This window comes from Algiphilus sp. (genome assembly GCF_965216485.1).
In the GTDB taxonomy this organism is placed as follows: Bacteria; Pseudomonadota; Gammaproteobacteria; order Nevskiales; family Nevskiaceae; genus Algiphilus.
Genome location: NZ_OZ244162.1, coordinates 1492387 through 1548425, shown reverse-complemented (window position 1 = coordinate 1548425; position 56039 = coordinate 1492387). Strand labels below are relative to the sequence as shown.

At 65.0% G+C, this 56039-nt stretch carries 57 protein-coding genes and 1 tRNA gene (2 of these 58 only partly in view); 7 read left to right on the top strand and 51 right to left on the bottom strand.

What is annotated here, in order from left to right; all coding sequences use genetic code 11:
• Both tsaE and ACOOFO_RS07170 read right to left on the bottom strand, forming a co-directional pair.
• Positions 1–295, bottom strand: the 5' portion of a protein-coding gene (gene tsaE, locus ACOOFO_RS07175; RefSeq protein ID WP_420429383.1) for a tRNA (adenosine(37)-N6)-threonylcarbamoyltransferase complex ATPase subunit type 1 TsaE. The gene continues 203 nt to the left of window position 1, outside the view; 295 of the gene's 498 nt are visible here — the first part of the coding sequence; the start codon lies at positions 293–295; its stop codon lies off the left edge, out of view.
• Positions 292–1833: an NAD(P)H-hydrate dehydratase gene (locus ACOOFO_RS07170; protein WP_420429381.1), complete on the bottom strand. Its 1542-nt coding sequence runs from the start codon at positions 1831–1833 to the stop codon at positions 292–294. The genes tsaE and ACOOFO_RS07170 overlap by 4 nt, the downstream gene beginning before the upstream one ends.
• A 14-nt stretch (positions 1834–1847) precedes the next feature.
• Between ACOOFO_RS07170 and queG the strand changes: the two genes are divergently transcribed.
• Complete coding sequence (gene queG / locus ACOOFO_RS07165) at positions 1848–2915, top strand: tRNA epoxyqueuosine(34) reductase QueG (protein WP_420429379.1); 1068 nt, start codon at positions 1848–1850, stop codon at positions 2913–2915.
• Between the two features lie 47 nt (positions 2916–2962).
• On the opposite strand, the gene ACOOFO_RS07160 is transcribed toward queG, so the two are convergent.
• From ACOOFO_RS07160 to pcnB, 10 genes are all read right to left on the bottom strand, one after another.
• Positions 2963–4105 carry a pyridoxal-phosphate-dependent aminotransferase family protein gene (locus tag ACOOFO_RS07160; protein ID WP_420429377.1) on the bottom strand — a complete coding sequence of 381 codons (1143 nt, stop codon included), beginning with the start codon at positions 4103–4105 and terminating at the stop codon, positions 2963–2965.
• A gap of 92 nt (positions 4106–4197) precedes the next feature.
• The gene (locus tag ACOOFO_RS07155; protein WP_420429375.1) at positions 4198–5016 is read right to left on the bottom strand and encodes a PA2778 family cysteine peptidase; all 819 of its coding nucleotides are present in this window, start codon (positions 5014–5016) and stop codon (positions 4198–4200) included.
• A 5-nt stretch (positions 5017–5021) separates the two neighbouring features.
• A complete protein-coding gene (locus tag ACOOFO_RS07150; protein WP_420429374.1) occupies positions 5022–5399 on the bottom strand; it encodes a PA2779 family protein in 378 nt (125 codons plus the stop codon).
• A gap of 31 nt (positions 5400–5430) precedes the next feature.
• A complete protein-coding gene (gene pgi / locus ACOOFO_RS07145; RefSeq protein ID WP_420429372.1) occupies positions 5431–7068 on the bottom strand; it encodes a glucose-6-phosphate isomerase in 1638 nt (545 codons plus the stop codon).
• A gap of 63 nt (positions 7069–7131) precedes the next feature.
• On the bottom strand, positions 7132–7782 hold the full coding sequence (locus ACOOFO_RS07140; protein ID WP_420429370.1) for a TIGR02466 family protein: 651 nt from the start codon (positions 7780–7782) through the stop codon (positions 7132–7134).
• Positions 7779–8159: an aspartate 1-decarboxylase gene (gene panD / locus ACOOFO_RS07135; RefSeq protein WP_420429368.1), complete on the bottom strand. Its 381-nt coding sequence runs from the start codon at positions 8157–8159 to the stop codon at positions 7779–7781. Before panD ends, ACOOFO_RS07140 begins: the two co-directional genes overlap by 4 nt.
• A gap of 181 nt (positions 8160–8340) precedes the next feature.
• Positions 8341–9180, bottom strand: coding sequence for a pantoate--beta-alanine ligase (panC, locus tag ACOOFO_RS07130; RefSeq protein WP_420429674.1), 840 nt, complete (start codon positions 9178–9180; stop codon positions 8341–8343).
• 9 nt (positions 9181–9189) lie between these two features.
• Positions 9190–10035, bottom strand: coding sequence for a 3-methyl-2-oxobutanoate hydroxymethyltransferase (gene panB / locus ACOOFO_RS07125; RefSeq protein WP_420429366.1), 846 nt, complete (start codon positions 10033–10035; stop codon positions 9190–9192).
• Positions 10032–10529, bottom strand: a complete 498-nt coding sequence (gene folK, locus ACOOFO_RS07120; RefSeq protein WP_420429364.1) for a 2-amino-4-hydroxy-6-hydroxymethyldihydropteridine diphosphokinase — start codon at positions 10527–10529, stop codon at positions 10032–10034. The genes panB and folK overlap by 4 nt, the downstream gene beginning before the upstream one ends.
• Positions 10526–11806 carry a polynucleotide adenylyltransferase PcnB gene (gene pcnB / locus ACOOFO_RS07115; protein ID WP_420429362.1) on the bottom strand — a complete coding sequence of 427 codons (1281 nt, stop codon included), beginning with the start codon at positions 11804–11806 and terminating at the stop codon, positions 10526–10528. Before pcnB ends, folK begins: the two co-directional genes overlap by 4 nt.
• 113 nt (positions 11807–11919) lie before the next feature.
• On the opposite strand from pcnB, the gene ACOOFO_RS07110 reads away from it, so the two are divergent.
• Positions 11920–11995, top strand: a tRNA-Glu gene (locus ACOOFO_RS07110).
• 167 nt (positions 11996–12162) lie between these two features.
• On the opposite strand, the gene msrA is transcribed toward ACOOFO_RS07110, so the two are convergent.
• Positions 12163–12804 carry a peptide-methionine (S)-S-oxide reductase MsrA gene (gene msrA / locus ACOOFO_RS07105; RefSeq protein WP_420429360.1) on the bottom strand — a complete coding sequence of 214 codons (642 nt, stop codon included), beginning with the start codon at positions 12802–12804 and terminating at the stop codon, positions 12163–12165.
• A gap of 151 nt (positions 12805–12955) precedes the next feature.
• Between msrA and ACOOFO_RS07100 the strand changes: the two genes are divergently transcribed.
• Positions 12956–13465, top strand: coding sequence for an RDD family protein (locus ACOOFO_RS07100; RefSeq protein ID WP_420429358.1), 510 nt, complete (start codon positions 12956–12958; stop codon positions 13463–13465).
• Here ACOOFO_RS07100 and acpS read toward each other — a convergent pair.
• The 14 genes from acpS to rpoE form a co-directional block, all read right to left on the bottom strand.
• On the bottom strand, positions 13462–13836 hold the full coding sequence (gene acpS / locus ACOOFO_RS07095; RefSeq protein ID WP_420429356.1) for a holo-ACP synthase: 375 nt from the start codon (positions 13834–13836) through the stop codon (positions 13462–13464). The two genes, ACOOFO_RS07100 and acpS, sit on opposite strands and share 4 nt — an antisense overlap.
• Positions 13837–13865: 29 nt before the next feature.
• Positions 13866–14618 carry a pyridoxine 5'-phosphate synthase gene (locus ACOOFO_RS07090; RefSeq protein ID WP_420429354.1) on the bottom strand — a complete coding sequence of 251 codons (753 nt, stop codon included), beginning with the start codon at positions 14616–14618 and terminating at the stop codon, positions 13866–13868.
• Positions 14615–15352, bottom strand: coding sequence for a DNA repair protein RecO (recO, locus tag ACOOFO_RS07085; protein WP_420429352.1), 738 nt, complete (start codon positions 15350–15352; stop codon positions 14615–14617). Before recO ends, ACOOFO_RS07090 begins: the two co-directional genes overlap by 4 nt.
• A 6-nt stretch (positions 15353–15358) precedes the next feature.
• Complete coding sequence (era, locus tag ACOOFO_RS07080) at positions 15359–16240, bottom strand: GTPase Era (RefSeq protein ID WP_420429350.1); 882 nt, start codon at positions 16238–16240, stop codon at positions 15359–15361.
• On the bottom strand, positions 16233–16901 hold the full coding sequence (gene rnc, locus ACOOFO_RS07075; protein ID WP_420429348.1) for a ribonuclease III: 669 nt from the start codon (positions 16899–16901) through the stop codon (positions 16233–16235). The genes era and rnc overlap by 8 nt, the downstream gene beginning before the upstream one ends.
• Positions 16898–17272: a DUF4845 domain-containing protein gene (locus ACOOFO_RS07070; RefSeq protein WP_420429346.1), complete on the bottom strand. Its 375-nt coding sequence runs from the start codon at positions 17270–17272 to the stop codon at positions 16898–16900. The genes rnc and ACOOFO_RS07070 overlap by 4 nt, the downstream gene beginning before the upstream one ends.
• A 10-nt stretch (positions 17273–17282) precedes the next feature.
• Positions 17283–18074 carry a signal peptidase I gene (lepB, locus tag ACOOFO_RS07065; RefSeq protein ID WP_420429344.1) on the bottom strand — a complete coding sequence of 264 codons (792 nt, stop codon included), beginning with the start codon at positions 18072–18074 and terminating at the stop codon, positions 17283–17285.
• Between the two features lie 6 nt (positions 18075–18080).
• Complete coding sequence (gene lepA / locus ACOOFO_RS07060) at positions 18081–19880, bottom strand: translation elongation factor 4 (protein ID WP_420429342.1); 1800 nt, start codon at positions 19878–19880, stop codon at positions 18081–18083.
• A 77-nt stretch (positions 19881–19957) separates the two neighbouring features.
• Positions 19958–20203 carry a glutaredoxin family protein gene (locus ACOOFO_RS07055; RefSeq protein ID WP_420429340.1) on the bottom strand — a complete coding sequence of 82 codons (246 nt, stop codon included), beginning with the start codon at positions 20201–20203 and terminating at the stop codon, positions 19958–19960.
• Positions 20200–21633: a DegQ family serine endoprotease gene (locus tag ACOOFO_RS07050; protein ID WP_420429338.1), complete on the bottom strand. Its 1434-nt coding sequence runs from the start codon at positions 21631–21633 to the stop codon at positions 20200–20202. Before ACOOFO_RS07050 ends, ACOOFO_RS07055 begins: the two co-directional genes overlap by 4 nt.
• On the bottom strand, positions 21630–22103 hold the full coding sequence (locus tag ACOOFO_RS07045) for a SoxR reducing system RseC family protein (RefSeq protein WP_420429336.1): 474 nt from the start codon (positions 22101–22103) through the stop codon (positions 21630–21632). Before ACOOFO_RS07045 ends, ACOOFO_RS07050 begins: the two co-directional genes overlap by 4 nt.
• Complete coding sequence (locus ACOOFO_RS07040; RefSeq protein ID WP_420429334.1) at positions 22096–23181, bottom strand: MucB/RseB C-terminal domain-containing protein; 1086 nt, start codon at positions 23179–23181, stop codon at positions 22096–22098. Before ACOOFO_RS07040 ends, ACOOFO_RS07045 begins: the two co-directional genes overlap by 8 nt.
• Positions 23178–23822, bottom strand: a complete 645-nt coding sequence (locus ACOOFO_RS07035; protein WP_420429332.1) for a sigma-E factor negative regulatory protein — start codon at positions 23820–23822, stop codon at positions 23178–23180. The genes ACOOFO_RS07040 and ACOOFO_RS07035 overlap by 4 nt, the downstream gene beginning before the upstream one ends.
• Before the next feature lie 117 nt (positions 23823–23939).
• Positions 23940–24533: an RNA polymerase sigma factor RpoE gene (gene rpoE / locus ACOOFO_RS07030; protein WP_420429330.1), complete on the bottom strand. Its 594-nt coding sequence runs from the start codon at positions 24531–24533 to the stop codon at positions 23940–23942.
• A 155-nt stretch (positions 24534–24688) separates the two neighbouring features.
• Here rpoE and nadB point away from each other — a divergent pair, with 155 nt between their 5' ends.
• Positions 24689–26317, top strand: coding sequence for an L-aspartate oxidase (gene nadB / locus ACOOFO_RS07025; RefSeq protein WP_420429328.1), 1629 nt, complete (start codon positions 24689–24691; stop codon positions 26315–26317).
• Here nadB and ACOOFO_RS07020 read toward each other — a convergent pair whose 3' ends face one another.
• The 11 genes from ACOOFO_RS07020 to ACOOFO_RS06970 form a co-directional block, all read right to left on the bottom strand.
• Positions 26318–26905 (bottom strand): lipocalin family protein, encoded by a 588-nt coding sequence (locus ACOOFO_RS07020; RefSeq protein WP_420429326.1) that lies wholly within the window; start codon positions 26903–26905, stop codon positions 26318–26320.
• On the bottom strand, positions 26905–27354 hold the full coding sequence (locus tag ACOOFO_RS07015) for a hypothetical protein (RefSeq protein ID WP_420429324.1): 450 nt from the start codon (positions 27352–27354) through the stop codon (positions 26905–26907). Before ACOOFO_RS07015 ends, ACOOFO_RS07020 begins: the two co-directional genes overlap by 1 nt.
• Positions 27332–27577, bottom strand: coding sequence for a succinate dehydrogenase assembly factor 2 (locus ACOOFO_RS07010; protein ID WP_420429322.1), 246 nt, complete (start codon positions 27575–27577; stop codon positions 27332–27334). The genes ACOOFO_RS07015 and ACOOFO_RS07010 overlap by 23 nt, the downstream gene beginning before the upstream one ends.
• 235 nt (positions 27578–27812) lie before the next feature.
• Positions 27813–28940 carry a zinc-dependent alcohol dehydrogenase family protein gene (locus ACOOFO_RS07005; protein ID WP_420429672.1) on the bottom strand — a complete coding sequence of 376 codons (1128 nt, stop codon included), beginning with the start codon at positions 28938–28940 and terminating at the stop codon, positions 27813–27815.
• Complete coding sequence (locus ACOOFO_RS07000) at positions 28940–29383, bottom strand: acyl-CoA thioesterase (protein ID WP_420429320.1); 444 nt, start codon at positions 29381–29383, stop codon at positions 28940–28942. The genes ACOOFO_RS07005 and ACOOFO_RS07000 overlap by 1 nt, the downstream gene beginning before the upstream one ends.
• Before the next feature lie 78 nt (positions 29384–29461).
• Positions 29462–30814: an MATE family efflux transporter gene (locus ACOOFO_RS06995; RefSeq protein ID WP_420429318.1), complete on the bottom strand. Its 1353-nt coding sequence runs from the start codon at positions 30812–30814 to the stop codon at positions 29462–29464.
• Between the two features lie 85 nt (positions 30815–30899).
• Positions 30900–31673 carry a succinate dehydrogenase iron-sulfur subunit gene (locus tag ACOOFO_RS06990; RefSeq protein WP_420429316.1) on the bottom strand — a complete coding sequence of 258 codons (774 nt, stop codon included), beginning with the start codon at positions 31671–31673 and terminating at the stop codon, positions 30900–30902.
• Positions 31674–31692: 19 nt separating this feature from the next.
• Positions 31693–33480, bottom strand: coding sequence for a succinate dehydrogenase flavoprotein subunit (gene sdhA, locus ACOOFO_RS06985; protein ID WP_420429314.1), 1788 nt, complete (start codon positions 33478–33480; stop codon positions 31693–31695).
• A 27-nt stretch (positions 33481–33507) separates the two neighbouring features.
• The gene (gene sdhD / locus ACOOFO_RS06980) at positions 33508–33888 is read right to left on the bottom strand and encodes a succinate dehydrogenase, hydrophobic membrane anchor protein (protein ID WP_420429312.1); all 381 of its coding nucleotides are present in this window, start codon (positions 33886–33888) and stop codon (positions 33508–33510) included.
• A gap of 27 nt (positions 33889–33915) precedes the next feature.
• Entirely contained in the window at positions 33916–34311 is a 396-nt protein-coding gene (gene sdhC, locus ACOOFO_RS06975; RefSeq protein ID WP_420429310.1) for a succinate dehydrogenase, cytochrome b556 subunit, read from the bottom strand.
• A gap of 42 nt (positions 34312–34353) precedes the next feature.
• Complete coding sequence (locus ACOOFO_RS06970) at positions 34354–34566, bottom strand: DUF1674 domain-containing protein (RefSeq protein ID WP_420429308.1); 213 nt, start codon at positions 34564–34566, stop codon at positions 34354–34356.
• A 155-nt stretch (positions 34567–34721) separates the two neighbouring features.
• Between ACOOFO_RS06970 and ACOOFO_RS06965 the strand changes: the two genes are divergently transcribed.
• Complete coding sequence (locus tag ACOOFO_RS06965) at positions 34722–35489, top strand: YgfZ/GcvT domain-containing protein (protein WP_420429306.1); 768 nt, start codon at positions 34722–34724, stop codon at positions 35487–35489.
• 26 nt (positions 35490–35515) lie between these two features.
• Here ACOOFO_RS06965 and ACOOFO_RS06960 read toward each other — a convergent pair whose 3' ends face one another.
• The 3 genes from ACOOFO_RS06960 to prfB all read right to left on the bottom strand — a co-directional run bounded on the left by ACOOFO_RS06960 (position 35516) and on the right by prfB (position 44480).
• Positions 35516–41662 (bottom strand): EAL domain-containing protein, encoded by a 6147-nt coding sequence (locus ACOOFO_RS06960; protein ID WP_420429304.1) that lies wholly within the window; start codon positions 41660–41662, stop codon positions 35516–35518.
• A gap of 211 nt (positions 41663–41873) precedes the next feature.
• Complete coding sequence (lysS, locus tag ACOOFO_RS06955) at positions 41874–43388, bottom strand: lysine--tRNA ligase (RefSeq protein WP_420429302.1); 1515 nt, start codon at positions 43386–43388, stop codon at positions 41874–41876.
• Positions 43385–44480, bottom strand: a protein-coding gene (prfB, locus tag ACOOFO_RS06950; protein ID WP_420429300.1) for a peptide chain release factor 2 whose coding sequence is annotated in 2 segments (ribosomal slippage) — positions 43385–44407 and positions 44409–44480 — 1095 coding nt in all. Because the reading frame shifts where the segments join, the coding sequence is not laid out codon by codon here. The genes lysS and prfB overlap by 4 nt, the downstream gene beginning before the upstream one ends.
• A gap of 170 nt (positions 44481–44650) precedes the next feature.
• Between prfB and ACOOFO_RS06945 the strand changes: the two genes are divergently transcribed.
• Positions 44651–45883, top strand: a complete 1233-nt coding sequence (locus tag ACOOFO_RS06945; RefSeq protein WP_420429298.1) for an OmpA family protein — start codon at positions 44651–44653, stop codon at positions 45881–45883.
• Between the two features lie 136 nt (positions 45884–46019).
• Entirely contained in the window at positions 46020–46502 is a 483-nt protein-coding gene (locus ACOOFO_RS06940) for a DUF6231 family protein (protein WP_420429296.1), read from the top strand.
• 7 nt (positions 46503–46509) lie between these two features.
• Here ACOOFO_RS06940 and ACOOFO_RS06935 read toward each other — a convergent pair whose 3' ends face one another.
• The 10 genes from ACOOFO_RS06935 to ACOOFO_RS06890 form a co-directional block, all read right to left on the bottom strand.
• The gene (locus ACOOFO_RS06935) at positions 46510–48006 is read right to left on the bottom strand and encodes an aldehyde dehydrogenase family protein (RefSeq protein ID WP_420429294.1); all 1497 of its coding nucleotides are present in this window, start codon (positions 48004–48006) and stop codon (positions 46510–46512) included.
• A gap of 5 nt (positions 48007–48011) precedes the next feature.
• On the bottom strand, positions 48012–48878 hold the full coding sequence (locus tag ACOOFO_RS06930; protein WP_420429292.1) for an SDR family NAD(P)-dependent oxidoreductase: 867 nt from the start codon (positions 48876–48878) through the stop codon (positions 48012–48014).
• Positions 48879–48948: 70 nt separating this feature from the next.
• Entirely contained in the window at positions 48949–50331 is a 1383-nt protein-coding gene (locus tag ACOOFO_RS06925; RefSeq protein ID WP_420429290.1) for a DUF1329 domain-containing protein, read from the bottom strand.
• 129 nt (positions 50332–50460) lie between these two features.
• Positions 50461–50937: a DUF2505 domain-containing protein gene (locus ACOOFO_RS06920; protein ID WP_420429288.1), complete on the bottom strand. Its 477-nt coding sequence runs from the start codon at positions 50935–50937 to the stop codon at positions 50461–50463.
• A gap of 27 nt (positions 50938–50964) precedes the next feature.
• Positions 50965–51129: a rubredoxin gene (locus ACOOFO_RS06915; RefSeq protein WP_420429286.1), complete on the bottom strand. Its 165-nt coding sequence runs from the start codon at positions 51127–51129 to the stop codon at positions 50965–50967.
• A gap of 1 nt (position 51130) precedes the next feature.
• Positions 51131–52411: a cytochrome P450 gene (locus ACOOFO_RS06910; RefSeq protein ID WP_420429284.1), complete on the bottom strand. Its 1281-nt coding sequence runs from the start codon at positions 52409–52411 to the stop codon at positions 51131–51133.
• Positions 52401–53195, bottom strand: a complete 795-nt coding sequence (locus tag ACOOFO_RS06905; RefSeq protein ID WP_420429282.1) for a TetR/AcrR family transcriptional regulator — start codon at positions 53193–53195, stop codon at positions 52401–52403. The genes ACOOFO_RS06910 and ACOOFO_RS06905 overlap by 11 nt, the downstream gene beginning before the upstream one ends.
• Before the next feature lie 102 nt (positions 53196–53297).
• Complete coding sequence (locus ACOOFO_RS06900) at positions 53298–53621, bottom strand: 2Fe-2S iron-sulfur cluster-binding protein (RefSeq protein WP_420429280.1); 324 nt, start codon at positions 53619–53621, stop codon at positions 53298–53300.
• A 70-nt stretch (positions 53622–53691) separates the two neighbouring features.
• A complete protein-coding gene (locus ACOOFO_RS06895) occupies positions 53692–54705 on the bottom strand; it encodes a Rieske 2Fe-2S domain-containing protein (RefSeq protein ID WP_420429278.1) in 1014 nt (337 codons plus the stop codon).
• A gap of 105 nt (positions 54706–54810) precedes the next feature.
• Positions 54811–56039, bottom strand: partial view of an amidohydrolase family protein gene (locus tag ACOOFO_RS06890; RefSeq protein WP_420429276.1) — the 3' portion only. Its footprint extends 190 nt past the window's final position; 1229 of the gene's 1419 nt are visible here — the last part of the coding sequence; its start codon lies beyond the right edge, outside the window — the gene reads right to left on this strand; the stop codon is at positions 54811–54813.

Here is a 56039-nt window from a genome sequence, read left to right as displayed (position 1 = left end):
CGGGGTCACTCAGCCGGTAACAATCCATATGCAGCACGTGACCGTGCTCGGTCTCGTAGGGCTCAACCAGCGTGTAGGTGGGACTGCGCACCGCCCCTTGCACGCCCAGTCCGCGCAAAAAGGCACGGGCCAGCGTGGTCTTGCCACTGCCCAACGCACCCTGCAGCCAGATCACCCCGCTCAGTGGTCGCGGCCAGGCCTTCGCCACAGCGCGGCCCAGTGCTTCGGTGGCGGCCTCGTCGTGCAGCGCACACTGCTGTGAATGGGAGGTCGGCACGGCCGCCTCACGATTCACGCGGACCCCTGCCGAGGGTTCACCGCCGCGCGCAGATGATCGACCAGATCGCTGGGCAGCATGCCGCGCTCGCCGTGGTGTGCTGCCAGATCGCCGGCATAGGCATGCGCCAGCACGGCGGCGCGCGCCGCCCGTGCGGGCGGCATACCCTGCGCAATGCAGGCTGCCACGACCCCGGTCAGTACATCCCCGCTACCGCCGACAGCCATGCCCGGATTGCCCGCCGTGCACAGCCACGGCGGATCATCCGGCGACTCGGCACTGACCAGCGTACCCAGGCCCTTGAGCAGCGCAGTACAGTCGTAGCGCGCTTCCAGCGCCTGAAGCGCGTGCAGACGGTCGGCCTCGACGGTGGCACCGCCCTCGCGGCCGAGAAGGCGCGCGGCTTCGCCCGGATGCGGCGTAAGCACAGCCTCGCCCAGTTGCATGGGCTGCTGCGCCAACAGGTTCAACGCGTCGGCATCCAGCACCAGCGGCCGCTCGACGCCCAATGCCGCCTGGAAAAGACACCGGGACCAGTCGCCCTGCCCCAGTCCGGGTCCTATGGCAACCACGGTGGCGCGTTCCAACAAGGGCGCAAGCGCCACCGCCTCATCCACCCCATGGACCATCAATTCGGCCTGAGCCATGGAGAACATGGCGGCATGCGTCGGATGCGTCGCCACGCTGACCAGCCCGGCGCCGCTGCGCAAGGCCGCCCGCCCGGCAAGGAGCGCGGCCCCCGCCATGCCCGGAGCCCCGCCGATGATGAGCACGTGACCGTGGCGGTTCTTGTGGGCATCGCGTGCGCGCGGAGGAAAAAAGGAACGCAGGTGGCGCGGGTCGAGGCGGCGGGCACGCGGGCGCACGCCATCGAAGATTTCCGCCGGCACCTGCAGCCCGGCGCAATGCACGCTCCCAGCGGCAGCTGCGCCTGCGGAGGTATGCAGTCCGACCTTGTCCGCGATGAAGGTCACCGTCATATCCGCCTGCACCGCCGGGCCCAGCGCCTGCCCGGTATCCGCAATGTGACCAGAAGGCACATCCAACGCCAGCACACGCGCTCCTGCGCCGTGCGCGGCCTGTATGCAGGCAATGGCGGCAGCCGCCTCCCCCTCGACCGCCCGCGTCAGACCGGTGCCGAAGAGCGCGTCGACGACCCAGACCGACTCCGCATAGCCCACATCACCCGGCGGTGCCGGCGCGGGCGGAGGGATCGGTCGATCCGTGGCGTCGCTGATGGCGCCGCGCTGCAGCCAGGCGGCCCGGGCGGTGGCGGCGTCACCGCGTCGTTCTCCGCCCAACTCCCGCACTTCCACTGCCACCCCGTCGGCATGAGCGAGACAGGCGATCTCGTAGCCGTCGCCGCCGTTGTTGCCGCTGCCACAGAAGACCACCAGCCGATCCGGCAGGCCCCAGGCACGCCGCGCGGTCTGCCAGGCAGCGGCTGCGGCGCGTTGCATCAGCGTGTAGCCCGGGATGCCGTGGTCCTCGATCGCGCGCCGGTCGAGCTCGCGCACGTCGGCGGCGGCGTAGAATTGCTGCCATGCTTCGATCATGCCGTCGAGTATAAGTGTCCGCTGCCCCCGCGCTCGACCCGTTGCAGCTCGCGCGTTCCCTGCCTGAATGGGCGCGCGCCGAAGGCTTTGCGGATGCTGCCGTGGCGCACGCCGAACTCGCCGAGGACATCGCGCGTCTTGACGACTGGCTGGCCGCCGACCGGCACGGCGACATGCGCTGGATGGCCGATACGCGTGATCTGCGTGCCAACCCATCGGCACTGCGCCCGGAGACCCGCAGCGTCATCAGTGTGCGGATGGATTATGGGCTGGTGCCGGCATCATCCTGGACCGCGCTACAGGACGGGAACCGCGCCTACGTGTCGCGCTATGCCCTTGGCCGCGACTATCACAAGCTCATGCGCAAGCGCCTTGCCCGGCTGGCCCAGCGCCTGGCCGATGCGGTGGCCCCGCATGGCTACCGAGTCTTCGCCGACAGTGCCCCGGTGCTCGAGAAGGCACTGGCGCGCAACGCAGGGCTGGGCTGGATTGGCAAGCACACCCTATTGCTCAATCGCGAGGCCGGCTCGGGCTTTTTCCTCGGTGAGATCTACACCGACCTGGAACTGCCCGTGACCGCGGAACCGCGCGGCAATCACTGCGGCAGTTGCCAGGCCTGCATGGACATCTGCCCTACCGATGCCATCGTTGCGCCCTATCAGCTCGATGCCACGCGCTGCATTTCCTATCTGACAATCGAGCACCGCGGCAGCATTCCGTTGCACCTGCGCTCCGCCATCGGCAATCGCATCTTCGGCTGTGACGACTGTCAACTGGTGTGCCCGTGGAACCGCTATGCCCAGCAGGCTGCCGTACCGGACTTCGCGCCGCGCCACGGGCTGGACCAGGCGACGCTGGTGGCGCTATTCGGATGGAGCGCGTCGGAGTGGGAAACCCGCACGCAGGGGATGGCGCTGCGCCGCGCGGGCTACATCGGCTGGCTGCGCAATATTGCCGTGGCCCTGGGCAATGCCCCGACCAGCGAGGCCGTCGTCGTCGCGCTGCGCAGCCGGGCGAAGAGTACGGATCCGTTGGTCCGCGAACACGTGCAGTGGGCCCTTGCCCAGCATGGCCGCGCCTGAGGCGCGGCCCCGCCCGGTGCGACCGGCGCCGGGCGGGGCCTTGGCGATCAGGCGCTGACCGCCACCTTCGCGCGCTGATCGCTGAGCACTGAGCCCAGGGCCTCGAGACAGAAGTCGACGTGATGCGCGTCGGCACCCTGGCCCATCAGGCCGATGCGCCAGACCTTGCCGGCAAGATCGCCCAGACCCGCCCCGATTTCGAGGCCATGCTGCTCGAGCAGGGCGCTTCGCACCTGGGCGTCGTCGACACCCTCCGGGATGCAGACGCTGTTGAGTTGCGGCAGGCGCTCGGCCTCCGGCACAAGCAGCTCCAGGCCAAGGGCATCCAGGCCGCGCTTGAGACGCTCATGGGCCTCGCGATGGCGTGTCCAGCTATTCTCCAGACCTTGCTCGTGCAGCATGACCAGCGCTTCGTGCAGGCCATAGAGCGCATTGATCGGGGCCGTGTGGTGGTAGGCGCGCTTCGCCCCGCCCTGCCAGTAGCCCATGACCAGGCGCAGATCCATGAACCAGCTCTGTACGTCGTGGCTGCGCGCCTTGACGCGCTCGACCGCGCGCTCGGAGAAAGTCACCGGCGAAAGACCCGGGGGACAGGAAAGGCACTTCTGCGTGCCCGAATAGACCGCATCGAGGCCCCAGGCGTCGACTTCCAGCGGAATGCCGCCCAGGGAGGTAACGGTATCGACGATGGTCAGCATGCCGTGCTGCTGGGCGAGCGCGGCCAGCTTTTCGGCGTCGCTGCGCGCTCCCGTGGAGGTCTCGGCGTGCACAAAGCCCAGCACGGTGGCCTCGGGATGCGCCTTGACAGCCTCTTCGACCGCAGCAACATCCACGGCGCGACCCCAGGGGCTGGTCACCATCACCACGGTCGCTCCACAGCGCTCGGCCATCTGTTTCATGCGGCCACCAAAGACACCGTTCTGACAGACGATGATGGTGTCGCCGGGTTCGAGCAGATTGACAAAGCAGGCTTCCATGCCAACCGAACCCGGGCCGGAGACCGGAAAGGTCAATGCATTCTCGGTACGGAAGGTCTGGCGCAGCAGGCCACAGATCTCATCCATCAGTCCGACGAAGGCCGGATCGAGGTGACCGATGGTGGGACGCGCCATGGCTTCCAGCACGCGGGGATGGACATCGGAGGGACCCGGTCCCATCAGGGTGCGGCGAGGTGGCTCGAAGGATTTCATGCGGGGCGTGCGCAACCTTTTCAGTGCGCAACGATGGTGCAAATCGGGCGCGCGAGTATAGACAAGGCCCTGACGAATCGCACCTCCGTCCGTCAGTCGGGAGCGGTCGCTGCCAGGTTGTCGCGCGCGGTCTTGAGTTCTGGATTCAGCTGCAAGGCATCCTGCCAGTGGCGACGGGCCGCGGGTGTATCACCCACTGCGTACCACGCATTGCCCAGTGCCGCATGCGCCAGTGCGGAATCCGGCCAACGTGCGACGGCCGCCTTGTAGGCCGTGAGTGCCAGAGCCGGCTGACCGGCGCTTTCGGCCGGCGCTGCCGCTCGTAACCAGTCCAGCGGTTGCGCGAATGCGGGCACGGTATCGGGTGGGCTGACCACCATGCCCCAATGCCCGGAACGGGCCCAGGTGCGGAGGAAGGTTGCAATGGAGGTCCTGCGCCGCGGCTCCCGCCCGGAGCGCAGCACAACGGTGTCGGCCTCCTGGTCCACGCCGACGACCACGGCGTAGTGCCAACGCGGGATCCAGCGGATGCCCAGATTCTGCAGCACCAGTACCGGATAGCCGGCGTCCAGCGCCGCCACGAGCCCCTCCAGGGTCCCCGGAATGGTCAACGGAATGCGCTGCTGCGCCCGACTGACAGCGAGCAGCTCGGTACGTAGCGTGCCTGCGCGCTCGGGAAGAAACAGCGCGGGCGACAGTGCATCCGGGGTCACGTCGTTGCGCCCGCTTTCGACCAGCACGGTCGCCAGGGCGGCGGGGCCGCAGTGATCGACACGCTGCGCGAAAAACGGGGTGGCGACCAGTTCCACGGGCGCCTGTGTTTCGGCCGTGGGTGATGGTGCGTGCAGCGCGCAGCCGCTGGCCACCGCTGCCGCTGCCATCACCGCGAGGCGCACGGCGCCTGAAGTCACGCGTTCTAGATCGCCTTGAAGACATCCGTGACGCCGACCGCTTCCAGAATCAGCAGCACGACGAAGACCACACCGACCACCGCGAGCGCGTCGCCGCCGGCGGCCGCATCATCGATATTGGCGGCAAGATGGGCGGCCTCAGCGTCGGACAGGCTGGCTACGCGCTGTTCGGCCAGCGCCGGATCCACCCCGAGAGATTGCATCTGCGCCCGCACGCTGTCGCGCGCCAGGGCTGCCTGAATCTTCTGTCGGTCAGCATTCTCCTGCGCCGCTTCCGCGTGCAGCATCGCCTCGGTGCCAACCACACCGGCAAAGGCCGTGGACTGCAACGCGAAGGTGGCCACCAGGAACGGGATCACAAACTGTGTCAGTACGCGCTTCATACCAGGCTCCATCATTTGTGTGGCTTGCATACTAGCCTGCGGAGTTGAGCACGCGCTGAATCAACAGATCGGTTTCCGCATCCAGCCCGGCTGCCTGTTCACCGCGCAGCGCGCGGTCCACGTTGCCCGCCAGGCGCTTGCCCAGTTCCACACCCCACTGATCAAAGGCGTTAATGCCCCACAGCACACTCTGCACGAAGGTGCGGTGCTCGTAGCAGGCCAGCAAGGCGCCGAGGTGCCAGGCATCAAGGCGCTCAAGAAGAATCGTGGAGGACGGCCGATTGCCCGGCAGATGACGGTGCACGGCTGCCCGATCCGCCGTCTCCGGCGTCATGCCCTGCGCCTCGAGGGCACTGCGCACCTGTGCCACAGATCGGCCATGCATCAGCGCGGCGGACTGTGCCAGGCAGTTTGCAATCAGCAGCCGCTGCTGCTCGTGGTCATCGTGATCGGCACGAATCGGCAGGATGAAATCCACCGGATGTGTATCCGGACCCTGATGCAGCATCTGGAAGAAGGCATGTTGCGCATTGGTGCCGACATCACCCCACAGCGCTGCGGTGGTGGCTTCCGGCACGGGCGCTCCGTCCAGCCGCACCCCTTTGCCGTTGGACTCCATTTCCAGCTGTTGCAGCCACCCGATGAAGCGCTGAAGGCGCTGCGCATAGGGAGCAACGACCAGACTCTGCGCCCCGAGCAGATTGCGGTTCCACACTGCAAGCAGCCCCATCATGACCGGGACATTGTGCTCGGCCGGGGCGCAGCGGAAGTGGTCGTCCATGGCATGGGCACCCGCAAGCAGCTGCTCAAATGCCGCGCGCCCCAGAGCAAGGGCAATGGGCAAACCTACCGCCGACCATAGCGAATAACGACCGCCGACCCAATCCCAGAAACCAAAGACGCGGTCATCGGCAATGCCGAATTCGGCGGCAGCCTCAATGGCGGTCGACACTGCCGCGAAATGCTGGCTCACCGCCGTTTCGCCCAGCGCCTCCGCCAGCCAGCGCCGCACCGAGTGCGCATTGGCCATGGTCTCCTGCGTGCGGAAGGTCTTCGACGTGACGATCACCAGCGTGCGCGCCGGATCAAGTCCGGCCAGAACCTGCTCGCGCTCCGCGGCGTCCACATTGGCGATGAACTGGACGCGCGGACCATCGGTCATCGGCGCCAGCGCCGCGCAGACCATGCGTGGCCCGAAGTCCGAGCCGCCAATGCCGATGTTGACCACCTCCGTGAAAGCACCGCCGTCAGCCGCCCGGATGCGACCTGCGCGCACCTCCTCGGCAAACTGCAGGAAACGATCTCGCGTTGTCAGGATGGCTTCGTCGACGCGCTCGCCCTGGGCCAGCCAGACCTCTCCGGGGGTGGCGCGCAGCGCCATATGTAGTGCAGCCCGGCCTTCAGTGCTATTGACGGTCTCGCCATGAAACAGGCCGCGAATTCGGTCGTGGAGGCCGCAGCGCGCCGCGAAGGCCACCAACGCCGCGATGGCATCGTCGTCCACTCGTTGCTTGGCGTAATGCAGGTCGATGCCGGCACCGGCGCACTGATAGCGCTGCGCCCGCGTGGCGTCATCATCGAACAGGGCAGTCAGTGGCCGCGCGGTCAGTGCATCGCGGGCGGCACAGAGGGCGGGATCATCCGAGAGTCGGGGCACGGCGCCAGCCATCGCGGCTCCAGTGGAAAGGTCTTGTGCAGTGTAGCGAGGCTGCACGACCGGGTCTGCGCAGGGCTACTCCCAGACGAAGTTGAAGCTGAAGCTGATGCGGTCTTCGCTCACGGGACTGGGGGGGACTTCGTGGCGCAGCCAGCTCTCGAACAGGTAGAGCCGACCCGTACGCGCCGGCAGCAGGACGTGATGGCGTACGGCTTCGGGGGCGTCGGGCCTGCGTGGTGGTGCGGCCATGAAACTCGCCAGCCGGGGATCCTCGAAACGCAGTCCCGCTGCGCCCTTGGGGACGGCAGCGTAATAGGTGCCGCTGACCACCGCGAGGGGGTGCAGGTGCCCGGAATGGCCACAGCCCTCGCCCATGATGCTGACCCAGCAGTCGCTCATCACAAGCGCACCCTCGCCCATGTCCCAGTGCAGCCGCTCCGCGAAGCGCTGGGCGTGGCGCGTCAGGTGCCGCGCAAGGGTCATGACCGAAGGCGACATCCGATGCAACTGATCAAGGGAGCTGTAGCTGGTATAGCCCCCTGGATAGCGCTGCGCAGACCAGTCCTGCCCTGCCTCGTCCACCTCGGCAATCTGGTAGGCCTCGCGGACCAGTTCCTGATTGAGGGTGCGGCCCCCGCGTGCACCCAGCGCCGCGTCATAGACGAGTGTCGGGAAAAGCGCACGCGTATCCGCGTCACGCTCCGCCGCAGCGCGTCCGCTGGTCAAGCGGCCTGAACGGGAATGGTGTTGGCAGTGCGCACGACGCGGTTGACTTCGTCGAGGTAGATCAGACGCGGCTTGAAATTGCGCGCGCTACCCGCCTCCATCTGCCCGTAGGCACAGATGATGACGCGATCACCAACCCGCGCCTTGTGGGCGGCGGCACCGTTGATCGAGATCACTCGCGAGCCTTCCTCGGCGCGGATGGCATAGGTAGTGAAGCGCTCGCCGTTGGCGATGTCGTAGATGTCGATCTGCTCGAACTCGAGGATGCCGGCGGCATCGAGCAGTTCACCATCAATGGCGCACGAACCGTCGTAGTCCAACTCGGCGTGCGTGACGCAGGCTTTGTGCAGCTTGGCCTTGAGGAGGGTCAATTGCATGGCGTCGATTTTCGGGGGATTACGGAATGGGGTGGCCCACTAAGACATGCACCCATACATTCCGCCAGCGATTTCTTGGTCAGGGTGGCCCACTAAGACATGCACCCACGCAGAATGGCTCCGCTGGAGCCTCAAGCGGTGGGGAGTGTAGCGACCATTACGCCGGGCAGCAACCTTGTTGTCATACATGCACCATCAGGTTATCGATCAGCCGGGTCTGGCCTAGATACGCGGCGGCTGCGATCAGGATTTCCCCTGGAAATTCAGGCTCTTGTAGATCAGCGGACAGGATGCGCACATAACTGGGCACAAGACCTGCGGCACGCAGACGCTCCATTGCGTCGGCTTCCAAGGCCGCAGTGTCGCGCTTTCCGCCCGACAGGGCCTCGGCGATAGCGCGCAAGGTGACGTGCAATGCCGGGGCACGCGCACGCTCTTCGGCACTCAGATACTGATTGCGCGAGGACAGGGCCAGACCATCGGCCTCGCGCTCAATGGGATGGCCAATGACCTGCGTCGGGAAATGCAGATCGCGCACCATGCGCCGAATGAGCTGTAGCTGCTGATAGTCCTTGCGCCCAAACACGGCCACATCCGGCTGCACCAGATGGAACAGCAGACCGACGACCGTGGTGACCCCATCAAAATGCCCGGGCCGATCCGCACCGCAGAGGTGGTCCCCCAGATGCGGAACATGGATCTGGGCAATGTCACGCCCGTGCGGATAGAGGGTGCGCTCCGACGGCGCGAAGACCGCATGGCAGCCCGCCGCTTCCAGTGCCGCCACATCAGCTTCCAGGGTACGGGGGTAGCGATCGAAATCCTCGTTGGGCCCGAACTGCAGCGGGTTGACGAAAATCGAGGCAATCAATACGTCGGCGTGCTCACGGGCACTGTCCAGCAACGCCAGATGCCCACGGTGGAGATTGCCCATGGTGGGCACCAGGGCCACGCGGCGCTTCTCCTGCCACTGCGCATGGCGCCAGGCGCGCAGCGCCGGCACTTCATGAAGGCGCGTGATACCCACCGCTCAGAAGCAATGCTCAGGAGCCGGGTAGCTGCCATCGCGCACCGCAGCCACGTATTGTTCGATGGCTGGCGCAATGCCCGGCTGCCCCTGCATGAAGTTACGCACGAAGCGTGGCGGGCGCCCGCTGCGCGCTTGTGCGGAGATTCCGAGGATGTCCTGCAGCACCAAGATCTGACCATCGACCGCGCCACCGGCCCCGATACCGATCACCGGCACACCCGCGGCGCGGGTAATGCTGGCCCCAAGTTCGGCCGGTACGCATTCCAGCAGCAGCATGTCAGCGCCCGCGTCTTCCAGCAGGCGTGCATCGCGTCGCATGGCATCGGCGGCGGCGGCTTCCCGTCCCTGCACCCGGAAGCGGCCCATCTTGTGAATCAGCTGGGGTTGCAGTCCGAGATGCGCGCACACCGGCACGCCGCGCGTGCTCAGGAATTCGACGATTCGGGCCTGCTCGCGTCCGCCTTCGAGCTTGACCATGGCGGCGCCGCCCTCCTGCATGAGGCGCTGTGCCGCATCCAGTGCCCGACTGCGCGTGGCATAGGACAGAAAGGGCATGTCGGCGACCGCGAAGGCGCGCTGCAGCGAGGGCACGACGCAGCGGCTGTGGTAGATGATGTGGTCGAGCGTGACCGGTGTCGTGGTGCTGCCCCCCTGGATCACCATACCCAGCGAGTCGCCGATCAGCACCACATCCACGCCGGCGGCGTCGAGCACCTGGGCAAAGCTGGCGTCATAGGCTGTCAGGCAGGCGATGCGTTGGCCCTCGGCGCGCATGGCGCGCAAGACAGCAATGTTGACGGGGGACTGAGCGCTCAATGCGGTCTCTCTGCGTACGTGAGCGCTCATGGTAAATCAGGCCAGGGCGCCAAGCCCTCGCGACTGCACGCGCGCGCCAGGGTGGCCACCCTACCGAGTCTGGGGATGTGCAACTGCGGGGCGATTTCGGCGAGCGGAATCAGCACGAAGTTGCGTGCCGCGATCCCGGGATGCGGCAGGGTGAGTCCCGGAAGGTCCTCGACGCGGTCACCGTAGACGAGCAGATCACAATCCAGCTCGCGCGCACACCAGCGCTCTCCTGCCCGGCTGCGCCCGGCTTCGCTTTCCAGCGCCTGCAAGGCCTGCAACAGCGCCAGCGGCGCAAGACGCGTTTCGATCAGTGCCACGGCGTTGCAGTAGTCCGGCTGGGGCGGTCCCATCGGGGCACTGCGGTACAACGCGGACGCAGCCATCAAGCGCGTCTCCGGCAGCGCTCCGACGGCTTCGATGGCCTGGCGAATCTGCTGGTCCGGCTGACCCAGGTTGGCGCCAAAGCCAACCGCTGCGGTGACCGCAGCGGTCACTGGCTGGCGCTGGAACTGCGCGAGCCGCGCGACCGGCGGCGACGTCGACGCTTGGGTGCGCCTTCGGGAGGATTTTCGGGCGCCGGAGGCAATGCGTCCGGTGCCTCCTGCGCCTCGGTCCACCACTGCGCGACTGACGGGTCTTCCTCGCCCGCATCGGCACGCAGACAGAAGAAGTCATAGGCGGCGCGGAAACGCGGATGCGCTAGCAGGCGTTCCGGCTTCTTGCCCCGCCGATAGGCAAAGCGCGACTGCAGCATCCAAATTTCTCGCGCTGGCGCGGAAAAACGCTTGGGGATGGCCACGCGCTGCACCTGATCGGCCAACACGCTGTCCGCGGCCTGTGCCATCGCCACCGCGGGCGGCAGCCCCTGCTGGTCGCGCAGTTCGGCGGCATGGCGCACCACGCCCGGCCACAGCAGCGTGGCGTAAAGAAAGGCCGGTGTCACCGACTGCTCATTGCAGATCCGACGCGCGGTATTGGCCAACGCTGCATCCATCAGGGGGCGCACACCGGGCTCGTGCAGCACGGCGTGCAGACTCGGGAAGAGTTCCGCAAGCAAACCGTGATCAACGAGCCCCTTGAAATTCTCGACCGCGTTCGGCGATTGCAGCAGCTTGAGCACTTCGTCGAAGAGGCGTGCGGGCGGTACTTCATTGAGTAACCCGGCCAAGCGCGGAATCGGCTTCTGGGTCTTGGGCGCAATATCGAAGCCCAGCTTGTTGGCAATGCGCACCGCGCGCAGCATGCGTACCGGATCTTCGCGATAGCGCAGCTCCGCATCTCCGATCAGCCGGATCGTGCGCTGCTGCAGATCGGCGACACCGCCGACATAGTCGAGAATGCTGAAATCAGAAATGTCGTAGTAGAGACCGTTGACCGTGAAATCGCGACGCAGCGCGTCGGCCTCGATGTCATCGCCGTAGACGTTGTCGGAGAGAATGCGACCGGTCTCGTCCCGCTCATGGGAATCCGTCAACGCGCCGCGGAAGGTGGTGACTTCGATCACTTCACGACCAAAGCGCACATGGGCGATCACAAAGCGTCGCCCCACCAGCCGGCAACTTCTGAACAACGCCTTCACCTGCTCCGGGTGGGCGTTGGTCGAGATATCGAAATCCTTCGGCTGCAGGCCGGCCAGGATGTCGCGCACGCCACCACCGACGAGATACGCCTGATACCCGGCTTCATTCAGGGTGTACAGCACCTTGAGAGCAGCGGATGAAATGAGCTTGCGCGAAACCGGGTGGTTCTCGCGAGGAATCCGTGGAGACACGCTGATAGTGATGCTTCCTCAACTGAGACAGGGTGGAGGGCACTGGGCGGCGCAATATGCTTGGCGCAGGACCACCGAATGCCGCATAATCCGCCTATTGTAGGTGAAGCACTGCTCCCATCGTCTAGCGGTCCAGGACGTCGCCCTCTCACGGCGAAAACCGGGGTTCGAGTCCCCGTGGGAGCGCCACATTGCCAGACAAGGGCGAGATCCGCATCTCGCCCTTTTTTTATGCCTGCCATGCAGAACCGATTCGCTTCCGTGCCGCTGGCCCGGCAACCGCTGCCGGGTGCTCGGACAGCTCGCCGACACACGCGCGCGGCGGCAGGGATGCCTGATGTCCAGCGGTTTCCCGCTCAGCTGCGCAGCTGGGGTGCGAAGGCGCGCTTGAGCTTGTCCAGCTTGGGCACTGCCACTACGCGAATGTAGCCGGCGTCGGGATGGCGTTGCGCGAAGTTCTGGTGCTCCTCCTCGGCCGGATAGAAGCCGCTGTAGGCTTCCAGCGTGGTGGCGATCGGGGCACTGAAGACCCCGCTGTCATCGAGCTGCCGGATATAGGCTTCCGCCACCGCGCGCTGCGACTCGTCGAGATAGAACACCGCTGAACGGTACTGCGGCCCGACATCGTTGCCCTGGCGGTTGCGCTGCGTCGGGTCGTGGGCCACACCGAAGAACACCTTGAGCAGCGCGCCAAAGGAGATCGTCGCGGGGTCAAAACGTACCCGCACCGCCTCGGCATGCCCGGTCGTGCCGGAGCAGACCTGGCGGTAACTGGCCGTAGCCGCGTCGCCGCCGGCATAGCCGGAGGTCACCTCCTGCACCCCCTGCAGCGCGAGGAACACGGCCTCCACACACCAGAAACAGCCCCCAGCCAGGACCGCCTCCGCGACCGATGATTCGGCTAAGGGCGCCACATCCACGGCGGGGTCCGGCAGCGGCGATTGATTGGACGAACCACCCGGCCAGCGGCAGACCGCCCCCTGTTGCGTCTCACGCATTGCGTCTCTCCAAGGCACATCGACTGTTGACCATGGCCCGCGAGGGCCGCCTCCCGCTTACCGGAATGCTGCGACGATCCCGCTCGCGACAAGCCTCGCCGCAAGGCGGACGCCCGGCGCCCAGACAGGTCATGCAGGCTATGCTATCGGCATGACAGAGTCACCGCTCATCCTGCCTGCAACACTGTGGCGACGCCTCGCCGTCAGCGTCTACGACGGCCTGCTCATACTGGCCATCTGCATGGCGATTTCGGTCGTAGCCACGCCACTGCTCAGCTACGTTGGTGGGCCTCAGCACAGCATGCTGCAGGTCTTGATGGTGCTGGGAAGCTGGTTCTATTTTGCGCGCTCCTGGACGCGCGGTGGACAGACCCTGGGCATGCGCACCTGGCGCGTGCGCCTGCGGCGCAGCGACGGCGAAGTCCATCTCTCGCTGACCGCCGCAAGCGCACGCTTCTTCCTCACCCTGGGGCTGTGCATCCTGCCGATCGTGATTGGTGGCCTTGCCTTGGTGCACAAAGGCTGGGTTCCCGCTGGCCTGCTGGTCGCCCTGCCGCTGATCGTCATGCTGCCGGTGGCTATCGGCAGTCGACGCAGCCTGATCGACCGCCTAACCGCCAGCGAGATGGTGCGCGAGGCTGCCATCCCCGCACGCAGTTAAGACGCGACGGAAACCTGCTCCAGCGCGACCATGGCGATGATCTGATCGCCCTCGTCGCTGACGCTGACATGCGCCCGTCCAGCACCTCGGCGTGAGGCAAAGGCACGGCCCCGGTCAGACAGGCTGAGCGTCGGGGCTCCCGATTCGGGGTCGCGATGCAGGGCAATGTCGCAGGCATAGATGCCGGAAAAACCCGTGCGCAGCGCCTTGGCAAAGGCTTCCTTGACCGCCCATCGCTTGGCCAGATCCCGCGCCGGATCGCGGGCCGCCTGATGCATCGGCCATTCGCTGGCATGCAGGATGCGTTCCGCAAAGGCGCTGCCCCGGCGCGCCAGCAGGTCGCGAAAGCGCGCCACCGAAACCAGGTCCACTCCAACGCCACACAACACGCGCGCGGCCTCTAGTCGCCCATCTGGCGGCCGGCCAGCATGGCCCGACGCATGCGGGCAATGGCAGCTGGAAGCCCGTGGAAGACGGCGTCGGCAATGATGGCGTGCCCGATGTTGAGCTCGACGATCTGCGGGATGGCAGCCACCGACCCCACGTTGGCAACACGCAGACCATGCCCTGCATGGACTTCCAGGCCGCGCTCGGAAGCAGCGCGCGCAAAGCTGCGCAGGCGGCTGATCTCGGCCGAGCGCTGCTCTCCGCTCGCCTCGGCGTAGGCACCGGTATGGATTTCCACCGCCGGTGCGCCCGTCGCCAGAATGGCATCGAGCTGGGCCACATCGGCGTCCACAAACAGGGAGACGCGCGTCCCCACCGCCGCCAATCGGCGACAGGCCTCGATGACGACGGCGTGTTGACCTGCCACATCCAGGCCGCCCTCGGTGGTCACTTCCTGACGCTTCTCCGGCACCAGGCAGGCGCGCGGCGGAGCCACGTCCTCGGCCAGCGCCAGCATGTCGTCCACCGCTGCCATTTCCAGATTGACCGGGACCGTGGCCGCGGTCATCAGACGACGCACATCCTGTTCCTGGATATGGCGGCGATCCTCGCGCAGGTGCACGGTAATGCCGTCGGCACCCGCGGCAATGGCAACCAGACCCGCTTCCACCGGATCCGGGTAGTCGGTGCCGCGCGCCTGGCGAAGCGTAGCGACATGATCGACATTGACACCCAGACGCAGCGGTGGAGGAAGACTCTGGCTCATGAAGACTCGGTGCGGTTGATGCGAAGCCGGCGCAGCATGGCCGGCGTTTGCAGGGGTTTGGGCCCGATCAATTCTGGCAGATGCGCACGGAACACGGCGCGGCCGGCGGCGCATGCCGCTGGCGTGTCGAAGCTGCCGCGCAGTGCATCGCGCAGCCCGCTCGCGCTCAAGCGACCGCCGGCAGTGGCATGCGCGCCCTGCTCGGCATCATAGGCATAGCCCTGATCGGCCACCGAGGCCGGCACCGCGCCCAGCGGCTGATAGCCCAGCGCGCACAGCAGGCTCCATTCAAAGCGCCGCAGCAGCGGCTCTGCAGCGGCGTCGCCGCTGCCGGCTTCCACATCCGCACGCGGCGCGCGCACCAGTCCGGCGAGCAGGGCTTCATAGGCGCCGAACACGGGCGCGTGGGGATCGTCACGCGCCAAGGCGCGCAACAGCAACTCGTTGGCATACCACACCCAAAGCACGCGCTCGCCGACCAGGGGATACGGACTGCCTTCGGCCTCGATCGATTGCAACGTGCCCAGCTCGCCGCGACGATGCCACTGCATGCGATAGCGCTGCAGCAGGTCGATGCCACCACTGCGCCGCTTGCTCTGCCCGCGCGCGCCCCGGGCGATCAGGCCAACGCGCCCGTGCTCCGGCGTCAGCACTTCCAGCAAGAGGCTGGTCTCGCGATAGGGCCGCTTCTGCAGGATGTAGGCCGGCACGTCCTGGACGCGTTCGGCACTCACGCCGATTCAGCCCTCATACCCGAGCGCGCGCAACGCCGCCGGGTCGTCACTCCAGTTGGCACGCACGCGGACGTGGGTCTGCAGATAAACCTTCTTGCCGAGCTGTCGTTCGAGCTCGCGCCGGGCGGAGGTCCCTACGCGCTTGGCCGTTTCACCCCCCGCGCCGATGACGATCTTCTTCTGGGCCTCGCGCTCTACCCAGATGACGGCGCGGGTACGCAGCAGGCCTTCGCTGTCCTCCAGCATTTCCACACCCACCGACAGCGCATAAGGCAGTTCCTGATGCAGCATGCGGGTCAGCTTCTCGCGCACGCACTCGGCGATGGTGAAGGCCAGATCATGGCCCTGGATCTGGTCCGGCGGGAACAGTGCCGGCCCCTCCGGCATGAAGCCCGCCAGCACGTCGGCCAACGTGTCCAGATTGTCGCCATGGGTCGCTGATACCGGGACAATATCGGCATAGTCGTAGCGGGCCCCCAGGGCGGCCAACTCCGGCAGCAGCTTGCTCTTGTCCGCCTGGCGGTCAACCTTGTTGAGGGCCGCAACCACCGGCAGACCGGAGGCCTTGGCGCGCGCCAAGGCCAGATCGTCGTCGCTGCGCCACTGCCCGCTCTCGACCACATGGAGCACCACGTCGACGCCTTCGATGGCGCCGGTGGCGGCGCGATTGAGCACCCGGTTCAATTCGCGCTGTTCGCGCTCGTGCAGTCCGGGCGTGTCGACGAAGACGATCTGCACGCCTTCGCGATTGCGCACCCCGTGGATGCGGTGACGGGTAGTCTGCGGACGCCGGCTCACGATCGACACCTTCTGTCCCACCAGTGCATTCACCAGGCTCGACTTGCCCACATTGGGGCGGCCCACCACGGTCGTCATTCCGCTACGCATCGAGTTGCTCCAGCATCGCCCGGGCCGCATTCTGTTCCGCGCCACGCCGACTGGAGCCCTGGCCCTCGGCACGCACTTCATCATCACCCAGCACACAGGCCACCCGGAAGCGTTGCCGGTGTGGCGGCCCGGTCATCTCGACGACCTCGTACTCCGGCCGCGGCCGCGACCGGCCCTGCAGCCATTCCTGCAGCCGGGTCTTCGGATCCTTCAGCGAATGGGGGTCCGGCAGCGCTTCCAGTCGCGGCCCCCACCAGCGCTCGACGCAGGCCGTTGCGGTGGGGATATCGGCATCGAGCAACACCGCCCCGATCAGCGCCTCCACGGTGTCGGCAAGCACCGAACGCCGACGATAGACGCCACTCTTGAGGGCGCTGCCGCCGAGCTGCACGGCGTCGGCCAGCGCCAGATCCTGCGCCACCGAACCCAGCGTTTCCTCGCGCACCAGCGCCGCCCGCATGCGCGTCAGATCCCCCTCGGACAGCTCCGGGCAGCGCTTGTAGAGCATCTGCGCCACCACAAAATTGAGCAGGGCATCGCCCAGAAATTCGAGCCGTTCATAGTGACCGTGTCCGGCACTGCGGTGGGTGAGGGCCTGATCGAGAAGGGCCTCGTCCCGGAAGCGGTAACCGAGCCGGCGTTCCAGATGCGCCCGGTTCACGAGCCCCGGCCAACCATGATCTGCTCTTCGAAAGTGAACAACAGATCGATGTTGTGAATCAGAGGCACGCGCGCCTCGTATTGGTATTCCAGATACCGCGTTTCGCCCTCGCCACGTACCAGGGCGACGTCCTCCGGATCGAGATGTTGGATCCGTTCGATGGCCCAGTACCGTTCCAATGCGCTGCGCATGGTGCGCACGCTGGCGGCGGGGTTCTCCGGGTCCTTTGCGACCCGCTCGATAGCGCCGCTGACCTTCATCTGGTTGAGATAGACCGGCACACAACGCATGACCAGCAGCGCGGCAAAAGCCACCAGCGCCACGGTCACCATGAGCATCCAGATCGTCATTCCGCGCTGTGCTGGCCGCATCGTCGTCTCCTTAAGGGATGGTGCTACCAATCCGCGAAAAATCCGGACGTCCGCGCTCACTGTTCCAGTTCATCCAGATGAGGAAGGCCCGCCCCACCAGATTGCGTTCCGGAACGCTGCCCCAGCGCCGGGAATCATCGCTACCATCGCGATTATCCCCCATCACGAAATACTCGCCCTCGGGCACCACGAAATCGATGGCGCGCGACGGCGCATTCGGATTGACGATGATCGGGTGGCGGTCTCCTCCCAGCGTCTCGATGTAGCGCTCCACCACGCCGCCGGGCAGGCCGGGGACCCGCGCCACGCCAGCGGGTTCGAGCGGGATGCGCTCGCCATTGATGCGGAGCTGCTTGTCGCGATAGACGATGTGGTCTCCGGGCAGCCCGACCACGCGCTTGATGAAATCCTTGCTTGGATCAAGCGGGAAACGGAACACGGCCACGTCGCCGCGCTCGGGCTTGGCGCCTTCCGTGATCTGCCAGAACCCCACCGGCGAGCGCAGCCCGTAGGCACGCTTGTCGACCAGGATGAAGTCACCCACCAGCAGCGACGGAATCATGGAACCGGACGGAATCCGGAAGGGCTCCACAACGAAGCTGCGCAGGATCAGTACCACCAGGATGACCGGGAAGAAGGAGCGCGAGAACTCCACCGCCCAGTTGCCGCGCTCGCTGCCCGCCGCGCGCCGCGCGCGCGCGAAGAACAGCGCATCAATGGCATAGACCAACCCCGTGGCAAGCGCCGCCACGGAGAGAATGACTGCAAAGTCCCAGTGGAAATCGCTCAGAAACTGCTCCATGCGGGATTACTTTCGGTCGACGTTCAGAATGGCCAGGAAGGCGGACTGCGGAATCTCGACATTCCCCACCTGTTTCATGCGCTTTTTCCCCTCTTTCTGCTTTTCGAGCAGCTTTCTCTTCCGTGAGACGTCGCCACCGTAGCACTTGGCGAGCACATTCTTGCGCAGGGCCTTGACGGTTGTCCGGGCGAGGATGCGCGAACCGATGGCGGCCTGAATGGCGACATCGAACATCTGGCGCGGAATCAGCTCCTGCATGCGTTCGCACAGCGAGCGCCCGCGATCGTAGGCCATATCGCGGTGGCAGATCGTCGACAAGGCATCCACGCGTTCGCCATTGACCAGTACGTCCAGGCGCACGAGGTTGGCGCCGACGAAGCACTTGAAGTCGTATTCGAAGCTGGCATAGCCGCGTGACACGCTCTTCAGCCGGTCGAAGAAATCGAGCACCACCTCGGCCAGCGGCATGTCGACCACCATCTGCACCTGACTGCCGTGATAGTGCAATTCCGGCTCGCCGGCGCGCTTTTCCATGCACAGCTGCATGACCGAGCCGATGCAGTGCTGCGGCATGAGAATGCGCGCCGTGATGATCGGCTCACGCAGCTCATCCACGCTGGAGATGTCGGGCAGTTCGGCCGGGTTCTGCACACTCTTGGTGGAACCGTCGCTGAGTGCGCATTCATAGACCACCGAGGGCGCGGTGGTGATCAGATTCAGGTCGTACTCGCGCTCGAGACGCTCCTGCACGATCTCCATGTGCAACATGCCCAGAAAGCCGCAGCGGAAGCCGAAGCCGAGCGCACTGGATGACTCCGGCTCGTAGGATAGCGCGGCGTCATTCAGCCGCAGCTTGCCGAGGGCATCGCGCAGATCCTCGAAATCGTCCGACGACACCGGGAAGATACCGGCGAAGACGCGCGGCTGGATCTCCCGAAACCCAGGCAGACGCTTGGCGCAAGGGCGCTGCGCATCGGTCAGCGTGTCGCCGACCGGCGCGCCGTCGATATCCTTGATACCGGCCACCACGAAGCCCACCTCCCCGGTCTCCAGCGCGTCCAGTTCCACGCGCTTCGGGGTGTTCCGCCCCAGCATGGTGACTTCATGGTCGCGGCCGGTGGCCATGACGCGAATCCGCTGCCCGCGGTGCAGCCGCCCGTGCATGACGCGCACCAGCGAGATCACACCCAGGTAATTGTCGAACCAGGAGTCGATGATCAGCGCCTGTACCACTTCCTTCGGGTCGCCATCGGGCGGCGGCACGCGCTGCACGATGGCTTCGAGCACCTCGGTGACCCCCTCGCCTGTCTTTGCAGAGATGCGCAAGGCGTCCTGGGCCTCGATGCCGATGATGTCCTCGATTTCGTCGATGACGCGCTCGCAGTCGGCATTGGGCAGATCGACCTTGTTGAGCACGGTGACGACTTCGAGATCCTGATCCACCGCCGTATAGCAATTGGCCACGGTCTGGGCTTCCACACCCTGTGACGCGTCGACGATCAGCAAGGCACCTTCGCAAGAAGCGAGCGAGCGCGACACTTCATAGGAGAAGTCGACATGCCCGGGCGTGTCGATCAGGTTGAGCTGATAGGTCTGCCCGTCGCGCGCGTCGTAGCTGAGGGTGATCGCCTGCGACTTGATCGTGATGCCGCGCTCCCGTTCGATCGGGTTGCTGTCCAGCACCTGATCCTGCATCTCCCGCTCTTCCAGCCCATGACAGAGCTGGATGAAGCGGTCGGCCAGGGTGGATTTCCCATGGTCGATGTGCGCGATGATGGAGAAATTGCGGATGTGCGTCTGCTGCATGGACTCCAGCGCGGTGCTACCGGGCGACGGGCAAAATAGCACGCGATTATACGCACAGATGGGGGCCCGGCCCTTCGCTATCGGGGCCCCGTCATGGTATGCACGAGGGCAGCGCAGGCTTCCTCATCGAAGTGCCCCTCGCAGACAACCGCGTCATTGCCGTCGAGCAAGACCGGGATGCGCGCGCCATAGCGCTCGCGCAGCTCCGGCCAGCGGTCGATATCCACGTGGTCGAGCGACACGCCCGGAAAGGCAGCCCGCCACGCCTCGTGGAACTGGTCGCACAGGCAACAGCCCGTGCGGGTCAGCAGTCGAGGAATCACTGCTCCGGAATCGGCACCGCAATGAACAGCGGCGAGCCACCGCGCTGAATCAGGAAGGGGGCGGATGTACCAGGCGTCAGTCGTTCCACCACCTCACGCAACCGGGACACCGAGTCCACAGCATTGCCCGCCACGCGCAGGATGATGTCCCCGGAACGGATGCCGGCGGCGGCCGCAGGGCCGCCCTTGACTTCGGCCACCCGCACGCCACCGTCGAGCACGTCTTCGCGCTCGCGCGTGTCGGCATCCATCGGCTCGACCCGCATGCCCAGCACGGTCGGCTCGCTCGGTGGCTCGGGTAGCGGGCCCGGGCCGTCGCGCATGGCCTCCTCGTTGAGTTCGTCCACGGTGACGTCCAGCTTCATGCGCTCACCATTGCGCATGAGCACGACTTCGACCTCTTCGCCGGGCTTGATGGCGCCGACCACCGCGGGCAAGGCCGCCGATCGCGGAATGTCTTCGCCACCAAAGGAAAGAATGACGTCGCCTTCGCGCAGACCTGCCTTGGCAGCCGGCCCGTCGGGCAGTACGCGGGAAACCAGCGCACCGCGCGGACGGTCCAGCCCGAAGGACATGGCAAGCTCGCGCGTGACTTCCTGGATCACCACGCCCAGCCAACCTCGGGCCACACTGCCATCATCACGCAGCTGTTCGGCCACCGAAATCGCCATGTCGATGGGAATCGCGAAGGAAATGCCCTGATACCCACCGGTACGGCTGTAGATCTGCGAGTTGATGCCGACCACCTCGCCGTCGAGGTTGAAAAGCGGCCCCCCGCTGTTGCCCTGATTGATGGCGACATCGGTCTGGATGAAGGGCACGTACTGGCCACTCGACAGGCTCCGCCCCTTGGCAGAGACGATCCCGGCCGTCACCGTCTGCTCGAATCCGAAGGGCGAGCCAATAGCCACCACCCAGTTGCCGACTTCCAGCGATTCGCTATTGCCGATCTCGACCGGGTCGAGGTCGTCGCGCTTGATCTTGAGCAGCGCCAGGTCCGAACGCTCGTCGCTGCCGACCAAGGTGGCCACTTCCTCGCGGCGATCCTTGAAGCGGACGATGATCTCGTCGGCGTTGCGTACCACGTGGTGGTTGGTGAGGACATAGCCCTCTTCCCAGAGCACGAAGCCGGAACCCAGGGACCGTGACGGTGGGCCGCTGCCCTCACCCTGCCCCTCCCCGAAGTGATCCCGGAACCAGTCACCGAAGGGGCTTTCCTCCAGTCCAAAGGGCAGTTGCTGCCCCTCCTTGCCGCCATTGCGGGTCACGGTGGCGATATTCACCACCGAAGGGCCGGCATTGCGCGCAATGTGCGAAAAATCCGGCAACTGACCGGCAGGCGGCGCGGGCTCCGACGAGCAGGCGGCAAGAGCAACAAACAGCAGGGGCCAACAATGACGGAGCACAGACACTCTCCCAAGAAAAATCATGATGTTTCGGTGAGACGCGGACAACTGTCCGCGCCGAAGCGATCCTTGCGCAGGATGACGGGCCGGAAGTGACGCGCATCAAGACTGCGGCTCTTCCAGTGCACCATCAACAAGCCGGCGGCCAGGCCGCTGACCGAGAAGCCCGCGACCAGCAAGTCGCCGGCATTGAGTACGACGCTGGCAAAGGCGCCAAGCGCGATCATGCCGACCAGGGGAAGGAGGTAGACCATGGCCGACGCGCGCAGCAGCGCATCGCCACCAATGCCCACCACCACGGCATCGCCGGCTTGCAGGCCCTTGACCTGGCTCGTGGCGGGAATCGAATACTGGCGATGACGCGCCAGCCGGCCCAGCAGGCCGCCGCCACAGCCCCGCCCTTCTGCGCAGCGCTGGCAGTTACCCATATTGAGGGCCTGGATGAAGATCTGCTCTCCGTCGACACTTGTGACGATGGCGCGTTCTTCAATCATCCTGCGTTTCGGGCATAGCCTGTTCCTCGGAGGGACTGCCGGCGCCTTCCGCGTCATTGTCTGCCGGCAGCATGGGTTCGAGCGCGGCTCCTGCATGCGCCTCGACCGAGGCGAGCTGCAACCGCTCAGCCACCCACTCTACGGTGCGTGCCGGCACTTCACCAACGACAGTGACCTGGTGTCCATCAATCACCCGAGACACAACGTTCAGTGCGCCCATGCGGGAATGCGCGGCACGGACGTCCTGGAGGTTACCGTCCGCGCTATTGGCACCGTAGACCGAAATCGTGGCTAACCCATCCGTGAACAGGAAATGTTCCACCGGCACGCGGTCGTCTGCGCCTTTGCGTACCGAATGGGAAATCTTGCGGAAGCCCGGCGGTACCTGTGCCACCGACCAGCGTGCCGGCACGCGCAGGCGCGGCGACTCATCCGCATGGCGCACCACGCGATAGCCTTCGGTATCCGCATCGCGCTGGAACAGCGCGTCGTCAAAACGCTCGGCGTAGGCCACATCGGTGAACATCATCTGCTCGATGCGCTGTTGCTCCGCGTCGAGCACGACCACACGCAGCGGGAGATGGGTCTCGCGGTCAAGCCAGTATTCATAGCCATAGCGCATGTCGTCGCGCGGCGAAACCAGCACCCCCACACTCAGTCGGCCGGCGATGCGCTCGTCACCAAGGTGTTCGAAGTCGTAACGCTCGTTCAGCGAGGCGATATTGTCGCGCCGAAGCGAAGGCAGCAGGCTGGCCGCCTGATGGGCGCGCTGGTCGATGGTCACCATGCGCTGCTGGGGAAGCACGCAGATGACTTCCTCGTTGTTGCGGTAGATCTCGCGCGCGTCGCCAGTCAATGACACCAACCGCTCGCGTACCGACCCATCGCGGTACTCGTGAATGACGCGCAGGCTCTCCATGCGGGTATCCGTCTGGTAAACCACCGTACCGGCGTAGGTGGTCTGCCGCACGGCCTCGCTCATGCGAACGAGCAACTTCGCAGGATCAGCATTGTCGTCGCTGCCGAATCCGCTGGTGGTGACCAGGGTCAGCAGCATCGCGACCGTTGCGCGCATCATCGGGTGCGTTGATTGAAGTCCGCGTTATGCGCAGCGTAACGTGCATAGCCAAGCGGACCGCCAATGCCCTGCGCACTGCGGTGCCCAGCGTATTCGATGTAGTAGGTATTCAGCCGTTCATCGCCCACTGGTAGGGCATTGAAGCCTTCCCGACTGCCGGAGCGCGCGCCGGCGGCATTGGTATCGGGTCGTGCCTGAGCGACGCTGTTCTGCAGGGAAGGCGTGCTGGCAAAAGCGCCGCTACCCGAGATTTGCGGCACCTCTTCGGCCGTCCCGGCGGAAGGTGTGCCCTGCCAGACGACAGGGAGCACAAGGGCTGCAACCGCAATGCTGGCCGCCGCAGCCAGGCCGGTCACCGGCAAGGCCCAGCGGCGTGTCGGGCGACGCGACGCGATGGCGGTTACCTTGGGATTCTGGTGGTCGGCCGCCTCGGTGGCGATCGCTTCGCGTACGCCTTCGAGGAGGTCGGTTCGTGCGGACAGGCGGGTCTGGCCTCGCATCATCACCCCGATGCTGCTCCATCGGGTGACGGCACCGGCGCTTGTGGGATCGTGATCGAGGCTCTCAATCAGGGCATCGATGTCTTCCGATGCCAGTTCGCCGTCAAGCAATGCCGAAAACAGTTCGTCAGTTTGCTGCATACCGCCTAGCTTCCTCGCTGAAGACGCGCACGTGCGGATGATGTCAGATAAACCACATCGATGCGATAAAGTTCCGCCGCGCCCGGGAATTTCTGTCCGTCTGACATCAGGTGTGCCTCATGTCGATCTCTGGGAAGGCCGATCAATGAGCGGCGCCAGTACTTCATCGACAACGGCACGTGCCCGAAATATCCGTGAGCGGACCGTTCCAATCGGACAATCCATCGCTTCGGCGATCTCCTCGTAAGAGAGCCCTTCGAGCTCCCGCAGGGTGATCGCCTGACGCAGGTCGTCCGGCAGCTGGGCAATCGCGTCAGAGACTGCCTGCTGAATTTCACTGGTGAGCAGATGCGACTCCGGTGTATCGATGTCACTCATCTGCTCGGTATGGCCATAGAGCTCGGCATCCTGCACGTCGATATCCTGACCCTGCGGACGCCGCTTGCGCGAGACCAGTTGATTCTTCGCGGTGTTGATCGCGATGCGATACAGCCAGGTATAGAAGGCCGACTGGCCCTTGAAGTTGGGCAGCGCGCGATAGGCCTTGATGAAGGCGTCCTGTGCCACGTCGGGGGCATCGGCCTCGCCGACAAACCGCGACACGAGCTGCAGCACCTTGCTCTGGTGCCGAAGGACGAGCAGGTCGAAGGCGCGTTGTTCCCCCTCTTGCGCCCTTCGCACCAGTTCCTCATCGAGTAGCTCTTCTTTCATCGTGCGCGGTTGGTGTGACGCGCACGTTGTGCGTCAGCGTTCATGGAAAACCTGTCAAAATGCTGCAACAGTGCCGCCCCCCTGCGGACTGCAGGCGCGCTAGAGTGTAGCAACTCCTGTTGGCGCAACAGCCCACCCTTCGCATCATTTCCTCCGTGCAGACGACAGACGTCCTCATCCTGGGCAGCGGCGCGGCCGGCCTGACGTGCGCCTTGCGGCTGGCACAGGCCGGAATGCATTGCACCGTCGTTTCCAAGAGCCGACTGCGCTCCGGCGCCACGCTCTGGGCGCAGGGCGGCATCTCCGCCGTGCTGGACGCCGCCGACTCGCTCGATGCCCACATGCAGGACACGGTCGACGCCGGCGGCGGCCTGTGCGATCCGGACATGGTGCGCCATATCGTCGCGCGCGGGCCAGCCTGCATCGAATGGCTGGTGGAACGCGGCGTACAATTCACCGCCGACCCCGAAGGCCCGCAAGGCAGCGAACCCCGCTTGCATCTGACGCGGGAGGGCGGCCATTCGTTCCGCCGCATCGTGCATGCCGCGGATGCCACCGGCGCGGCAGTGGAAACCACCCTGGCTGAACTGGTGGCCGCGGAACCGCGCATCACGGTGCGCGAGCATGCCTTTGCGGTCGATCTCATCCGCGGAAGCCGCGCCGATGGCGTCATCGGCGCCTACCTCATGGATGTCAACAGCCACGATGTCTTTCCCATCGCCGCGGGCGCGGTCGTACTGGCTACAGGCGGCGCGAATATGGTCTATCTGTATTCGAGCAATCCGCACGGCGCCAGCGGCGACGGCATTGCCATGGCCTGGCGGGCAGGCTGCCGGGTGGCGAATATGGAATTCATGCAGTTCCACCCGACCTGCCTCTACCACCCCAACGCGCGTTCCTTTCTGATCACCGAGGCGCTGCGCGGCGAGGGGGCCCATCTGACGCTGCCCGATGGCAGCCGCTTCATGGGGCGCTTCGACCCGCGGGAGGAACTGGCGCCGCGCGACATCGTCGCGCGCGCCATCGACCACGAGATGAAGCGCCTGGGCATCGACCATGTCTGGCTGGATATCTCGCATCGCGATGCGGACTTCATTCGCTCGCACTTTCCCTCCATCCACGCACGCTGCGCGGAGCTCGGCATCGATATCACGCGTCAGCCGATTCCGGTGGTACCGGCAGCGCACTACACCTGCGGGGGCGTGCTCACCGATGTGCACGGCCATACCGATCTGGATGGCCTGTACGCCATCGGCGAGGTGGCATGTACCGGCTTGCACGGTGCCAACCGCATGGCCTCCAATTCATTGCTGGAGTGTCTGGTCATGGCCGAAGGCGCGGCCAACGATATCCAGCGCCGCGCCCGGCCGGCGACCACCCAGCAGCTGCCCGCCTGGGACGCCTCGCGCGTGACGGATTCCGATGAAGATGTCGTGATCTCCCACAACTGGCAGGAACTTCGGCGCTTCATGTGGGATTACGTCGGCATCGTACGCACCGACAAGCGCCTCTCCCGCGCAGCCAACCGCGTTGCCCTGTTACAGCGGGAAATCGAAGAGTTCTACGGCAACTTCCACATCAGCCCGGACTTGATCGAACTGCGCAATCTGGTCACCGTTGCCGATCTCATCGTGCGCTCGGCCATCGCGCGGGACGAAAGCCGTGGCCTGCACTTCACGACCAATCACCCGCAGCAGCATGACGATGCGCGGTGGTCCATCGTTTCTCCGGTAGACGGACGTGCCCACCTGCGCCCCATTGCCGCGTCGAGGATGGCCTCCTAGTCAGTCCTCGCACTGCGGCAGGGATGCCGGACCCGGTGCTTCCAGACCGTCCGCTTCGGGCCAGCGTTGGGGCACCATGCGCACGTCCTCGGGCGCGTAGCCCATGGCCTCCAGCCGCGCCAGCGCTTCCACTTTCCGCTCCGTTGGCATCACCGGTGCACGATGCATCAGCCAGGCGTAGTCGCGACGCGTACGCGCGATGATGGTGCTGTCGTAGTCGGCGTCGAGCCAGGCAATGATGAACTCGGCGCGAAACGGCCAGATGAAGGACATGCCCCACTCCGCCGGATCGCCATCCACGCCGGGATAGCCCGTCGGGCGCGTGATTTCGAGGGGCGCCTCGAAGCCGCCATCGCGATAGCGGAACACGGTCTCCACACGCCCATCGGCACACAACGCATAGCGCTCGACGGCATTGAAGGCCTCTTTCTCGGGCGGCAGCGGGACGTGGGCGATGACGTACCAGTCGCCCATGAAACGCTCCAGGTCGACATCCTGGGCGCGCGGCAGCGGGGGTGCGTCCTTGGGAGCGGAGGCGCACCCAGCGAGCACCAGCGCGGAGAGGACAACGGCAAGCAGGCGATGCATCAGGATGACTCCGAAGACGTGGAAGGGCCCGCATGCAGCAGTGCGGTGCGCAGCAGCCGGGCATGTTCCGCTGCACATTCGTCGCCGAGCAGGATGCGCAACGTGCTGCCGCCACCTGTCAGGCGAAAGCGCAGTACCGGGAATCGACCGCCGACCACGCTGAGCGGATGCAGGCGGGCATCAACGAGGCCGCCACCACAGTCCACCTGCCAGCGGCCGTCGGCATGGGCAACGACGCGCTGCAGCGCGCGCTTGCCGAAACCCAATGCGGGGTGGCGACGCGTTAGCATCCATGACAACCCAACGAGCAGGGCCACGGCCACCATGCCCTCCCCGTCCGGCATGCTTCCCATCAACAGCAAGAGCGTGACCGCGTGCAGGGCGCTGAGAATGGTCAACCCGCGCACACTGGGCCGTAGTGGAATATCAGCGGTAACGCCGGAGTTCATCGATCATGTCCGCGATCATTCCCGGCGGTGGCGGTCGGTGGCCCATCAGCCACGACCACAGGTCGGGATCCTCATGGTCCAGCAATGCGTGGAAGGCCTGCCGCGCCTCGTCGGAAGCCTCCGCGTAGCGGTCCTCGGCCCAACGCGTGAACACGAGATCGAGCTCCTTCATGCCACGGCGGAGGCGCCAGCGGAGTTCGCGGGGAAGCGATGGTTCGGTCATAGGCGCAGTATAACGGCGCCCCTGCCCCACCCCCTGCGCTGTCCAGCGCCTCCGCCGCTGCGGTCTAGGGCCAGTTCACACCCAGTCGATCGCGGCGCGCGAGTCCGTATGCGTGCAGCGCAAGGAGTAAGGAGCGCGATGGACTTGACGACCATGAGCGACGAAGGACGCGGCAGCGCGCGCATACGGGCCGCATCCGTCGGATTCGCCACGACCGACTGCGTGTGAACAGACCCTAGAGCAGGATGACCTGGCGCACGGCCTCGGCGCGCGCCAGCCGGTCGAAGGCGAGGTTGATGTCATCCAGCGCAAGGCGATGCGTCAACAGCTCGTGCACCGGCAGCCGCCCCGCCCGGTACAGCGCCAGGAAGCGCGGCACATCCCGGCTGACCACGGCCGATCCCATGTAGCTGCCACGCAGGCTGCGCTCCTCGGCGACGAGACTGACCGCGGGAATCTGCAGCATCCGCTCCGGATGCGGCAGGCCGACGGTGACCGTGGTGCCCCCGCGCCCGGTGGCGAAATAGGCCTGTTCCAGCACCTTCTCGCTACCCACCGTTTCCAGCGCATAGTCCGCGCCACCGCCCGTGATGTTGCGGATCTGCGCCAAGGCGTCTTCATCGCGCGCTTGCACGACATGACTGGCCCCGAGCCGCTGCGCCAGGGCCAGCTTCTCTGCTACCGGATCCACGGCGACGATCGGCCAGGCACCGGCCGCCACCGCGCCCAGCAGCGCGGCCAGGCCCACACCGCCCATGCCGTAGATCACCACTGACTCGCCCGGACGGACCGAAGCGGTATTGACCGCCGCGCCGACCCCGGTCATGACCGCACAGCCAAACAGCGCCGCCACTTCGACCGGCAAGTCCGGGTCGATGCGTACGGCCGAGCGTTCCGAGACCACGGTGTACTCGGCGAAGGCAGATACGCCCAGGTGGTGATGGCAGCTCTGGCCTTCGGCGTCGCGCCAGCGGCGCGCACCGGAGAGCAGCGTACCCGCCGCATTGGCTGCGGCGCCCGGCGCGCACAGCACCGGGCGGCCCTCGGCGCAGAAGCTGCAGCGACCGCAGGAAGGCACGAAGGAGAACACCACCCGATCGCCCACCGAGAAATCGGTGACGCCGGCGCCCACCGCCTCGATATCTCCGGCCGCCTCATGACCCAGCACCATCGGCACCGGCCGTGGACGCGATCCATTCACCACCGACAGATCCGAGTGGCAGACGCCGGCGGCCCGCACCCGCACCAGCAGCTCGCCCGGCCCAGGCGGCTCCAGCTGCAAGGGTTCGACGCGCAATGGCTTGGAATCGGCATAGGGGGTATTTGCCCCCATGCTGCGCAATACCGCACCGCGTGTTTCGATCATGCTGCCTCCTCGCCTCCGTGCAACGCGTCGAGCGCCGCACGGATCGTCTCGGGAATCGCCGTTGGCCGCCGGCTGCCACGGTCCACAAAGACATGCACGAAGTGACCGGTCGCCGCCTGCGTACTGCCTCCGTCCGCGAACAGCCCGATGGCGTAGGTCACGCTGCTGCTTCCGATGCGGTCCACCGCCAGGCCCGCTTCCACGACCTCGGGGAAGGCCAGGGGCGCCGTGAACTGGCAGCTCGAACTGACGCACAGGCCGATGACCGGCCCAGCGTGAATATCCAGGCCGCCTTCCCGGATCAGATAGGTGTTGATGACCGTATCGAAGAAACTGTAGTACTCGACGTTGTTGACGTGGCCATAGACGTCATTGTCCTTCCACCGCGTCGGAATGCTGAGGCGATGCGGGTAGTCTTCCAGTTGGCGCGCTTCCGCCACGTAAGGTCTCCTTCGTTCTTGTCCTCGGGGCACGATCCTAGCTTGATTTCCACCGCCCGCGCGCCGCGTGCGCGCGCATCATGCCGTGCCCTCTGCGCGCTGAGGCAGCAGGATCGGCAAGTAGGCAGCCAAGGTCAGGGCGCGGTAGACGACATAGCCGATGAAGGCCAGCCAGAGCCCCGCATTGCCCAGCACCGGTACCAGCATCATCGCGGTGGCGAGGAAGGCAGCGACCGCGGCCAGCGAGCCGTTGCGCATCGCACGCGTCCAGCCTGCACCGATGAAGATGCCATCAAGCTGAAAGGCGGCAAAGGACAGCAGCACATAGGCGGCCGCAAAGGGCAGATAGCGCTCGGCTTCACTGCGCACCGCCTCGATGGCGGTCAGCCCGGTGATGGCCAGACCACCCGCGAGCAGGACAGCAAGCGCCAGCAGCATGGCGGTGGCGGCCGCGAGATGGGTGGAGCGGCGCGCCGCCGCGCGCAGAATATCGAGTCGCCGTCCGCCCAGGGCGCGTCCCACCAAGGGCTCCACGGCATGCGCATAACCATCCAGGAAGAAGGCGCTGAAGCTGATGAACTGCAACAGGACGTGGTTGGCCGCCAGGGTCACATCGCCGAAGCGGGCGCCCTGATTGGTGAACCAGGCGAAGGCCGACAGCATCAGCAGCGTCCGCAGCATGATGTCGCCGTTGGCCGTAAGGGTCTGACGCCAGCGCCGCCCGTCGCGCAGCCGGCTCCAGACCAGGAATGGCGCGCCGTCCTGGTGCCGCGCACGCAGCAGACGCAGTGCCAGCATGAGCGCGAGCAGCAGTGCCAGCCATTCAGCCAACGCGGTGCCGATGGCAATGCCGCGCACCCCCCAGCCCAGTACACCAGCGAAGAGGATATCGAGCAGGATGTTGAGCCCGTTCAGGCTGAGCTGCACCAGCAGGATCCAGCGGGTCTGCCCAAGACCGATGAACAGGCCCATCAAGGCGTAGAGCGCCAATGCGGCCGGCGCGCCCCAGATGCGCCATGCGAAGTAATCCGCTGTCAGCGTCTCCACGCTGTCGCTGGCACCGAACAACGCCAGGGCCAGATCGATCAGCGGTCGCTGCAGCAGGAGCAGACCCGATGCCAGCAGCAGGCTCAGCAGCAAGGCACGCTGGATGCTGGCACGCACTTCGGCCTCGTCCTGCTCGCCATCGGCGCGCGCGGCAAAACCGGTGGTTCCCATGCGCAGGAAACCGAAACCCCAATACAGAAAGCTGAACAGCAAGGCGCCCAGTGCAATGGCACCGAGTTCGGCGGTTGTGCCGCTGCGGCCGATCACGGCGGTGTCCGACAGGCCAAGTAGCGGTGTGCTGCAGTTGGCCAGCATGATGGGCCACGCCAGCTGCAGGATGCGACGGTAGCCTGGACCTGGCACGGCCTCCCCTGCCTGCTCCATTCTCAGCCCCCAACGAAACAGGGGCCGCAGGACCGTGATGGTCCTGCGGCCCCTGCGTCAGCAGACCGCTGCGGGAAGCGCGCCCTCAGGTGGTGCGCTCCAGCAGCATCTTCTTGGTCTCCGCGATGGCCTTGGCGGGGTTCAACCCCTTGGGGCAGGTCTTCGCGCAGTTCATGATGGTGTGGCAGCGATACAGCTTGAAGGGGTCCTCCAGGCTGTCCAGACGCTCGCCGGTGGCCTCGTCGCGAGAATCCGCCAGCCAGCGATACGCCTGCAGCAGAATGGCGGGGCCCAGATAGCGGTCGCCATTCCACCAGTAGCTCGGGCAGGCGGTGGAACAGCAGGCGCACAGAATGCACTCGTAGAGACCGTCGAGCTCGGCACGGTCTTCGCGCGACTGCAGACGCTCGCGCGTCGGTGCCGGCGTGTCAGTCTTCAGCCACGGCTCGATGGATTCGTACTGCGCGTAGAAGTGCGACAGATCCGGAACGAGGTCCTTGATCACCGGCATGTGCGGCAGCGGATAGATCGACACATCGCCTTCGACCTCATCATTGCCCTTCAGGCACGCGAGGGTATTGGTACCGTCGATATTCATCGCACAGCTACCGCAAATGCCCTCGCGGCAGGAACGACGGAAAGTCAGCGTCGGATCGATCTCGTTCTTGATCTTGATCAGCGCATCCAGAACCATCGGCCCGCAGCTGTCCATGTCGACTTCATAGGTGTCGACACGCGGATTGCTGCCGCCATCTGGATCGTAGCGGTAGATCTTGAAGGTGCGCTTGTTCGTGCCCTGGGCGGGATAGAACTTGCCAGGCTGCGGGACGGAGCCCTTCGGTAGCTTCAGTTCGGCCATCGGTCTTTGCTCCTGCGGTTCAGTAAACGCGCTTCTGCGGCGCGATTACATCGATCTCATCGTCGATGGTGTACATGTGCACCGAGCGATAGTCGATCTTGGTTTCCGTGTCACTGGTGCGCCAGCAGAGGCTGTGCTTCATCCAGTTGTCGTCGTCGCGATCGGGGAAATCCTCGCGCGCATGGGCGCCGCGAGACTCCTTGCGATTCTGGGCACTGGCCATGGTGGTCAGCGCACAGCCGAGCAGGTTGTCCAGCTCCAGGGTCTCGACCAGATCGGAGTTCCAGATCAGCGAGCGATCGCTCACGGCGATGTCATTGAAGCTGGAAGCCGTCTTGGTGAGCTTGTCCATGCCCTCGTCGAGCGACTCGCCGGTACGGAACACGGCGGCGTGATCCTGCATCACCTTCTGCATCTCGGCGCGCACATCGGCCGTGCTGCGGCTGCCGCTGGCATTGCGCAGGCGATCGAAGCGGTCGAGGATGCGCTCCTCGCAGGCGCTCGAGATCGGCTTGTGCGCCTGATTCGGCTTCATGGTCTCGGCGCAGCGCAGCGCCACCGACCGCCCGAAGACGACCAGATCCAGCAGGGAGTTTGAACCCAGCCGGTTGGCACCGTGCACTGAGACGCAGGCTGCCTCGCCTGCGGCCATCAGCCCCGGAACCACCTTGTCTTCGTCGCCGTCGGCCGAGGTCACCACCTCACCGGTATACAGCGTGGGAATGCCGCCCATGTTGTAGTGCACGGTGGGCAGTACCGGGATCGGCGCCTTGGTGGCATCCACGCCGGAGAAGATGGAGGCGGTCTCGGTGATGCCGGGCAGACGCTCGTGCAGGACTTCCGGGCCCAGATGCTCCAGGTGCAGGAAGATGTGGTCCTTGTTCGGACCGACGCCGCGGCCTTCGCGGATTTCGATGGTCATCGAGCGTGACACGACGTCACGCGATGCCAGATCCTTGCGGCTCGGCGCATAGCGCTCCATGAAGCGCTCGCCTTCGGAGTTGGTCAGATAACCACCCTCGCCGCGCGCGCCCTCGGTGATGAGGCAGCCCGCACCGTAGATGCCGGTGGGATGGAACTGTACGAACTCCATGTCCTGCATTGGCAGGCCGGCGCGCAGCACCATGCCGTTGCCGTCACCCGTGCAGGTGTGCGCGGAGGTCGCCGAGAAATAGGCACGGCCATAACCGCCGGTCGCCAGAATGACGCGGTGTGCACGGAAGCGATGCAGCGTGCCGTTGGCCAGATCCCAGGCAATCACGCCCCGACAGACGCCATCGTCGTCCATGATCAGGTCGAGGGCGAAGAATTCCACATAGAACTGGGCGCGGCACTTCAGCGACTGCTGATACATCGCGTGCAGCATGGCGTGGCCGGTACGGTCCGCCGCCGCGCAGGTCCGCTGTGCGGTGCCCTCGCCGTAATGCGTGGTCATGCCACCGAAGGGCCGCTGATAGATCTTGCCTTCCTCGGTACGCGAGAAGGGCACGCCCCAGTGCTCGAGTTCGACCACGGCCGGGATCGCTTCGCGGCACATGTACTGCACGGCATCCTGGTCACCCAGCCAGTCCGACCCCTTGATGGTGTCGTACATGTGCCAGCGCCAGTCGTCTTCGCCCATGTTGGCCAGCGCTGCGGAAATACCGCCCTGCGCAGCCACGGTATGTGAACGCGTCGGAAAGACCTTGGTGATATTGGCGGTCTTGAAGCCGGCTTCGGCCAGACCGACCGTCGCGCGCAGGCCGGCACCACCGGCGCCAACAACGACGACATCGTATTCGTGATGGATCAGCTCGTAAGCAGCCATGCAATCAGACTCCAGCAGGTGCGACGCCTAGGCGCCGAACGAGGTTTTCAGGACGGCGACAACGCCGATGACGCCGCCCACGATGAGGGCGAAGCGCGTGGCGATCAGCACCGCCATCTTGACCCCTTCGTGATGCAGGTAGTCTTCAATGACCACCTGGGTTCCGAGCAGCGCGTGATAGAACAGGGTCGCCACCAGGACCACCAGCAGCGTGGTATTCAGCGGCGAGGCGACCCATTCGGCCACGGTGGCGTGATCGCTACCCGCCAGACCGGCAATCGCGAAGATCAGCCACAGCATCAGCGGGAGCATTGCCACCGCCGAAATGCGCTGCACGTACCAGTGGTGGGTACCCTGCTTGGAGGCACCCAGACCGCGGGCCCGGGACAAGGGAGAACGCAGACTCATACCAGAAACTCCTTTCGTGGCCGGCGGCTAGATCAGCACGACGATCCAGACCAGAACGGTCAGGACCACCGAGCCCGCGATGACGGCGTAACCCGTCTTGTAGACGGTATCGAGATCGAAACCGCGGCCGGTATCCCAGTACAGATGGCGCACCCCGTTGCACAGGTGATAGGCCACCGTCCACGTCCAACCGAACAGGAAGAACAGCCCGTACCAGGCACTGGCGTGTCCCATGAAGGCATCGTAGGCGGCGGCGCCACTGGCAATCGACAGCAACCAGCCCGACAGCAGGAAGGCGCCCACGGTGTTGATCACTCCGGTGATGCGGTGGAGGATCGACAGCATGGAGGTCAGCTGGGGCCGGTAATAGGGCCCGATCATAAACGGCGACAAAGGCCGTTCCGGAGACGGTTTAGCGCTCATGGTGCCTCTCGAATTTCGGTTGTAGCGAACGTGGCTGATCGATCAGAAGTCGATGCAGCGCCCCTGTTTTTCCCAGTCACCATAACGGGTGGGCTCTGGCCCACGGCGACCACCGATCTCTGTCGGGCGGGTATTATCGCCGGTTTCCGAGGCCGACGTCGGTTGCCGCTCGGAGACGCCAGTTTCAGCGCCCTCCGCTTTGGCGTCGGACCGCGACGAAGCGGCAGTTTCAGGATCTATTCTGTGCTCTGTCATGGTGCGAATGGTCCGTAAATTGCGCGAATTCAGCAATAGTTGTAGAGGCTGTTATGAACAATGCATTGCAGACAAGCCCCCCTCCCCATGGCGCCCTGATTCGGGTCAGTGGCGCGGATTGCGACACCTTCTTGCAGGGGCAGCTGAGCCATGACATGCGTCACCTCTCCCCGGATGCCGCCTGCCTGAGCAGTGTGAACTCTCCGAAAGGTCGCGTCATCGCGACATTGGTCGTATGCCGGCTGGGTGAGGATGTTGGCCTCTTGGTCGCTGCCGATATTGCCGAAGCGCTGTGCCAGCGGCTGCGCATGTTCGTCCTGCGCTCCAAGGTCCAGCTCGAGCTGGATACTGAGACCCCCATCACTGGCCTGATCGAGGCCAGCCCGGCCGCCGCTGGGGATGGCGCCACCGCGTGGCAGTGCCGGCAGGAGGCCAACGCCCTCTGGCTGCGCGCGCCTGGACACCATGCGCGCTGGTGGTGCATCGGCACGCCGCCGGACGAGGCATCGCCGCACCCCAACCCGCAGGCCTTCGCGCTCGGAGATATCGCTTGTGGCTTGCCTTGTGTAGGCCAGCCACAGACCGAAGCCCATGTCGCTCAGCACCTCGGCCTACAGCATTTTGATGCCCTGTCCTTCAGCAAGGGCTGCTTTACCGGTCAGGAAGTCATCGCGCGCCTGCACTACCGTGGCGGCATCAACCGCGTACCCGTGCGTTTGCGCGGCCAGCACGCTGCCCCGCCCGCGGGCAGCGCCATCAAAGACAGCGATGGCAAGACCCTGGCCGATGTCGTCAACAGCGCGACCAGCAACGAGGGCCACGAGGCGCTGGTGGTGTGGCGCGGCACGGAGGTACCGGCCTGGATCGTAGGTGCGGATATGCGCTGGGAGGTGTGCGACTTCGACCCGGCCCATCCCGCCTAGGGCCGCTAGGGCCTGATCCTGCGTGCTCAGTGCAGCCTGGCCACGGCTGCCGCGTGCTCGGCGGCCGGCGCGGGCGCCCCAACGAGGGTGCCTTGACCCCATTCACAGCCGCATTCGGCCAAGGCAGCGCGCTGGGCCTCAGCCTCGACCATGGTCGCAACCACGGCAATATCGAGGGCCTGCGCCATGTCGATGGCGGCACGTACGACCTGGCGGGCGCGTCCGTCACTGACAATGTCGCGCATCAGGGCCGGCGCCAGCTTGACCTGACGAATCCCCATCGCCGGCAGATCGGCGATCGCAACGGCGGCCGCACCGAAGTCCTGAAGACAGAGCGTGCAGCCAGCGCGACGCAGCACCGCAAGAGCAGCGTGCACACTTGAATGGGTGGACAGACCCGCACCCAGTTCAAATTTGAATGCACTGGGATCGACGGCGCAGTCGCGCATCACGGCAAGGAGCTGCTCAGCCAATGAGACGGTCAGGCTTTCCGCTGAGGTGATGTTGACGCTGATCTGGCCGAAGACCACCTTCTCCGCCATCCATCGATGGGCCTGCTCCGCCGCGGCGCGTACCACCCATGTCAGCAAGCGTGCGGCGTGACCATGCGTTTCCATGGCGGCAACGAATGCTCCCGCATGGAGAACGCCGAAACGCGGATGTCGCCAGCGCAACAGGCATTCCACGCCGCTGCGGTGGCCATCCCTGAAGTGAATCTCGGGCTGGAAGGCAAGGAATAGCTGCCCCGAACCCAGCGCGGCAGGCAGTTCGCGGACCAGCTGGCGCTCGCGTTCGCGCGCTGGCAGCGCCTCCAGGCAATGCAGTGTTTCGACATCACCTCCCCGTGCCTTGGATTGATACAGCGCCGCGTCGGCCTGCTCGATCACGGTCTCGGCACTGAGATTCTTGTCGGTCACGATGCGGATCCCCACACTGCAGCCGACATCAGTGGTGACGCCCTGCACCTGCATCGGCTTGTTGATGGCTGCGATCAGTCGAAGCGCCAGCTGCTGGGCCTCGGCTGTGTGGTCCACACCGTGCTGAATCACGGCGAACTCGTCGCCACCGAGGCGGGCGACAAAATCGCCGGCACGCAGCGTGCGCAGGATACGCTCGGCCACCACGGACAGAATGCGGTCTCCCACCTGATGACCGAAGGCATCATTGCGCTGCTTGAAACGATCCAGGTCGAGCAGGTGCAGCACGTAGGGGATGCCGTCCGCGGCCAGACGCGCGCGTGCGGCCTCCAGCCTTTGCTGGAACAGCGCGCGATTGGGCAAGCCGGTCAGTGAATCGTGCAGCGCCTGATGGGCAACCCGTGCCTGGGCATTGCGCTCGCCGGTCACGTCGAAGTGGGTTCCCACGACACGCTGCGGTACCCCGTCAGCACCGCGCACGATGTGTGCCTTGTTGAGAACGAGGACCCAGCTCCCGTCCTTGTGGGCCATCCGGTACTCGACCTCAAAGCAATCACTGTCGCCGTCAAGATGCGCGCGAATATTGGCAAGCAAGGGTTCCCATTGCTCGGGATCGACCAGCGCGTGCCAGTTCTCGTAGGCGTTGACCAGTTCGTGATCCTGATAGCCCAGCATCTGCTTCCATCCCGGTGACAGATACATGGCATTGCTCCGCAGATCCCAGTCGAACAGTCCTTCTCCGCTGCCGACCATCGCGAGGCGGAAGCGCTCCTCGGAAGCGCGCAACTCCTCGTTTGCGTGTTCGAGCTGGCGCTTGGCGTCGCGCAACTCGCGCGTGCGCAATTCGACCCGCGATTCCATCTGCTGCAGCAGCCGCGCCTTTTCCACGGCGACGCCCGCCTGCGCTGCCAGAATCTCGATGATGCGGACCCGCTCTTCGGGAAACACGCCCGGAGCCGAGCGGTTCTCCAGATAGAGCACTCCAGTGACGGCATCGCCATGGCGTAGCGGCACGCAGACAGCGGAGCGAACGGAATGCGACTGGATGTAGGGATCGTGCTCGAAGCCGCTGCTGCTCGCGGCATCGTGCAGCACGACGCTGCGCCCATGCCGAATCGCCGATCGCAACAGACTTCTCGGCACGTCCGGACAGGCATCAAGGGCCACATCATCCTCGACAAAACTGCCGCCGGCGGCTTCATCGTAGCGTGCAGCCACCACCCAGTACTCCTCTTCGAGCAGGGCCAGTACGCCACGTTCCGCGCCGGCATTGGCAGCCACCACTTTCATGAGTTGCCGCTTCAGAGTGGGCACATCGGATTCGTTGGCAATGAGCAGCGAGGAACGCAGGACCGCCTGCACGTCGAGATTCGGCAATCCATCGACACTTTGATGGCTCGACCAACTGCTCGACTCGCTCAGCCCACCGAATTGCTCGGCATAGCGCTCATTGAGCTGACGCACTTTGGCGTGCGCCTGCCATTGCCGGTAGAGGCGGATCGCTTCGCGCAGCGCGTTGGCTGCGAGAAAGAGATGGCCACGTTCGCGCAGATAGCCGGCGTAGCACTCCGATGCCAGCGCTTGATCGTTCAGATAGTAATGCGCACGGGCGCCGGCGATAGCGGCCTCGTACCAGCGCGCCGCCCGTTGCGGTTGCCGCGATCTCCGCAGGCGCTCGGCGGTCACCAAGACGAGCTTGTGATGGAAGTTCATGGGTGCGTGGCGCGCCCATACCCCGAGAACGCGCTGATTGCGGGCAACCTGACGCCGATAGTCCCGGTCGCGCGCCGCGTCTTCGCCATTCGTGCAGGCAAGCAGACTCAGCGAATGGAAGAAGTTGTGCTGCGCAAGCTCCGCCATGCCAGGCACGTTGGCCTGGTACGGAAGCGCGCGCTCGGCCATCTCCAGCGCCTTTTGCGGCGTGCCGAGCAGGTAATGCAGCATGGCCTGCGAGCAGTGGATATTGAACACCAGGAAATGACTGGATTCGGCCAGCAACCGTGGCAGCAATGCCTCGGCGTCGTAGTCCAGGCTGCGCAACACCAGCGGGTCATCCGCCTGGCCATTGAGGTTACGCGCAAGTTGTTGCCAGACGTGTGCAAAATCGCGGTGGTAGCCCATGCGGAGCTTCTCGATGGTCTGGATGGTGCGACGGTGGTGCTCCAGCACCGCATCCAGCGGTTCTCCGCAGAAAAACAGATGCTTGCCGTGCTGGATGCCGTTGTAGCTGCCATATTCGAAATCACCGTGGTCGATGCCGCTTTGCAGACCACGTGGCAGCGACTCCAGCGAGTTGCGCAGGTGCTCCTTCCAGTGACGCACGAAAACATCGAAGAGATTGATGATCTTTGCCCGCATGGGCTCGGCGCCGAAGCGTTCGAGACTGACATTCGCCAAGCGACCGAAGGCATAGCCCGACTCGATTTCGCCACGGAAGCCTGCCAGCAGTACGCCATAGAAGGCAAAGGCAAAGGCCCCAAGGGCGGAATGGCCATGCGTCAGGGTGGTGTGCACCATCTGCAGGGTGAGCACCCGCCACAAGGCCGGCCGCATCACATAGGCCGCCCCCGCCGCATTGACCATGATGCGCATCGCCGCCATGGCGGCCTCGTCCCGCATCTCGGGCAAGGCCTCAAGGGCAACGATGTCAGCCTGTGTCCAATGTAAATCCGCCTGCAGGTCCTGCGCTTGCTGAGCAAGACCGTCATCGTCATCCGCAATCGAGATGCCAAGCAGGGTGAGGGCCTCAATGGCGAGTGCGATGGCGGCGTTCTGGTCGTTGCCTGCGATGGCGAAGCGGATCTTCAATTCCACCAGCCGCACCCGGGCCAGCGTCGTGGCAACCTGTGCCTCCGCTACGACCAGCATGCTGGCTACGCGATCGTGATGGGCGTTGTTGAACTCGCTCTGGATGGCGTCGAGATACAACTCCGTAAACGCCGCATCCCGCTCGGCCAGACTGGGCTCGCCATAGAGTGCGAGCGCGAAGCGGAAATAGCGCAGCGCCACGTCATGAGCACTTGCGGCCTGCGCGCGTCGTGCGGCGCACGCGGAAAGCAGCGCGACATGGGCGCGCTCCTCCGTATCGGAAAGCAGAGACTCAGCGTGCTCGTAGTGGGAAACGACGTCGAGCAACACCGCGGAATGCGCGAGATCGGCTTCATCCGTGCTCAGCAGACGGGCGATTCGGAGGTGTTGCAGGCGCTTGTCCTTGCTGCTCAGCAAGGCATAGGCCGCCTGTTGTACCCGGTCATGGCTGAAGTGCAACTCCTGTTCGTCGCGGGTGATGAGATAGTCCTGCAAGGCGGGCTCGAGACGCTGCAGGACGCTGGCGGGAGGCAGCTCCGCTACCCGAGCCAGCGTCGCCAGCGGACAGCGATTGCCCAGACATGCCATGCGCGCCAGCAATGACTGGGTCTTGCCGGGCAGTTGATGCAGCTTGTCGATCAGCAGGGTCACGACGTCCTCGCTGACCTCCACTGCCTGCAGTGCATCTTGTGACCAATTCCAGCCATCCAGCTGCTCGTCGAAAAAGACCACACGCGTGTCGCACAGCTGCTTCAAGAGCTGATGACAGAAAAAGGGATTGCCGTCCGTCTTTGCCTGCACGACCGTCGCGAGCTCCAGCGCACGGGGGTCACTCACCTTGAAACGGTGGAGTACCAGTGCCTGTATGTCGGGCAGCTTGAGGTTGCACAACATGGTTCGGGCCACCACCCCAGGCAAGGCCTCTTCCAGCTGATGGAGTGCGGCCGACAGGGGGTGCGACGCGTCCACTTCATTGTCACGGAAAGCTACCAGGAGCAGCAGCGGCATCGTCTCCTCAGTGCGCAACAGTGCATCGAGCAGTTCCAGCGACGCAGTATCCATCCATTGCAGGTCGTCCAGCACCAGCACCAATGGCCCGCCATCGCGGGCACAGGCGACCAGAAAGTGCACGAAGACATAACGCAGTCGGCGCTGCGTTTCGGCCGGGCCGAGCGCCGCGACTTCCGGCTGCTCGCCGATGAGCTGATCCAGACCGGGAATGAGATCCGTCAACAGGCGCCCGTTCGCGCCGACTGCGCTCAGGATGCTGCTGCGCAGATGCAGGCGCTGGCGCTGCGGCCGTGCCAGCCATTGCGCAACCGCACTCTCCAGTGCCCCCACCCAGGCCGTATAGGGCTGCAATCGCTGGAATTGATCGCACTTGCCCTCGGCGAAGACGCCACCGGCAAGGATGGCCGGCTCGCGAAGCGCACGTGCAAGGCTGGTCTTGCCGGTACCCGATTGCCCCTGGATCACATGCAGACGGCTTCGACCGGACTGCACTCCTTTGAAGCTCGCCAAAAGGGCCTGCCGATCCACTTCGCGACCGAATAGACGGGTGCCGGGACGATAGCGGTCGGACACATCGCGCTGCCCCAGTGGGATGTCCGCCAGCGCTTCGCCCCGCTGCAGGGCATCGCGCACCTGTACCAAGTCGTGGTGCAGCCCGCGCGCACTCTGATAACGCGCATCGGGCGATTTGGCGAGCAGCTTCAGCACGATCTCCGAGATCGTCTTCGGAACGTCCTCGCAATGTTCCGATGGCGCCACCGGCTGCACCGCGATGTGCTGGTGGATCAGCTCCATTGCGTCGACGGCTGCGAAGGGTCGCGCACCGACCAGCAGCTCATAAAGCGTCGCGCCCAGCGCGTAGAGGTCGCTGCGATGATCGACGCCGATCCGCATGCGGCCGCTCATCTCCGGCGCCATATAAGGCAGTGCGCCCTCCAGGGTGCGGGCCTCGACCGCCTCGGCCTGGGCATGTATTCCCGGAACGGCCAATTCGAAGTCAATGAGGCGCACGTTGCGCGACACCGGGTCCCACAGGATATTGCCCGGGTGTATGTCGCGATGGATGACATCCATCGCGTGCAGGCGCTTGAGTTCGTGGCTGGCGCCAATCGCAATGTCCAACCAGTCCGCAAGCGCGCAGACACCGCCGGATTCCATCCACTCACGCAGCGCCCGGCTGCCATCGTCACGAATCACCAGCAGGGGCAGGCCATTGCGGCGCTCGAGTCGGATTTCGTCCTGCTCCGGATGCAAGGCGCTGCGATAGCGCAGCTCCTTCTGGTAAGCGGCTTCCACGCGCTCGGTACCCTGCCCCGCTTGCGGCGACTTCAGCAGGAACAGGGCACCGTCTTCGAGATTACGCGCACGCGACACACGAGTGCGCGGACTGTCGTAGACCGCCGCAAGCACCTCGTAGTTGTTGTTACCGTGCGCCATATTCGTCCAGCTCCCCGCCTCACAACCGCCTTATCGCCGCCTGAGCGCGCCTTTGGGACGAGACTAGGACAGGACTTGACGGCGCATATGCGCCGTTCCGACAAGCGGTTCAGAGGCCCCGCCCTGAGGCGGGGCGTGCCGTATTCCGGCGCATCGTCCGGACGGGCCCGGCGTGGCTGGTCGCGGCGCGGGACCGGATACGTTCCAGCCGCTACTGCTCCGGGCGCATTTGCGGGAACAGCAGGACGTCGCGGATCGACGCGGAATCCGTGAAGAACATGGCCAGGCGATCCACGCCGATGCCAGCCCCGGCGGTGGGCGGCATGCCATATTCGAGGGCGCGGATGTAGTCGGCGTCGTAGACCATGGCCTCATCGTCGCCGGCATCCTTGGCCGCCACCTGCGCCCGGAAGCGCTCGGCCTGATCGTCCGGGTCATTCAGCTCAGAGAAGCCGTTGGCGACTTCGCGCCCCGCGAGGAAGAATTCGAAACGGTCGGTGACGTCCGGATTGTCGTCGTTGCGCCGCGCCAGCGGCGAGACCTCGGCCGGATAGGCGGTAATGAAAGTGGGCGCGCTCAGGCGGTGCTCCACCGTCTTTTCGAACAGCTCGGTGAGCAGCTTGCCCCACCCGTAGCTGTCCTTGACATCCCCTCCCGCAGTGCGCGTCACCTCGGCAAGCCGCGCGCGGTCATCGAGTACCGCGGGGTCCAGGTCCGGATTGTGCGCCAGCACCGCTTCGCGCATGGTCATGCGGGCAAAGGGCTGGGACAGATCGTAGTCCGTCCCCTGGTAGTGCACGGTGGTGGTACCGAGCACCGCAAGCGCAGCATCGCGTACCAGATGCTCGATGCGCTCCATGACGTCGCGATAATCGCTGTGCGCCTGGTAGAACTCGAGCATGGTGAACTCGGGATTGTGCCGCGTGGACAGTCCCTCGTTGCGGAAATTGCGATTGATCTCGTAGACCCGCTCGAAACCGCCGACCACCAGCCGCTTCAGATAGAGCTCCGGGGCGATGCGCAGATACATGTCCCGGCCCAGCGCGTGGTAATGCGTCACGAAGGGCTTGGCCGCCGCGCCACCTGGAATGGGCTGCAGCATGGGCGTCTCGACTTCGATGAAGTCGAGGGCATCGAAGAAATCCCGCATGAAGCGCAACAGCCGCGTGCGTCGACGGAAGGTCTCGCGCGCCGCGGCATTCATCGTGAGATCGACGTAGCGCTGGCGATAGCGTTGCTCGACATCGGTCAGCCCGGCCCATTTCTCGGGCAGCGGACGCAGTGACTTGACCAGCAGACGGATGCGCTCGGCCTTGATGGTCAGCTCGCCCGCCTTGGTGCGGAACATGCTGCCTTCCAGGCCCACGATGTCACCAACATCCCAGGTCTTGAAGGCCTTGTAGCAGTCCTCGCCGACGGCATCGCGCTGCAGGAAGGCCTGGATGCGGCCGCTGCTGTCCTGCACGCTGATGAAACTGGCCTTGCCCATGACCCGCTTGGCCATGATGCGTCCGGCCACGGCGTGGCGATGCGCCTGTTGCTCCAGGCCCTCGTCGTCGAGCCCGCCATAGAGACCGTGCAGGCACTCGGCGGTGGCGTCCGGGCGGAAGTCGTTCGGATAGCTCTGGCCCAGGGCGCGCAGCGCGGCGAGCTTCTCCCGCCGCTGAGCGATGACGAAATTCTCGTCGCTGTCCTGAGTCTGTTTGCTGTTCTTCTGGTCGCTCATAGTCCCTGCTTCAGACTGGCCTCGATGAAGGGGTCGATATGCCCGTTGAGCACGCGCTGGGTATCGCTGATCTCGACATTGGTGCGCAGATCCTTGATGCGCGACTGATCCAGTACATAAGACCGGATCTGATTGCCCCAGCCAATGTCGCTCTTGCTGTCCTCCACGGCCTGGCGCTCGGCCTCGCGCTTGGACATCTCCAGCTCGTAAAGGCGGGCGCGCAGCATCTTCATCGCCTGGTCGCGGTTCTTGTGCTGGCTGCGTTCGTTCTGACAGGCCACGACCACCCCGGTGGGCAAGTGCGTCAGCCGGACTGCGGAATCGGTCTTGTTGACGTGCTGTCCACCGGCGCCGGAGGAACGGTAGGTATCCACGCGCAGATCGGCCGGATTGATCTCGATCTCGAAACTGTCATCGATCTCGGGAGAGACGAAGACGGCGGCAAAGGAGGTGTGGCGACGCGCGCCGGAGTCGAAGGGCGATTTGCGCACCAGTCGATGAACACCGGTTTCGGTACGTAGCCAACCGAAGGCGTAGTCGCCGCGCACCATCAGCGTGGCCGACTTGATGCCGGCGACGTCGCCTGCCGAACACTCCATCAGTTCATGCTCGAAGCCGTGCTCATCGCACCAGCGCAGATACATGCGCAGCAGCATCTCGGCCCAATCCTGCGCCTCGGTACCGCCGGAGCCGGCCTGAATGTCGAGGAAGGCGTTGGTCGCATCCATCTCCCCGGAGAACATGCGCTGGAACTCCAGCTTCTCGGCGCTGCTGCGATAGCGCTCGACATCCGCGCCAATCTCGTCGATGGTCCCGCGGTCGTCCTCGGCCTCGGCCATCTCCAGCAGTTCGAGTGCGTCGGCCAGGCCGGACTCCGCCTCCTGCAGCGGCTGGACCACCTCGATCAGGCGGGCGCGTTCGCGACCCAGCGACTGCGCCTCCTCGGGCTTGTTCCAGACCTCGGGATGCTCGAGCTCGCCGTCGATTTCGGCGATGCGATCCTGCTTTTCCTGGTAGTCAAAGATAGCCCCGCAGCGCGTCGAAACGCGCCTGCAGGGCTGTGATCTCTTGCTTGATGTGGTGGGCTTCCATGGCGTAACGCGACCGTCATGCTTGTCGTGAAGGAGCGCGAGTGTACGCACTGCGCGCTCTGGACGCACGCGCGCGCGGGCCTGTCCGGCGCCGACACAATGAGGACTGCCGCTGCTATAGTCTGACGACGCGCTTCGGGAGTCTTGCGCACACCATTCAGGGGAGAATTCATGGTCAAACGAGTCACTACGGCGCTTCTGGCTGCCGCAGGCATCGCCTACGCCACACAGGGTGCCGCCCAAATCGAAGACAAGCGGTATTACATCGCCCCCAGCTTTTCCTATTCCGTGGTCGATGGCGACCGGATGACGGACAACGGCCTCGGCGGCCAGATTGCCCTCGGCAAGAGCCTGACGCGCAATCTCACCTTCGAACTCAATGGCTTCTATGAAACCTACGACGCCGAGTTCACTAACCAGAGTGGCGAACTGACCGGCATTGGTCTCGCACTCAACATGTTCCCGGTGGAAGAGCGCAGCGATTTCTTCATTCGCGCGGCGCTGCATTACGGCGAAACCACCGATGCGCCCTGCACCGTCCAGCCCGGTTTCACCAGCTGCAAGAACGATTACGACAGCGTGGTCTTCGACTTCGGTGCCGGTGCACTGATCAAGGCGCCTTTCCTGAACTTCATCAATGAAGGGACCGCCATCCGGCCCGAAGTGGTCTATCGCATGGACTCCCACGAAGAGGACTCGGTCGGCCGTGGCAATGGTGATGCCTTCTATGACGCCGTCTTCCGCATCGGCCTGCAGATTCCGCTCGGCAGCATCTACGAGGAGCCGAAGGAACCAGAGAAGGAAGCCCGCGTAGTCGAAGCAGACCGGCCGACGTGTCCCGCCTACCCGAATCTGCCCTCCGATGTGGCTGTAGGTGCGGATGGCTGTCCGCTGGACGATGACGCCGACGGCGTACCGAATTTCGAGGATCAGTGCCCGGGCACACCGGCCGGCACCGCGGTCAATGCGCAGGGTTGTGAACTGCCGCTGTCGCAGTGCCGTCCGCCCTTCCCGGGCGAAGACACCGACGATCGCGGCTGCGCCATGGGCGATACGGTGGTGCTGCGCGGCGTCACTTTCAACTTCGACAGCGCGCGGATCACGCCGGATGCCCGCGTCATCCTCGATGAGGTGGCTGACGTGCTCCTCGACGAGCCGGGCCTGGTGGTCGAGATCGGCGGGCACACCGACAGCAAGGGCGCCAGCGCCTACAACCAGCAGCTGTCCAGCGAACGCGCCGATGCTGTCGTCGACTACCTACTGGATCGCGGCGTTGCACCGGACCAGCTGGAAGCCGAGGGTTACGGCGAGTCGCAGCCCATCGCCAGCAATGACACCGAAGACGGTCGCGAGATGAACCGTCGCGTCGAACTCCGCATTCTGGAGACGCGCGACGACGTCTAGGCGCCACACGGCGAGCGCGTGCCATACAGGCCCCGCCTTCCGGCGGGGCCTTTTTTGTGCTGCGCGCTGAGCGTGTTGCAACAGCGTCGTCCAGTCGCGCCTTGCCAGCAGGCACTGGGCTGCGCATGCTGGTCTGATGAGCACGCCAGAAAACCGCGCGGAAAGACCGAACAGCCTGCGCGAGGCGATCACCCGACAGTGCATCGACCCGGTGGTCTTATTGCACCCGTCGGGCATGACCGTCTCGGAGGCCTTTCCAGGCGAGAGCCGGCAGCACCAGTCCACCGACGAGATCGCCAAGGCGCTGGAGCCGCCGCGCGCCGGACTCGCCATTCTCACGGCAGAGTGGCTGCGGATGGCCGCGGAGGAGGACAGGCTGGAGCGAGAATTAGCCGCCTTGCGCGACCTCTATGCCCAGGCAGTGCTTGCCGTCGCCGATTCCGCCTGTCCACTGGCGCCCGCACAATGGCGGTCGCTGGGATTTCTGCCCCACTGGCATGACGAGGAAGCAGGGCTGACGCTGCAGGGCTTCAACCTCTACGACTACAAGCACCGCCCGGACTGGCTCAATGCCAAGCACTGGGCCAATCCGGAACTGTGGGACGTCTACCGCTGGTAGCGGCGGCTCAGCGCTGGCGCTTGAAGACGCTGGTGACCTTGATCAGCCCGTTGATGCCGCGCACGACCGCATCCGGCACGGCCAATGGCCGGTCGAACATCGAGCCCATCATCTTCTTGAACTTGTCGCTGTAGGGCGGGAACATCAGGTTCGGATCGCCCACCGGCGGGCCCTCTTCCACGATGGAACGCTGGTTGGAGCACTCCAGGAAGGTGAAGTGGCCACCAATGCGGCCGATGCCGCTGGCGTTGACGCCACCGAAAGGCAGATGGGGATTGGTCCCCGACTGGATCATGTTGTGATTGACCACGGTACTGCCAGCCGTGGTGCGCGCCAGGAACCAGTCGATGGCCTCCCGGTCCTTGGCATAGATGTACAGCGCCAGCGGCTTCGGTCGACGCTTGATGGTCTCGATGACCTCATCGCGCTCCGTCCAGCCCACGACCGCGATGGCCGGGCCGAAGATTTCCTCCTGCATGATGCGCATGTCTTCCTTCACATCGCTGATCACGCAGGGGTCGATGTGCCGGGCAGCCGGGTTGCGTCCGCCGCCGCAGTGGAAGGTGGCGCCCTTGTCGCGGGCATCGTCGAGCAAGGCCGCGACCCGCTCGAAGTGGCGGTCGTTGATGATGCAGGGATACTCCGGACTGGCCTCGAAACCCGCGCCCTCCGGGTTGTACATCTCGTGGATGTTGCGTGCCAATGCCTCGCAGAAGGCCGCCTTCACCGATTCATGCACCAGCGCGTAGTCGGGGGCGATGCACACCTGTCCGGCATTGCTCAGGCGGCCCCAGGCCACCTTGCGCGCGGTTTCCTCGATATCGGCGCTGGCGTCGATGATGGTGGGATTCTTGCCACCCATCTCCAGCGTGACCGACGCGAAATGCTCGGCCGCCGCCTTCATCACCAGTCGGCCAACCTGATGCCCACCGATGTAGAAGATGTGGTTGAAGGGCTGCTGCAGCAGTTCCTGCGCGACCTCCGGTCCGCCCTGGAGCACGGTGAAGACATCGGGCTCGACGGCGCGCGACACGATATCCGCGAGCACCGCCGCCGAGCGCGGCGCCAGCTCGGAAGGCTTGAGCAGCACGCTGTTGCCTGCCGCCAGGGCGCCCACCGCGGGCACCAGGCCGATGGCATAGGGCGCGTTCCAGGTGCCCAAGGTGAGTACCACGCCCTTGGGCTCGTAGCGGATGTAGGACTTCTTGCCGAGCGTCATCAGCGAGCCCTTCACCGGCTCCGGCTTCATCCATTCGGCGAGGTGCTTGCAGGCGTACTCGATCTCGCCCTTGACCATCAGCAGCTGCTGATCGATGTCGGTGTTGCACAAGCCAAGCTCGGCGTGTGCCGCTTCGTAGATGGCATCGCGCGCCGCCATGGTCTCCTCCAGCAAACGCTGGAGCCGGCGGATGCGGACATCTGCCGACTCCAGCGCCAGCGCGGGTGCGCGGGCGGCCAGTGCGGCAAAGGCGGATGAAACCTGACTGGTGGCGTTATCGGGCATGGGAATCAGACCTTGGCTGCCGGAATCTTGTAGGCGCCACGAATCAGCGCCTCGAAACTGCCAGAAGGCAGCAGGCGGCTCATGACACCGAGTGGTTTGGCGTCGCTGCCCACGCAGTACCACGCCTTCAACTTGCGCTGAGCGACGATCTTCAGGATTTCGTCGGTGACTGCGTCCGGCGTGTTGCCCTTCTTCTCGATCATGTCGGGCAGCAGCTCGGTGATGCCGCGCTTGAGGTAGTCGGCATAGGTCGACTTGACCGGCTCCGGCTGCGCGTTCCAGGAGCCCAGCGTGGTCTCCCGGGAATTGGCCGTCATGCCCGTCTTCACCGCACCCGGCCAGATCGAGGTGACCTGTACGCCAAAGGGCGCCAGCTCGTTGCGCAGCGTCAGGGTCAGGCCATGAACGGCATGCTTGGACATGCTGTAGGCGCCCGCCATGGGCGGGCTCGCGAGCACCGCACCGGAGCCGAAGTTGAGGATCTTCGCGGGTCGCGCCGCGCGCCGCACCATCGGCAGAAACGACTGACACACACGAAGCTGGCCGAACGTATTGATCTCGAACAGCTTGGGCACCTGCTCCATGTCGACGCCCTCGATCAGACCGGACGCGACATTGGCCACCCCGGCCACATTCATCAGCAGATCGAGGCCGTCTCGGCCGAGCTGGGCCTCGACCTGCTCCGCGCTGGCACGTACCGAGGCGTTGTCGGATACGTCCTGCTCGATCACCGTGACGCCTGCGACTTCACTGAGGTCAGTCTCCGCGCCGGGCAGGACGCCGCCGAACACGCGCCAGCCCTGGGCGGCGAGCTTCTTGGCGAGCATGTTGCCCTGGCCGACAGCAGCGCCGGTGATGAATGCGGTCTTCATGGAGTCTCCTTGCGAATGCTTGTGCGCTCCCGCGCACCGCACGGGTGCGGTGCGCGGGGCTCGTCAACGTCTAGCGACCGCGGCGGGCCAGTCCTTCCGGGCTGAAGTTCGAGGGCTTCAGCGGTTCATTCAGCGTCCACCAGTCGTCACCGGACTGATTGACCAGATAGCCCGCCTCGTAAGTCTGAGCCGTCAGGTCGTGATAGATCGTGGCGCCGCGATGGAAGGTCTGCGACTGGGGCGAGAAGAAGTAATTCACGAAGTTCACGCGCCACAGCTCGCCGCGCTTGTCGTAGTTGTCAGCCCATACCGCCAGCCAGGTGTCTTCGTCGGCGTAGACCACGCGCTTGCCGTAGTTGTGGCGTACGCCTTCCTTCTGCGTGCCTTCGATGACCCACACCCGGTGCAACTCATAGCGCACGTATTCGGCGTTGATCGTGTGCTTGCCGATCAGCTCGTCGAGGCTGAGCGCGGGGTCGTTGATCTTGAAGTTGTGATAAGGGACATAGACCTCCTTGCGGCCCACCAGACGCCAGGTGAAGCGCTCGGGCGACCCGTTGAACAGGTAGTCGTCGTCCACGTTGCGCATGCCGGCAGGCGGCACCGGGTAGTCGAAGCCCACTTCGGGCGCCTGTCGCACACGCCGCAGGCCGGGCTGGTACTGCCAGGAGTTGGTGGCGTCGTCGGAGAAGTTGTTGGGCTGGTAGCCCACCGCCGTGAATCCGGCATCGCGCGGCGGCTCAAGGTACTCCTGGTAGAAGTACGCGTTGATCTTGTCCGTATAGGAGCGGCGCTCATTCGGGTCCGGGTGCGTCCCCGTGTTCATGGTCTTGAAGTTGACCCGTCCGTTGGCCACCTGACCATCCGAATAGACATTGCGAATGTCGTACACCGCCTGCTCGGTCCACGCGCGGTGCGGATTGATGACGTTCCAGATCGCTTCCAGGCCATTCTTGGGGAAGGGGAAAGGATGGGCACCGGTGACACCGGTGATACCCAGACCGTCGTCGAGAATCTCGGCCATGGTGGCGTTCTTCTTGACGGCATCACATACCCAGTCGCGGAACTTGAAGTCCCGGTGGCTGGGATAGACCTTCATGTAGAACTCTTCCGGGTACTTCTCCAGCAGCGCCTTCTGGCCTGGCGTCAGCTTGTCGGCGTACTCGGCCATATTGCTGGCCCGGATGGTGAACAGTGGCTGCTCATCGGCGTAGGGACCGGGAAGGTAGCCCCCCTTGCCTTCCGCACCAGGCCAGCTGCCCTGGAACTTGCCGGTGTATTCGGCCACACCGCTTTCACTGCCGGCGCGAATCGCGCCCATGCAGGTGTACTTCTCTCCGCCCAGCTCGGCTGCCTTTTCCGCCGAAACTTTCGCGAAGGCCGTGCTCGTGCCGAGTGCCGAAACCGCCATGGCGGCCAGGGCAAGATGGCGGAGCGCTGTATGTACGTGCATCGTGGTGTCCTCCGTCGCGCACCAATGCGGTGGCAGCAGTTGTTATGAAATGGTCCTAAAGCGCAGGTAAGAAGCCAGCGTCACGATAGTGTGCACGCTGGATGTTTCCGTCATCGTCCAAACTGACGACTAGCGATAGTCATCCAGTAGCGACCGACCGGCTTCGGCTTCCTGCTCTCCGCGCTTCTCGATATCGGCCGCGACAAACTTCTCCAGACGCTTGCCGACTACCGGAATATTCGCCTTGATGTCCCACTCGTAGCGCGCCACGCAGGCGTCATCACCGTCGGCTTCGATACGGGCGCTGCAGTGCATTGCCAGCGGAATCCCCTGCGGCTCGGCAGTGATGTCGCCGCTGCCGTTCTTGAGATCCCAGACTTCGGTATGGACCACTGCACCGGCGCCCTTTTTCACGCCCGGCAACTGCACGGGCAGCTGGCGCGAAATCCGGATGCGCGCGCGCTCTGCATCGGCTGCGTGCTCGACGATCTCGTAGTTGGCAATCCCCAGTTTCTCCAACTTGCGCTCGTGAAAGGCGCGGTCCGAGAACATCTTCAGCACCACGTCGGCCGGTGCCGGGTAGCGTGATTCGGTCTGGTGTTTCATGCAGTCTCCTCAGGATGCGGCTGTGGCTCAGCCGACGTAGGGTTCAAAAGCGGATTTGGGGGACCCGCACTCCGGACAGGTCCAGTCCTCGGGCAGGTCATCGAAGCGGGTGCCGGCGGCAATGCCATGGTCCGGCAGACCTTCGGCCTCGTCATAGATGAAGCCGCAGATGACGCAGATCCATTGCTGCATTTCAGGCAGCCTCGCCGGCAGCGCCGCAATGGGTCTTCACGCGCAGACGGGTGATGCGACGCGCATTGTGGTGGCTGTAGTCATAGTCGATATCGCCGTCCCCGTTGAGCAGCTCGGCGCGCGGGAAGCGGCGCATGAACTCGCTGATCATCAAGCCACCCTGCACGCGCACCAGATAGGTTCCGATGCAGAAATGCGCGCCGGCGCCGAAGACCAGATTGCCGTCGAGGTTGCGCTCGATATCGAGCCGGTCCCAGTCCGGATACTTGGCCGGGTCGTGCCAGGCGGCCGAGAGATTGACCAGCAGGCATTGGCCCTTGCCGATGCGTTGACCGGCAAACTCGGCATCCTCGGCGGCAAAGCGGAAGAACGGAAATTTCCCCATCGAGCCATGGCGCAGGAGCTCGATGATGGCGTTCTCCATGCGCTCCGGATGCGCTCGCAACCGCTCCATCTGCTCCGGGTTCTCCAGCAGTCCCTTCAGAGCGTAAGTGTGCAGGTCGGTCGCGGTGTCCGAGCCGGCGGTGATCAGCGCCAGGATGATGGACAGGATGTCGTAGTCGTCCAGGCTGTCGTCACCGTCGCGTGCGGCAATCAGGCTGCCCAGGAAGTCGTCTCCGGGGTGTTCCAGCGCCCGTCGCTGCTGGATCATCTGCTTGAAGAAGTCGAACCCCGGCAGCGTCGCCTGCACGGCACGCTCGCGCTCTTCCGGCTTCAGATTCGGACGCGTCGAGAGCACGACGTTGAGCGCAAAGTCATGGAAGAAGTCCTCCATGTCCGTTGGCACGCCTACCATGCGTGCGATGGCGCGTACCGGGAGCTTGGTGGCGATGGCCTCGTAGACGTCGAAACTCTCGGGCTCCCCGATGTCGTCGAAGCAGGCTGTGACCAAATCGCGGATCTTGCCGTCGATCTTGCCCATTACTGGCTTGGAGAAGGCCGGCATGGTGAGTCGGCGCAGCTTGAGGTGTGCACGCGGATCGACCACGAAGAGCGAGTGGTCGAAGACGTGATCCCAGTCGTTCTTGTCGGCCTCCGCCTTCTCCGGCGGGGCGTGTTCCCAGAGCCGGAAATTGGGCGAAAACCGCTGATCCTTCAGCAGCGCACCGCACAGCTCATGGGAGTTGACTACCCACATCTGGAGATCGCGGTGCCAGGCGATGGGATAGTCGCGCAGCAAGCGCTGCCAGGTATCGGTGGGCGAACGGATGAACTCGGGCGAAAAGGGATTGAATACCGTTCCGTCGATCTCGATTCGACCCGCGGGGGCGTTATCGTGCATGGGAGGTCTCCTTGTCGGCCGGCTCGGCAGTCATGCCCGGCGTGGCGCTTTGGGTTGTCGCTTCGGTGAAGGTCGGAGGCGGCAGTCTTTCCCCCCGCTCGTGGGCAAAGCCCTGCAGCAAGGCAATCAGTGCCGCACGCCAGTGCGCCTCGCCGTCGGCGCGGTAGGCCGCGAGGCCGCGGCGCACATGCGGAAAACGCTCCGTCTCCTGCGCGTCCAGCGCGCGCTGCATTGCGACCACGGCCTGCGTGGTTCCACCCGCTGCACGCACTCCGGTGGCACCCGCGGCTGCGCCGATGGCGAGCATGGCAACGGCGTTGTGCAGGCGCATGCCTTCGGTCACCGCCACGCCGCACTCCGCCAGCCGGCGCAGAAAGGGTTCGAGGAAGACCATCTCCGCCTCGGGTCCGAGACGCCCGGCGAGCAATTCGCTGATCAATTGCGGCTCGCCGAGAAAGACTTCGCGCAGGCTGTCCGCATAGGACAGCACGACCTGCGACCAATGCAGCGATGAGGCCTGCTCCCATTCGGGTTGGCGTTGATTCAGTGCAAGTCGAAAGGCCGCCAGTCGCACCAGCTCGTCGCGGCCGCTGACATAGCGATAGAGCGTGGCCGCCCCTACACCCAGCTTCTGCGCCACGCGACGGGGCGTGACCTCGGTCAGGCCAATCTCGGTCGCCGCATCCAGAATCTGATCGAGGGTGACGGCCGGCGGCCGTCCCACGGAGCGCGCGCGTGCTCGGCGCGCCGTGCCGTCCTGCCAATCGGATGAAGTGTCTGCCATCAGCGCGATGCCTGTGCGAAATTCATTTCGAGACAGACATTCGCAAATGCGTTGTCGAACGGCCTCATCCGGATGGAGGAGACGCTCGATGCGCCCACCGACTCAGGCTGCGGGCGCAATCTCCACGGTCAGGCCAGAGGTATCGTCGTCGAGCGTGATCTGACAAGCCAGCCGGGAACCCGGGCGCAGCTCGACGAAATCTTCCAGCGCTTCCAGCATCATGGCCTCGTCCTCGCTGCGCTCAGGCAGCCGCGCGACCCATTCTTCCGACACGTAGACGTGACAGGTTCCGCAGGAGCACATACCACCGCACGTGCCTTCAACGCCCGTACTGGCGTCGCGGAGTACCTCCATCAGCGGGCAGCCGCTTTCTGCTTCGAGGGTCCGTGATTCGCCTTCACGGGTTGTCACATGCACTTGGGCCATGAGCCGTGTTGTCCTCCAGAGTCCATAAAAAAGGGGGCGGCGCAATGGCCGCCCCCGTCCTCGCGCGTATCTAGATTTTTGCCAGCGTCTCTTCATCCGCAACGTAGAACTGCTTGAACCACTTGCGGAATTGAAGCACAGGACCATCCCCGTCGCAGAGCAGCGGATTGGGGCGATACTTCTTGTGATTCCAGACGATGAAGTCGACGCTCTCGAAGCCGGCGCTTTCCTCGCCTTCGGCCTCGCCGATCATGTGATCGACGATCTTCTTGGCGATCATCAGCTCCTGCGAGCCTTCCGCATAATCCTTGTGCCGGAAGCTCATGTTCATCTGGCTCTTGTCGACGTCGATCGGCTGGGTGTAGCTGATCATGGTCGCGCTCACGCCATTCTGGGTGAACTCGAAGACATTCAGCCCGGGGCCATAGCCACGGCCCACGATGTAGCCGTTGGCCATGTTGATGTCGATGATGTGGCCGTCGAAATTGACTTCAGCCGGCGGAATGGCTTCGGCGCCGTGCAGGAACTTCAGGTGGGCGAAGTCGACTCCGTTCTCGGCGATCTCCTGGATCGCGGTATGCGCCGTCCACGAACCCTTGCGGTCACCGGTCCAGCCGCTCTCGTCCTCAATGGCAGGGATGTAGGGCAGTTCCCAGCTCGGTGCTTCGCACTTGGGGTGATACCAGGCCCAGATCATGCCGTACTTCTCGACCACCGGCAGGGTGCGCAGGATGGCCTGCTTCTTGGTGATCGGCGGCGCCACCTTGCCGTAGGGGATCTTCTTGCACCAGCCCTCGGGGTCGTACTCCCAGTGGTGGAAGGGGCAACGGATGTTCTCGCCAACAACCTTGCCACCATGCCCGATGTGGGCGCCGAGGTGCGGGCAGTACGGATCGGTCATGCCGACCTTGCCAGACTCGCTGCGGAAGAGCACCCATTCCTGGCCGAAGATATAAACGTTGCGAATCTCCTCCTTTGCCAGATTCTCCGAGAAGTCCACATGGAACCAACCGGCGGGAATCGGGAAGGGGCAGCGCTCGAGCTGTTGGGATTCGAGCAGCTGCTGAAGATTGATGGCACCCATGGAAAACGCCTCCTGCTGCGTATGGCAATGACGGCGGGGATACACAGCCCACGCCTTGAGAGTAGACCCATAGTGCGCAGGGTAGCCTGCCCTGTCCTACTCCATTCAGGTGATAGTTGTGCGCCCCTCATGCCATACCGCAACAGGGCGCACGCGCGACAGATCGGAGCGCGCACCCGCCCAATCAGTATCCAGCAACAGCATGTCGGCACGCGCCCCTATGCCAAGGGCTCGGCGGCGCCCCGGGGCCCCCACATCGCCGGCCGTGGCGTCAAAGGCAGCCTCGGGCGTCATGGCATCCTGCGGGCCGATGACGACGCCGGACGCGGTCCTCCGGTCTACCGCCGCCTGCATGGCGCGCCAGGGGTCGATGCCGGCGTAGGGCGCATCGCTGCTCAGCGCCAGAGGGATGCCCGCGCGCTGCAGACTCGCCAGCCGGTAAAGGTGGGCTTGATCATCGGGCTCGACTTCACGCAGATAGTCATCGCCACGCTCCGCAATGAGGGCTGGCTGGGTAACGACGATAAGGCCCAGCTTCGCCATCTGTTCCACTGCCTCCGGTGGCGCCACCGAAGCGTGCTCGATGCGGTCGCCGGCGCGCACACCGGTTTCGGACAGGGCAGCGAGCGCGAAGGTGAGATCGACCCGGCTCACGCAGTGTATGGCCACATTGCGGCCCACCGTGTGGGCGGCACGAATCTGCGCCTTGAACACGCCAAACTCCGGCAGCGCGTGATCATGCAGATGGAATTTGCGCGCCCCGACCCGGATCCGCCGGTCGCCCAGCTCAAGCCGTCGATTCAGATCCGTGCCGCCCATCACCAGCAGATCCTGCAGCAGCTCACCCTGCTGCTGGACCTCGACAAAGTGCCCGTAATCCTGCGCGTCATTGCTGTGCGTGCAGTCGGTGACCGCCGTCACTCCCATGGCCCACAGCTGTCGACTGAGCGCGCGCAGACAGGGCCGCGTCACGCTCAATCGCGCGCGCAGCCAGGTGTCGCTGTCGTAGAGCAGACCGGTTGCGGCGCCTTGGTCGTCCCGCTCAAGCGGCGGGCGTGCCGCAACCGGATCGACGCCGATCTCGCGCAGCGCGGCGCTGTTCAGAATCCACAGCCGACCGCTGCGGTGCTGAATACGCACGGGCCGCTCCGGCAACACCCGATCCAGCCAATGGCGGTCGAGTGCTGTTCCACCGCCGGCAAAGAGGGCGTCGTGATAGCCCACGCCGCGCAGCCACCCTGCCCCCTCTCGCGCCGTATCGGCAGCACGTAGCGCCCGCGCCAGGCCATCGGCATCGCCGCAGGCGGCCGTGGAGCAATCCACAGAGGCCAATG

Excerpts from the sequence above, each read along its gene's own strand:
- pgi (WP_420429372.1), bottom strand. The coding sequence starts at position 7,068 with ATGGCTGGCGCCGTGCCCCGACTCTCGGATGATCCCGCCCTCTGTGCC.
- ACOOFO_RS07170 (WP_420429381.1), bottom strand. The coding sequence starts at position 1,833 with ATGATCGAAGCATGGCAGCAATTCTACGCCGCCGCCGACGTGCGCGAG.
- ACOOFO_RS07090 (WP_420429354.1), bottom strand. The coding sequence starts at position 14,618 with ATGAGCCAGAGTCTTCCTCCACCGCTGCGTCTGGGTGTCAATGTCGAT.
- lepB (WP_420429344.1), bottom strand. The coding sequence starts at position 18,074 with ATGGAGCAGTTTCTGAGCGATTTCCACTGGGACTTTGCAGTCATTCTC.
- ACOOFO_RS07160 (WP_420429377.1), bottom strand. The coding sequence starts at position 4,105 with ATGAAATCCTTCGAGCCACCTCGCCGCACCCTGATGGGACCGGGTCCC.
- ACOOFO_RS06925 (WP_420429290.1), bottom strand. The coding sequence starts at position 50,331 with ATGCACGTACATACAGCGCTCCGCCATCTTGCCCTGGCCGCCATGGCG.
- panB (WP_420429366.1), bottom strand. The coding sequence starts at position 10,035 with ATGAGCGCTCACGTACGCAGAGAGACCGCATTGAGCGCTCAGTCCCCC.
- panD (WP_420429368.1), bottom strand. The coding sequence starts at position 8,159 with ATGCAATTGACCCTCCTCAAGGCCAAGCTGCACAAAGCCTGCGTCACG.
- ACOOFO_RS07050 (WP_420429338.1), bottom strand. The coding sequence starts at position 21,633 with ATGATTTTTCTTGGGAGAGTGTCTGTGCTCCGTCATTGTTGGCCCCTG.
- lysS (WP_420429302.1), bottom strand. The coding sequence starts at position 43,388 with ATGAGCGACCAGAAGAACAGCAAACAGACTCAGGACAGCGACGAGAAT.
- ACOOFO_RS07045 (WP_420429336.1), bottom strand. The coding sequence starts at position 22,103 with ATGATTGAAGAACGCGCCATCGTCACAAGTGTCGACGGAGAGCAGATC.
- ACOOFO_RS06895 (WP_420429278.1), bottom strand. The coding sequence starts at position 54,705 with ATGGGTGCCATCAATCTTCAGCAGCTGCTCGAATCCCAACAGCTCGAG.
- ACOOFO_RS07015 (WP_420429324.1), bottom strand. The coding sequence starts at position 27,354 with ATGAACTCCGGCGTTACCGCTGATATTCCACTACGGCCCAGTGTGCGC.
- ACOOFO_RS06940 (WP_420429296.1), top strand. The coding sequence starts at position 46,020 with ATGAGCACGCCAGAAAACCGCGCGGAAAGACCGAACAGCCTGCGCGAG.
- era (WP_420429350.1), bottom strand. The coding sequence starts at position 16,240 with ATGCGTAGCGGAATGACGACCGTGGTGGGCCGCCCCAATGTGGGCAAG.
- ACOOFO_RS07150 (WP_420429374.1), bottom strand. The coding sequence starts at position 5,399 with ATGAAGCGCGTACTGACACAGTTTGTGATCCCGTTCCTGGTGGCCACC.
- sdhC (WP_420429310.1), bottom strand. The coding sequence starts at position 34,311 with ATGAGCGCTAAACCGTCTCCGGAACGGCCTTTGTCGCCGTTTATGATC.
- sdhD (WP_420429312.1), bottom strand. The coding sequence starts at position 33,888 with ATGAGTCTGCGTTCTCCCTTGTCCCGGGCCCGCGGTCTGGGTGCCTCC.
- ACOOFO_RS07020 (WP_420429326.1), bottom strand. The coding sequence starts at position 26,905 with ATGCATCGCCTGCTTGCCGTTGTCCTCTCCGCGCTGGTGCTCGCTGGG.
- ACOOFO_RS06915 (WP_420429286.1), bottom strand. The coding sequence starts at position 51,129 with ATGCAGCAATGGATCTGCGTCATCTGCGGCTTCATCTATGACGAGGCC.
- rpoE (WP_420429330.1), bottom strand. The coding sequence starts at position 24,533 with ATGAAAGAAGAGCTACTCGATGAGGAACTGGTGCGAAGGGCGCAAGAG.
- ACOOFO_RS06995 (WP_420429318.1), bottom strand. The coding sequence starts at position 30,814 with ATGGAGCAGGCAGGGGAGGCCGTGCCAGGTCCAGGCTACCGTCGCATC.
- ACOOFO_RS07035 (WP_420429332.1), bottom strand. The coding sequence starts at position 23,822 with ATGCAGCAAACTGACGAACTGTTTTCGGCATTGCTTGACGGCGAACTG.
- ACOOFO_RS07070 (WP_420429346.1), bottom strand. The coding sequence starts at position 17,272 with ATGCGGCCAGCACAGCGCGGAATGACGATCTGGATGCTCATGGTGACC.
- ACOOFO_RS06970 (WP_420429308.1), bottom strand. The coding sequence starts at position 34,566 with ATGACAGAGCACAGAATAGATCCTGAAACTGCCGCTTCGTCGCGGTCC.
- ACOOFO_RS06960 (WP_420429304.1), bottom strand. The coding sequence starts at position 41,662 with ATGGCGCACGGTAACAACAACTACGAGGTGCTTGCGGCGGTCTACGAC.
- ACOOFO_RS06990 (WP_420429316.1), bottom strand. The coding sequence starts at position 31,673 with ATGGCCGAACTGAAGCTACCGAAGGGCTCCGTCCCGCAGCCTGGCAAG.
- ACOOFO_RS06920 (WP_420429288.1), bottom strand. The coding sequence starts at position 50,937 with ATGAAACACCAGACCGAATCACGCTACCCGGCACCGGCCGACGTGGTG.
- lepA (WP_420429342.1), bottom strand. The coding sequence starts at position 19,880 with ATGCAGCAGACGCACATCCGCAATTTCTCCATCATCGCGCACATCGAC.
- ACOOFO_RS06935 (WP_420429294.1), bottom strand. The coding sequence starts at position 48,006 with ATGCCCGATAACGCCACCAGTCAGGTTTCATCCGCCTTTGCCGCACTG.
- ACOOFO_RS06900 (WP_420429280.1), bottom strand. The coding sequence starts at position 53,621 with ATGGCCCAAGTGCATGTGACAACCCGTGAAGGCGAATCACGGACCCTC.
- ACOOFO_RS06905 (WP_420429282.1), bottom strand. The coding sequence starts at position 53,195 with ATGGCAGACACTTCATCCGATTGGCAGGACGGCACGGCGCGCCGAGCA.
- msrA (WP_420429360.1), bottom strand. The coding sequence starts at position 12,804 with ATGCGTGAGACGCAACAGGGGGCGGTCTGCCGCTGGCCGGGTGGTTCG.
- ACOOFO_RS06945 (WP_420429298.1), top strand. The coding sequence starts at position 44,651 with ATGGTCAAACGAGTCACTACGGCGCTTCTGGCTGCCGCAGGCATCGCC.
- ACOOFO_RS07100 (WP_420429358.1), top strand. The coding sequence starts at position 12,956 with ATGACAGAGTCACCGCTCATCCTGCCTGCAACACTGTGGCGACGCCTC.
- ACOOFO_RS06965 (WP_420429306.1), top strand. The coding sequence starts at position 34,722 with ATGCGTCACCTCTCCCCGGATGCCGCCTGCCTGAGCAGTGTGAACTCT.
- ACOOFO_RS06910 (WP_420429284.1), bottom strand. The coding sequence starts at position 52,411 with ATGCACGATAACGCCCCCGCGGGTCGAATCGAGATCGACGGAACGGTA.
- sdhA (WP_420429314.1), bottom strand. The coding sequence starts at position 33,480 with ATGGCTGCTTACGAGCTGATCCATCACGAATACGATGTCGTCGTTGTT.
- ACOOFO_RS06930 (WP_420429292.1), bottom strand. The coding sequence starts at position 48,878 with ATGAAGACCGCATTCATCACCGGCGCTGCTGTCGGCCAGGGCAACATG.
- ACOOFO_RS07040 (WP_420429334.1), bottom strand. The coding sequence starts at position 23,181 with ATGATGCGCGCAACGGTCGCGATGCTGCTGACCCTGGTCACCACCAGC.
- ACOOFO_RS07010 (WP_420429322.1), bottom strand. The coding sequence starts at position 27,577 with ATGACCGAACCATCGCTTCCCCGCGAACTCCGCTGGCGCCTCCGCCGT.